Genomic DNA, 55,271 nt, shown 5'->3' on the forward strand with positions numbered 1-55,271 from the left:
TACCCTAGCCCGGATAGTCCCACTTTGTTTCCAACTTGATTGCCTATCAGGCAAGTCCTTTTGTCAATAGGGTTTGAGACGCGCTAACCCTGCTAATTGGCTGAAGTAAATCACCCAAATAATTCCAGTTACTCCAATGGCAATTAAAAGATTAGTGAAAAATCTACCAAACTCAATTTCTTGTCCTAATCCTTTATCATCTTGACCGGCAGTAAAAAACAATGACCAGGCTTGATTTGCATTGATAGTCTCAAAGTTGTTGAAATTAGGTCTAAAAACAACGGACCCAATTAAATCCTTTTGGGGATAATCAAAATCAGTTTTCATAAATAAGTTTGCCTCTAAATTGTTTTATTCGTCAAGTGAAGAAAATTCATAAATCTCAAAGTGTCTTCTCTAAAGGCTGGTTAGCCATCCAATCAAACCGTGTCCGGTGATAAATTCTAAAGCTATGAGTGAAACAAAACCAATCATTGCCAAACGACCATTGAGTTTTTTGGCATATTTGGTAAATCCTATCCGTGGGGTTTCATCAATATAAACTTTGGGTTCAATCGCAAATCTGTTAAGTTGACCGCGTTCGTTAATGGTAAAGCCTTTATTTGTCATTTTTTACTCCCTATTTTTGCTGTCTGCAAAAAAATATTAATTATTGTAAATATTTTTTGCAACTACTTGACTTAGAAATATAAGTAGTAAGAACCGTACTAGGTAAGTAGGGTATTTCGGATTTGTGCGAGAACTAGGCGATGTCTACGACGGGCTACGCCTACGCTCTTGGAAGTGAATACACACAAAAGCACCAATTGCATTTAATTTGACTTCAGAAAAACTTATTGTGATTATAAATAGAACTTATCTATATATAACTGAGAAAGTATTGCTTATTTGTAACTAACTTGTTATGTTTCTTTACATAAAGATACAAATTAACGTAAATGCGTTAAACCACTGTTGATTAAGGCTTTCTAAATAACTATGCAGTTGAGCCTGCAATGTGCTTTGCCAAGTATCCAAACTCAACGGCAATAGCATCGCTATGCCTTTAGTAGAGCTATGTCTACGATGGGCTGTTCAGTGATGCAAAAACTGCTGAGTGCCTTTATTAACAGCTAAACGCATTTCTCTTGCGTCTTTGCACATTTGATTTTTCACATTCGATAGAACTGTAATTTTCTTTTTGGAATTTTTGCTATGTCTTTTACCATCCAGTCGGCTCAAAGTATTTTTCCCGGCACCCTAATTGCTGATGTTGTTCCAACCGTTGTCGAATCATTCTCTCAGCTCAATGCTGAAGATCAACTAGCATTACTCTGGTTTGCCTATACCGAAATGGGTAGAAGTATTACGGTTGCTGCTCCTGGGGCAGCCAACATGATCCTCGCACAAGGTTTAATGGAACAAATTAAGCAGATGCCTTTTGAGGCTCAAACGCAAGTCATGTACGATTTAGCTAACCGTGCTGATACTCCCCTCTGCCGTTCCTATGCATCCTTCACTGTGAACATCAAGTTGGGCTTCTGGTATCAGTTAGGAGAATGGATGGCCCAGGGAATCGTTGCTCCGATCCCAGAAGGCTACAAGCTTTCTCCTAAAGCTGCCGACGTGTTGCAAGCCATCCGCAATGCTGATTCAGGTCAACAAATCACCATCCTACGCAATACCGTACTCAACATGGGATTTGACCCGAACGCTCCCGGTAGTTACAAAAAAGTCTCAGAGCCGGTGTCTCCTCCCACTGCACTGGCGTTTCGGACTAAAGTCACCATTGAAGGCATCAACAATCCTACAGTGCTGGGCTATATCAACAACATGAATGCCAATGACTTTGAAGCTGCGGTTTCTCTGTTTACCTCCGAAGGTGCATTGCAACCTCCCTTTGAAAGACCAATTGTTGGTCAAGATGCAATCCGCGCTTATATGCGTGAAGAATGCCAGGGATTGAAGATGATACCAGAGCGCGGTATATCTGAGCCAGTAGAAGATGGCTATACACAAGTTAAAGTTACAGGCAAAGTCCAAACCCCTTGGTTCGGTGCCAGCCTGGGGATGAATATTGCATGGCGGTTTTTAATAGATCCTCAAGGCAAAATTTTCTTTGTAGCGATTGACTTGCTTGCTTCTCCTAAAGAACTGCTCAATTTAGTACGTAAATAGAGTACTAGGTTAGTCCCTGCTTAAGCGTGGATGAGTGATGTCTGTAGGCGTAGCCCGTTGTAGACATCACTACCTCGCCATGCTTAAGCAAAAGAAACTGATAACGGCTTCTTTGGTATCTTTATCCTGCGATCGCTGTCGAAAGCAACCGATTTCATCGGCGAGCTTGTAAAAGATTATTAAATAGTTCTAAGGTGGGTGCTGAGTTTTTAAAAGTCTTGGAATATACGAAATTGCAACAAGTAGGATTGACTTCTAGAACCTTTCTCGCTCAAAAGCATCTCAACTATTCTTTACTTGTTTATATTTAAATAACAATATATCTTTGGATAGAGTAATAATTTATTCATCTACCAAGGGTAATAGATTATCAATGACTTTTTTCAATTCCTCAGAGCCGCTCCTGCGTGAAAAACAGCAAGAGCTAGATTTTCAAGATATTCAAGGTCTAGTCTGTCTAAACTACCAAATTGGAAATTTCATCCTCTTTTCAAAGTTTTATACTCGCGTCGATCAAGCATTTATTCTCTGGGGACTAATTTCATCTGGGATTTTCGTAACCGCCCAGTTTCTACCCATTAGCTGGAGTAGCCAAGCGATTTTGTGGTCAGTGCTTACCTTATTTGGTGCAGTCGGTATGGTAAGTTTAACTTGGTTTTGGGCAAGTGTAGAACAGCTATGCTGGGTTGTTTATAGCTGGGCGATTTTAATCATAACGGGTTTAATCTTGACCGATCTGAGTATTTTTTTGGGATGGGGAGAGGTCTTGATGCATCTGTGTCCACTGTGGTTAGGATTAAGTGCCATCGGCTACTTTTGCACTGGGGTAGGAATGCGTTCACGCACATTTATTCTGATCGGGTTTATTCATTTGCTGGGAATTTTAGTTTTGCCGTACTGCGGTGTCATGCAGTTTCTCTCAACGGGGCTAATTATGACCGTTAGTTTACTGTTACTAGCAGAATTACAATGGGATATGCAATCTTCAAGTGATTACAACCAATTAACACCACAACAAAAGCAGTTTAACCAAATACAGTCCCAACGACGTAAAATGAGTAGCTAAAGTTATAAAGAATTAAAATCTTACTTTAGACAAGTTTGTATAAACAATATAACTATATCTCTTGGCTAGCTAGTGTTTATACTTTGGAGAGAGAGTTTTTCACCCAACTGTTAGCTATTCTAGTTTATGAAAACAAAGAGCACTGTATGGGTGTTATACCGCTGTGACCCAGTATTGAACATCGAAGGAGAGCGACCGCAGATGTTTGAACAGTGTAAATTAAATGCGTTGACGGTGTGGAGTTTTTGTCGCTTCCTCCACTTCATTATCACCAAGGGAAGATTAAACTCTTCATCAGAGCGGTCTGAGGTGGTAAACGTCTTGTGCTTTTTACATTACAAAATCATGACACTCCAACATCCTTAGTACAAAATGAACTAAGGATATTGGAATATCCATACTAGTGCAACTATCTGTTAGCTGGCGTTTGTGTGTCAAAATATTCACGCCAACGACTAATTTGACCATGACTGAAATCTACGACAATTACGTCATCAGCTTTATTACGACGACCTGTCGCATTTTCTGTATCTTCGTAGTGCCACTCTACTGCTGCCTGATTTGCTCCAACGATAATCCGTTGGATGTCTATTTTGACATCTGAATACTGTTGTTTAAAATGGGTAACTTCTTGTCGAATTCTTTCTTGCCCCCGCCAGTGCTGACCAGGCACGATTAGTTCTCCATCAACCGTAAACAATTGTGCAAGAGCATCGACATCTTGAGCAACCCATGCATCTTTAGCTTTTTCTATTAATATCTGGATATCTTGTTGGTTCATAGACTGACTGGCAAATAAAGGTGTGCTAAAAGTTAAGCTAACAAATATAGTTCCTAACACTAGCCATTGATATAACCAAAGCATCTAGATTTTTCTACCTTCTAAAGTATCAAGCTATAGAGGATTAGTAACATTTAACCAGAAGTTGTTTGCATTGCGATCGCTCCTGCAAAAAGTCAGGTTTTTATTGGATGTAGAATGTCTGTAGCGTTGATGTTAATTCTACAGCCAAAACTGGCGATCGCCTTCCACTGTCCCTGGAGCAATTCCTTGTAACCGCCGATAAGCTATTTTGTCAGAACCGTATAATGGGACGGGCAAGCGAGGTTCTTTCAACGCCCCGTGATGTAGTAATGTCAGTTTAAGTGTAGCTTCTATTAAACTTTCAATTGATACTTGCTGTTCGTGTTCAGGATCGGGAATAACCTTTAAACGCAGAGGATAAGGTAAACCCATTTTCTCAGACTTAACTTCAGTAGTGACTAAAAGTACTTCATACGGTGATAAGCGAAGAGCTAACCCTTTAGTTGGTGCTGTCACTACAGATTGCTGAAATTTATATAGTCGTGGAATCTGAGATTTTACACACTCCACCAAAATAAACTTTGAACCAATAACTTTTGCTCTTTCTCTTAAATTCTTTATTTCATCACCACAAAAACGTCCATCACGATAAATTAGTACAATTTTTTGTCTTAATTCAGCAGATGGTAGAAACCTCTCTAATGTTCGTTTATCAATTGTTTCACCCTCGGTTAAAGCATCTTCTTGTCGGTAACGAATAAACTCCCCTCGCTTGTCATAGAGACGTACACTCGCACAAACATTTCTACTTCCAAATCCTTTCTTTTTAGAAATCCGGGAAACATCAAAGCCAATAAAATAATCAGCAATTTCTAAAGGATCAGCTAAAATAAAGGGTAAATTTCCTAACTTTGCAAGAATTCCTGGAATTACCTGATGAAGGATATTCCCATAATTACTGGTGTTTTTTAATGTCTCTTCATAAATTACTTGACTAGCCATTTCTCGCCGAAGTAAACGTGAAGAAATAAAAGAATAAAAGCTACCATCATCACTATTATCAGCATGGCGATCGCTCTGAGGTAGAAATGTCAAAACAATATCAGTAGGAATTGCCATTAATTCATTAATAGCGTGTTCAACTTTTTCTCTATCATCAGAGACACTTGAACTACTTACTGATACACCAACTCGATGAACAATTAGGCTTTCAAACCCATAGCGTTTTAGACGTTGCTGAACTTCCCTAATAAAAGGATCTACCTTAAAATCACAAAGCTTCAAAGCTGTAATGCGAATTGGTGTTGCTTTATCTTCATATTGAGATTGACGACGATAAACGCCTCCTTGTGATAGTCCTTTAAGGACATCTCCTCTCCTACTTATAAAGTTTTGATCGGACTTCTGCTTTCCAAATAGAAGTTGAGTATCTTCAAGCTTAAATTTTAGTGGTAAAAATAATTCAGAGCAATTTCCGCTTTTTCCACTATTAATACAGGTTTCTGATAACACAAATCCATAAATACTTAGAGCTAGTGCAGCTTCTTTTTTATATGAAGCCAAACTATTTTGCCGCTCTTGATAAGGAATCTTAGCTTCTTTGAGTAAATCCCCATAGTTTACATCAAATCGTTTGGCAGTATCTTCTGTAATACAGGGAGCAAGAGCAGCCATTGCATAAGGATACCGTATTTTATTCTTACCAAACTGCACAACTACAACAGGTTGATCTCTAGGTGCTTCACGAATAGCGATTTCACTGGTTGATGCGGGCTTATAGTTGAGTAATTCTTCTTCACGCTCACCAACTGTTCCTTCAATATCTACAATAGTAGCTGAACTATTCTTTTCAATATCTCGAACATTTAAACCAATTAATAAATCTTTTGAATTTTGTCTATAAGGATGATTTTCGTAGAATTCAGACAATTTTCCTTTAAAAACAAAAGAACTACGAACGGTTATAGCAATAGCTGGGTGTGAAATATTGTTAATTTCAATTGTTTCTTCCCAAACTTTTGCTTCTCGCCTGACTTCAACATTGTTAAATAGAATAGGAAAATATGAAAATGGTCGTCTAATTTTTAATATTCTTATAGCTAGTTCAGAAAGGATATTAGCAGATATCTGTGCTTGGCTTACCCATTGGATTGAATAATAACGATCGCCAATATCTTTTTTCAAGTCCTCTTGAATTTCTGTTAAACCTTTTCGCCATTCATCTAAACTTGGTATTGGTTGATCGGGTTTACCTAAAACCCAGAAATTGCTATCTGCAAAAATGACTATAATATCAGGAAATTTCTGACTAAACCGCCAACTTAAGCGATTTCCTATTTCAGTATCGACTCTGGGAGTCAGTCGAAAGCAGATTAAGTTAGGTTGAGGAATATTTAGTAAAAATATTTCTGCCAAAAATATTGGGGATATATTAGTTTTTGAGGGGGATTGAAGTACACCAGCAGTCATGTAGAAACCTCTGATATAGTAAATTCACAAATTGAGTTAAACGAACAATAGCGACAACTTACACCCGGATTTGGGGGAAATATTTGACTGAAATCAGCAAAATTTTTACGGTAGCGTCTCAAATCTTCTTGATGTCGTTGAGCTATTAGAGCAAGTTCTATTTGAAAAGCCTTAAGAGTATTAGATGTTGCGCTGATAGGTTCCGACCCCTTACCATTTTCTAAGTTATAAAAAGATGCTACTGCTTTTTGGTGGGGATACAAATAACTAGCTGCTAGTAAGTAAACATATCCTTGTCGCCGATCAAAATCAGAGTGCCCAGTTTTGAAATCTAAAATGTGCAAAGTATCATCTTCTTCGGCAAAAATGCAGTCAATCGCAGCATAGAAGTTAAAAGACTGATTACCCTGCTTAATCAGAATTGGTTTTGGAAAACCTTCATCACCTCGGCTAAGTTGAATAATTTTCTTCTCAGCAAGAATTGGATTTTGCTGGTAGTTTGTCAGTATTTGTAGTACTCGCTGCTGAACTAAATCTGACTCTTTCCGCAATTCCAGAATCTCTATCATTTGTTCTACAGCGTCTTCTTGATGTAACATCGGGGAGTTTTGATGAAATTCATAAACCCCCCTTTGTGCTAATAGTCCAATTCGCACAGGAGTGCTATCACTTGCCAAAATTGCTGCAACCGCAGGTTCTTGCGATCGCGCTTTTGTAAAACCTCGTTTCATGTCACAGTGTAAGTGTTCTTTCCCTATGGGTGGAGAATACTGCAACCATAGGTTGTAGCTGGCAAATGGTAGCCAATTTTGGCTCATTGATGTCAAGTCCCAGAATTTAGCAGAGAAAAAAGTTTTACTTGGTCAGGATTTCGTAGATTGCTGTATATACACCAATCTCGGTTGCCATTTCCAAGGTACGCAAGCCTTCTAGCATCTGTTCCGCAGCCTTTCTGAGTTGTGGATTGTGGCTTGATTTTTGAATTTCTTCAAGCAGAACTGGTAGAGGTCTACCAACAGAAAAGGACAATTGTTCAGAAGTTGCAACTTGTTGTTTCATAAAATTGAGTACTCCTATTTTAGGTAGGTATAATTTAAAGCTCAAAAAAACTGAGAATTTGCGATCGCATAACCCATGCGATGAGTTATACTGAGATTGTTGCACACAATGACCATGTTGACCAATTTAATCAAGTTTGTCAAGATAGCTCAGGAAATTTTGGGAACACTGAAGTGAGTAGAACTTTTGGCCATATTATTCGTACAGCACGCAAAGAAAAGGAACTCAGTCAGCGTGAAATGGCTAAATTGATAGGTGTGGATTACACCTACCTATCGAAACTAGAGAACGATCATGCTGGGTATCCTCCTAGTGAGGATGTAATTCATAAATTAGCCCTTCACCTAAATTTGAATGAAGAAGAGCTAAGGCATCTTGCTGGTCGAATTACACCTGATGACACAAAAGTTTTTGAGGATTTGGTCAAGAAGTATAAGCAAATGCCTGCTTTATTACGCCGAATGAGAGATGAGCCTGACTTCGCTCACAAATTACTGAGGGAAACAACAAAATCAGAAGATGAGGAGAAGTAGAGTTAACGGTGAACAAACAGTATTCTTTCATTTCCAAAGATGAATCAGAGTTAAAAGTTATTAAGCCGTATCGCTTCATTCCCAAAGATGACATTGAGCGTCGAGCAACAGACGTTCTCATGTCTGTGCAAGCAAAGCGTCAGCGTCCTCTCAAATGGCCAATTGATGCTGGTTATATGGCGGAAGCTCTAGGATTGGATATGGATTGTGGGGAAATACCTGCTGATGAGCAAGGAGCGATTGCAGCTATGATTTTACCCACCGAACGTAAGATTATAATGAATGAAAATCATCGTGACCTACCTCAAGGATTTGAAGAGTCATCAATAGCTCACGAGATTGGACACTGGATACTTCATGTTGATCAAAATAAGGTTTCAAGGTTTTTAGAACTCCAAGAAATGGGTATTGAAAAAACTGTAGAACCATTTTTATGCCGTAGTGTTAATACTCAGCAAGGAATTGAATGGCAAGCCCAGTATTTTGCAAGTTGCTTTCTCATGCCACTCTTTAAATTAGAAGAAGTGCAAAGAGGACGTGATTTAACTAATTGGAATCACCTTTATGCAATGAGAGAACACCTTGGTGTCACAATATCTAATTTAACTAACCGCTTACAAAGCCTTGGCTGGATTTACATTCCCAAGGGTTCTAAGCAAATCTATCCTGGTAAAGCTGCACCGAATAGGCAGACAAATTTATTTAATAGGTAAAGTGCGATCGCCATCCTCTCATCATGCGATCGCACTTCGCACAGCACTACACTAGAAAGTAAGATGCTCAGAATAGCCTATGAACGCCACTACAACCACTTTCCCTTCTACACTCAAATTGAAAATTGACTTGAGCGATGAGCAATTTTTCCAAATGTGTCAGAAAAATAGTAATTATAGATTTGAGCGCACAGCATCAGGGGAAATATTAATTATGCCACCTACAGGTAGTGACACTGGCAGACGTAATGTTAAAATTACCACTCAATTAGATATTTGGAACTCTAAGAATAGTTTAGGCGAAGTTTTTGACTCTTCAACTGGCTTCACCCTACCTAATGGTGCAGAACGTTCTCCTGATGCTTCTTGGGTAAAAATTGAGCGGTGGAATGCTTTAACCCCAGAACAACAAGAAAAATTTGCCCCGATTTGTCCTGATTTTGTAGTTGAGTTGCGTTCTCGTACTGATTCCTTGAAAGAATTGCAAGAGAAAATGCAGGAGTATATCGAAAATGGTACTCAATTAGGCTGGTTAATTGACCGCAAAAACAAACGAATGGAAATTTATCGTCCAGGTAAAGATGTAGAGGTATTAGACAATCCTGCTAGTTTACCAGGAGAAAGTGTACTACCTGGGTTTGTATTGGATTTACAGCAGATTATGTAGTTTTATTGATTAGGATAAATATAGCGCATTTCAAAGCGACTCTGTTCCCAAAGTGGTAGTAAAGCCTGTTTAGCAGCATTTAACTGAGCTTGTGAAAAAGAGATTTTCCCATTTTCTATAATCCAAATAAATATCCGAGTGATTAAATCTGCCTTGAAACTATTTTCGTATTCACTATTATTTATCCTTACTATCTGTCGATCTAATAAATCTATAGCATATTTAAAAGTCAAGTTTTTCCAGTCTGTGGAATTGTTATAATTTTCTTCTTGCGTATTTTTCCACTCTACTTTCCGTAAATTTCCGAAAATATAGTCTATGCCTGTTATGGAAGAATCTGTATTACGCACTAAATTTGTATAGGCTTGGTAATATGGTTTCAATAACGAAGCAACAATATTTTCCACATATATATGTAACCAAGATTGTATGTCGTGAAGATAAGGAACTAAATCTGTGACATTATCAATTTCTTTAATCAGCGCACGTTCGCTTCTGCAACTTGTTATTTTTGCTAACAATTCAGCTTCAGATAGTTGAGAGTTTTTTGAGTAGTAATTAATAACTTTGGGAATATATTTATCTAATAACCACTGTTTGGTATATCTAGCTGTCCAAGTTCCTCGTACTCCAATATCTTGCTGCCATAAGCTAAATTTAGCTGTTTTAATAGATTGTAAATTAATATTATTTATTTTGTAGATTATGTTAACTTTATTGCTAGGTAATAAAGAGAAATTACTGTCGAATTTGGGGAAGATAAATGTATGATCGCGAATTCCTCGACTTATTCGGATTGATATATTTTCTCTATGAAATAGATGCCATTCTGACTTGCCTTTCGTATAATCAAATTCATTAGCAAACTGCTGCATTGACTTCCATAATTCTTGTCTTACAGATAAAAGGATAAAACCGCGAACTTCTGAGAACTTTACAAATTCAAAATCCCATGTTTCTAGAGTATTCTCAAATTCAATTATTAAGTTTTGATATTCTTGACAAATTTCATCAATACATAAACACAAGTCTGTTGCTTCTAGTTTTGATAAAATGACTGTTGTTTGACCAAAATTTACTGTAAAGTTATCTTTATTTATCTGTTTTAAAAAACGGCGACAACCCCAATCCGGCTGGGTGTGCAATCCTGTCATTAATTGACCTAAAATATCTTGATGATTTAAGTTAATTTTTAGTCCTCTAAGAAGAATACTACTAAACTCTATTTGACAATTACCTTCTCCAAAAAGTTTGGGTAAATTACAGGCGATCGCTACTTTTGGTTTCACAACAACTAAGTGGCAGTCTTCTCGCGTTATAGAAGGCTCAAAATCACATTGCTGTAAATCTGGATTGCGTACGATTAAGTTTTCTATTAAGTTACATTTAGTATATTTCAAAATACTGGCTGTATTTTTATCGAGATTTTTAACTAAATCAAAATTGAGTTTATTATAAAATTTTGAGGCGACATCGTTATTTTTTAAGGTATCTATATTTAGATCAAATACTAATTCTTCTTGATTGTAATGCAGACACTGAAAAACCTTGATTTCATATCCATTAGTGACAATAAAAAATAGTGTTTTAAAATGATTACTATAAAATTTAGCTTGTTCAATAGCCTCATTTAACTTAGTTTTTTGCGGTTCTATCGCTTCCACAAAAATCAGTGATGTATTTGTATTCTGTTTCTTAACATCATCTGTTGCAAAATAAATCTGAGCAATTTTTGGATTCTTGGCGTAGGTTTCTGATTGATATGTTTTCAAAGAGTATTCACGATGACATATCTCTGGATAGCAGAGATAGTGAAACATTGGCAAAATCAACTTTTCTTTTACATCATCTTCATTTCGTAAAACATGATGGTCAAAACCTTGTATCCATGTAATGAATTTTTTAATTGACTCTGGAATAGTCATCAGATAATCTACCTGCTTGTATAAATTTGCTATGCCTTATTTTGTTCGTGTAATTAGCAATTTATCAAGTCAGTTTGGATTATGTCGTGATTGTAGATACTAGAATGGAAGCATTCGGCTGAAACTTAACCTTGGCAAAACCTACACTAATAAAAGTTACTCCCGTTAGAATTAAACATCTGGTGAAAATCAGGTAGGCAAAATTAATTAATTGTGTATAACAAGAATTTTGGGCAACGCATAATGAATTTCTGGAGATGTCTATTAGACAAGAAGGAGATAGGAGTCAGAATATAGAATTTTCCTGACTCTTTGAACTTTTGACGCCCAATATATCTTTTTATTCTCTTTGGGTAGCGACTTATCTTTGGGTAGCGATCGCTAGCCTTGCACCCTTCACCTGACGTACTTGATCCATTATCCCCACTATCTCACCGTGCAAAACTTTTTGATCGGCATTAATAATCACCAATGTATCTGGGTTAGAACCAACTAAAGTCCGCACTCGCGCTGCTAAATCATTAACTGCTATTGGATCGCGATTTAGGCTTACCTGACCTTTTTCATCTACTGTGATGGTAACTTTAGTGGGAATTTGCTGTTCCTTCGCCGTGGCTGCCTTCGGTAGATTTACTGGCAACCCTTCCGATCGTGTTAAAAACAGCGTTGACATAATAAAAAATGTCAAAAGGGCAAACATTACATCAATCAGAGGTACTACATTTATAAATGGTTGTAAATCTGGTTCATTCTCATCTAGATCCATAAGACTTCTCCTGTTGTTCGTAGCGATCGAGTTGTTCATAGCGATCGAGGAACAGTATTTCTAGCTGTCCGCCGTACTCTTGAATCATTGTTATCTGTCGCTGGTACAGTCCCCGGAAGATGCTGGCTCCTAAAAGCACGAAGATAGCCACAATCAATCCTGAAGCAGTAGCAACTAAAGCTTCACTAATACCAGCAGTGACTGCACCAGTTTTAGTAGCTCCGACATCACCAACATTCAGTCCAGCAAATGAGCGAATTAATCCTAAAATTGTGCCGAGAAGTCCCAACAGAGGCGCTAAACCGATAATCGTGTCAAATACAGGTTGAAATCGCTTGAGCATAGGGATTTCTGCTTGCGCCTCGCTTTTCAAAGCCAAACGAAATTTTTCTGGAGTCGGTCTTTCTAGCTGTAGTCCAGCCAGAAAAATGCGTGCTATAGGTAAATCTACGTTTTTTTGCAGCTTATCCACAGCACTAACGACATTATCAAGTCGATAAAGATTTAAAACCTCTCGCACCACCCGGTTTTGACGCTTACCAATCTGTATCCAAAACTTCGCCCGCTCAATCATTAGTGCTCCTGCCAACACCGAAAACGCCAGCAGGGGCAACATGACCACACCGCCTGCTTCAAACAAATTCTGAATTCCCATGTAGTGCCTCTAAACGTCATCAACAATACAAAATCAGACTACCAGAATCAAGCGTAAAAATGAAACTTTTTCTCAAGAAAGTTTAAAATATAATGGTAATTTTTTCAAACCTAATTCTGATTATTTTTATTTAATCTTTTTTTGTTTTACATAAATTAATTTAATTTACGCATCACATAAAAATTAATTTTATCTAGAAATCGTCATAATCAACAGTATATTTCAAACAAAGATGTTTTTTTTATTAAGTATGCTGTTTATAACACTGCCCAAAATAATTTTAATTTTTTACTTGATATTTGCAACCATGCATTCTAAGATAACTAAGTTAGTGAGAATAGGTAGCAATAGCTATGAGCTTTTCCGGCACTACTGTCGAGCAACGTTCCAAAGAAGTTGAGGCTCTCAAGTCTTTTCTGACTTACAGTCTAATAGGTTCACTGGCGCTGCATATCGGCGTACTGTCTTCAGGCATAGGTAATTATTTGGCGAGAGTGCCCACGGGAGAAGAAGAACCAATAGAGGTGGCGATCGTTGATGCTCCGACTGCGGAACCAGAAAAACCACTTGAAAAAATTCCAGAAGAACCCAAAAAAGAACCAGAAGTTGTTCAAAAACAGTCTAGAGAAACTCCACCAGTACAAAAACCAGTACCAGAATTGATTGAAAGACCAAAAATTCAGCCAGTTCAACAACAACCAAAACAAACTACTCAAAACCCACAACCAGCAAATAGGGAAATTGCTCCCAAGCCACAAGTCCCAGTGACAACTGTTGCTCCTCAAAGTGGTGGCGGCGGTGGCGGCGGTGGCGGCGGTGGTAGTCCAGTCCTTACAGGTAATGGTAGTTCTGGCTCTGGCGTTGCTTTAAGTACAGGTTCAGGTACAGGTTCAGGTTCAGGAATTGGCTCTGGCTCCGGCAGTGGTACAGGTTCTGGTATTGGTTCTGGCTCTGGCAGTGGTATAGGCTCAGGAATTGGGTCTGGCTCCGGCAGTGGTATAGGTTCAGGAATTGGCTCTGGCTCTGGCAGTGGTATAGGCAATGGAGTAGGAAACCGTCCGACAGTAGCAACAGCACCAATAGCACCAACACCTCCAAAAATTAACAGCTCAGGTAATGCTAATGGTCGTGCAGCCTGCCACGAATGCAACGTCAAGTATCCAGAGGGAGCAAGACGGCGAGGCATCGAAGGCAGACCAGAAGTAAAAGTTGATACTGATAAAGAAGGTAATGTTACCAACGTGCGGCTGACTAGCTCCAGTGGAAACCGCGAATTAGATGAAGATTACGCCAGACAAGCACGTAGTTGGAAATTAAAACCCTCAGAAGGTGGTAGACAAGGAGTAACTATCGCCACTGATTTTGCCATAAAAGGTTCACGGCGATCGCGCCAAGTTCAAGAACGGCAAGCACAAAGACAAGCAGAAGAGAGAACCCAGCAGACAGCAGCTGCTAACTCCACACAGGAAAATCCAAGACGTAGACGACGAGAGTTGACACCACCCTCATCTAATGAAGCTAGAGCCACAAGACCAGCAATATCTGGATTTAGTCGGCGACTGGAACCTCAAAGAACGGAAAGTCCTGCTAGCTCATCATCTGGAGCTAGGACAACTCGCACTCAAGGAACTGCAACAGAGTCCTTACGCCGCATCCGACGTGAGCGAGCGGCTACCGATTCATCACAAAAGCCACAAGCAACTACAAATCGGCGGCGAAGAGATAACACTAGCCAGAATAAATTGCGGGACTCTTTACGCCGTTTACGCCAACAACCTCAATCACAACCTGCTGCTCCCAGTCAGCAGTAGTCTGTCAAGTTGAAATTGATGGGTTAGTAATCAGCGCTTGAGCGCTTAACAAAGGATTCAAGTCCTAATTACGAACTTATTGACCCAGTGAAGTTGACTTGACATACTACTAGTAGAGGGATAAAACTTATTAAAATCATACTTTGATTAACAACGATCGCCGCCTCCTGTTTTTAGGAGGCGGTTGTTTTTTAGGTAGAAATGGCTTGGTTAACCATTACCCATCTAGCATGAAGAAGAGGGGTTAGGAGTGCGGTAATTTTATGATGGGCGATTAGATCGGCTGGCGATCGCTTGATTTGCCAGTCAATAGTAGTGGAAGTGAATAATCCTGCACTTATCCCCTACCAACTTTTCTGATGAGGGCCATGTAAATCGCTGCGTCTAAAGAATGATAGTAGTGTTTGCGGATCGCCAATTATATGCTGAAAGATATAGTCAATGGCTAACTTTCAATTTGCTCATCTGCACTTTACGCTAGGCGTCAGATTCACTGATTTCAATAAAACTTCTACATAAACACACACTGATGCGGTTTGATTTGCTTGAATAGCTATATTGATAAGACATTGATCCGACGGCAATTCACAATTCCTGATTATGGCAAGTAAATTCATTGATGTTAGGGAATATACTGTCAGGGCGCACAAAAGACAGATTCATACTCGTGTTTTCCAGTTTGTCTGTAAAGAGTGTAACGATCTGACAAAACGTGAGACTTTCGGCCCTCGACCTTTATATTGTGAGAGATGTCGCCCTCCCCAACCGCCTAAGAAATCCCAGCCAGGATCTCACAAAGCAAAACCCAGAGCTATGTCTTATAAAAGTGACATCGATTTAAATTGATTAAAGCCCTATGACTCAAAATGGACAATTAGAACCGCCTCCAGAAACCTTTTTCTCACCATTGTTGGAATTACGAGACTATTATGCTCGCCTCACAGAAGAGTATGAACGCCTCTTTGTGCAGGCGCGATCGCAGCTCGATCATGTAGAAGCGTTGCTGTCTAACTGGTCTTTTTCTGATGCCAACAAGCAGATATCAAGATTAACGACGACTGATGAAACCTCAAATCTTTCTCCAGAAGGTTCTTTGCGGTTTTTATCACCCCTTGATGACATCGAGGAAATCAACTTGGTGGAGTCTTTAGAGTCAGTACAAAAAGACTCAGATCGAGTTGAGATAAATAATTCCTTTTCTGCTGTTGATACAACAGAGAGTCAATCTCTAACGACATCAACAGATCCAAAGACCGTCCCAGAGAACAACGATAGTTTAACGAAGGTAGTGGAAATCCCGATGCTACCTCAGTATCAGCACGCTATCTCGCGAATGGAAGCCATAAAACAGCTATTGCAAGAACAGATAGGTACTGTTTGTCATATCGATTTTATCGTGCGATCGCTTTATGGAGAGTTAGATTCCCATCTATTCAAAGTAGTTAAAGGTAGGGTGCAATCTTCCCTCACCCAAGGCAGAGAAAGGAATTACTGGGTAACTATTCCCGATGAGCCAGGTTGTTATACTCTGGATTTAAGTTTAGTAGCTCCAAGTAATCGCAATGGTGCTTCTAGGAGTATCAAGAACAAAAATAAGAAGCCTTTCGTTCCCCCGACAAAAACAGTACCGATGCTCAAAGCTTTTGAGGGCCAATTCTTAATTGATGCCCTCACCTCTCTGTTAAAACAAAATCCAGGTAAAGTTTTCAGTGTTGCTGAAGTCATCGCCGGAATTTATGGAGAACTAGATTCTCAGCAAATTAGAGAGATCAAAAATAAGGTATTAAATGAACTATCTAGAGGCTATCGGACAGGTAGATTCGCTAGGGTTCCTAATCAAATCGGCTTCTATACTTGGGACTCAAATCTGATATTGAAGGGGAGTTCTCGTTAAATTGGGCATAGGGCATTGGAAGAGGCAGAGGGGCAGGGAGCAGACGGGCAGGGGGAGAATTAAAATTACATTACCTCTTTCGCCTCTGCTCCCTGCTCCCCTGCCCCCTGCCTCTTCCCCACCTATCCCAAAAACAGCTTGTATGCCGGATTCTTATTCTCATCCCAATAGCGATAGCCCAAGCGATCGAGAAAAGCTTGCCACTCTTCCATCTCGTGGGGGGGAACCTGGATACCGACAACGATTCGTCCGTAGTCTGCACCGTTATTGCGGTAGTGAAAAAGACTAATATTCCAGTCGGGACTCATGGAAGTAACAAACTTCATCAATGCGCCGGGACGTTCGGGAAACTCAAAACGGTAGAGCAATTCATTGTTAGCTAGGGGAGAGTGTCCACCCACCATGTGCCGCAGATGTAGTTTAGTTAGCTCGTCATCCGTTAAATCAAGGGTTTCAAATCCATGAGCTTCAAAGGTTTCTACCATCTTGACAGCATCAGCACGGTTTTGAATTTGCACACCGACAAAAATATGGGCTGTTTTTTCGTCGGCAATGCGATAATTAAACTCTGTAAGATTACGGTTGCCAATACATTCACAAAACTGGCGAATACTTCCCCGTTGCTCTGGAATTGTGACTGCAAAGATTGCTTCGCGACGTTCGCCCAACTCTGCGCGTTCTGCTACAAAGCGGAGGCGATCGAAATTCATGTTTGCACCACAGGCGACAGCAATTAAGGTTTGTCCCTCGATTTGTTCTCTTTCGGCGTAGGCTTTGGCAGCTGCGATCGCTAATGCACCAGCTGGTTCTAAAATCGATCGTGTATCCTCAAACACGTCTTTAATCGCAGCACAAGTATCGTCTGTACCCACCAAAATAATTTCATCTACATACTGCTGACATAAACGGAAGGTTTCTTCACCTACTTCCCGCACCGCCACGCCATCAGCAAATAACCCCACTTGGGACAAGCGTACCCGATGTCCGGCTTTGAGTGATTGAGACATTGCATCAGCATCTACTGGTTCAACACCAATAATCTTGATTTCGGGACGCAACCGTTTTACATAAGCCCCAATCCCAGAAATTAATCCGCCTCCTCCAATTGCCACAAAAATTGCATGGATGGGTTGTTGATATTGCCGTAAAATTTCCATCCCGATTGTTCCCTGTCCAGCAATTACATGGGGATCGTCAAAGGGATGAATAAAAGTCAATCCTTTTTCTACTTCTAATTCACGCGCATAGCTATAAGCATCATCATAAGTGTTTCCATGTAACACCACTGCTCCGCCCCTCATTCTCACCGCATCTACCTTCACTTGGGGTGTGGTTATTGGCATGACGATAATCGCTTTGGTTCCCAAACGATTGGCTGCAAGGGCGACTCCTTGAGCATGGTTCCCCGCAGACGCGGCAATTACACCTTGTACCAATATATCTGGCGGTAGTTGCACCATTTTGTTATAAGCACCCCGCAGTTTAAAGGAAAATACTGACTGCATATCCTCACGTTTCAACAGGAGTTGATTATTCAGCCGCGCAGACAGATTTGGAGCAGACTCCAGTGGTGTTTCCTGGGCAACATCATATACACGGGCAGTCAGGATTTGGATGAGGTAGTCGCAAAACATGGGCGTCAAGCTGTTAGCAAATGCTGGATGGAAATTAATTTTACGTTACAAGCGATCGCACTGCTTTTATTGAATTGCTCTCTGTGAAAATTTTGATTGAACAAAATTTAAAAATTACTAATTAATACTTTTTGAAGAGAAATAAGTTCAGTTATGGAAATTTTTTGATAACTGCAAATTTCATGCGATCGCTGGTAGGTTGATTTGAAACTAGTTTTGCCAACTATCTGAGTACTTAGATCGACAGATTAAGTATAGTCTTATTTAAGAACATAACTTCTCCATTTATGTTAAAGTATACGTGGAAGATGAAATTCGGCTGTACAGTTTGTTTTTATATATACTTGTATTACAGACCTCTCCGGATCTAAATCTCTACATCCTCTGATTCTGGAGACATTCTATGTCAATTTACGTCGGTAATCTATCTTATGAGGTTAAAGAAGATGACCTCCGGCAAGTCTTTGCAGAATATGGAACTGTAAAAAATGTTCAATTGCCTATCGACCGAGAAACAGGTCGGATGAGAGGTTTCGGCTTTGTGGAATTGGAATCAGACGCCCAAGAACAAGCGGCAATTGATGCCCTTGATAATGCTGAATGGATGGGTCGAAGCTTAAAAGTTAATAAAGCCAAGCCCAAGACAGACGGCGGTTCCTCTGGTGGTAGACGAGGAAACTATGGCGGTGGTGGTGGTGGCCGTTATTAAGGTCTAAAACCAAAAATTTAACTCTAAGGTCTTGAGGGCAGACAAAGGGTCTGCCTTTTTTGTGCTTCGGTTAAACGAAGAAAGGCAGTCCCGATGAAACAAGTTTCAAAAGCCTTGGATGAAAGAATGACTGGGGACTGGTATTTTGACTCAGCACTCAGTACGGGCTAAACGCCCCGCTTCCGCTAACAGCACTCAGCACTTTCAAGTCAGAGGGCAGGATGCAGGAGGTTTTAGGAAATAATTCTTATGAAGCCATGCGTTAGGGTAGCTTACCGCAGGTATCGTTTTATGTAATAGGTGTAGCAACCATGAACCCAGAAGCTAAACATATTGTTAACGAACTAAGGCATAAGTTCTACTCTAACTTTGCTACTGCTATGAATATGCCGGTGATCGTAACTGGTACATCTTATAGTAGTAATTCACCGATCGCATCTTGGATGGATCGTAGGCAGAGACTAAACTATATAAATGTATACGCTTATACAGCACCCGATGAATTTGTCCCATTCCGCCCATTCATTCTGCGAGTGGCTATTAACAAAAGTGCTGGTAGAGTGACAGTGACCAGAAAAGGACAAGTCTGCCGAGGTCTGAATTTGTTGTGGGATTTCGAGTTAACTGTACTACCAAAAGAAATTTTAGACTTTCTTCCCTGGATAGTTAACTTAGTTGAGGCCCATGATAAAGGTTCGCCCTTGTTGCTAGAATCACCACCCCATTCATTTGAATTAAAAGTGCCAGAGGTCGGGTTATTTAATAACGCTTGGACTGAAAAAGCTTGGCTCTTGGCAAATCCGACCATATTCCCTAATAGTAGTCTGTCAAGTTGAAATTAATGAATCAAGACTACAGGGTGGTTATAACTATCTGAAATTTTCACGAATGATTTCGGACTGCTATATATGCCTGATAATTAATAAGGCAATCTACAAATAGCAAAGATGCAGACTCTCCAAAAACTCTCACTCCCAAGCATGGGCTGCGGCACTTGGGCCTGGGGCAACCAACTGCTTTGGGGATATGACGAAAGTATGGATGAGCAGTTGCAAGCGGTCTTTAACCTTTGTGTAAGCAACGGTGTAACTTTATTTGATACAGGTGATTCTTACGGAACTGGAAGATTGAATGGTCGCAGTGAGTCACTTCTGGGACAATTCAACCGAGAATATCTAGGTTCAGGCAAAGAAAATATTTGTATTGCGACTAAGCTTGCTGCTTACCCGTGGAGATGGACACGTCAATCAATGGTAAAGGCTTACCAGTCATCTGCCCAACGTCTAGGAAAAAATGTCGATTTGGTACAGATGCACTGGTCAACAGCAAACTATGCTCCTTGGCAAGAGGAAGGACTTTTAGATGGTCTTGCCGATTTGTATGAGCAAAGGCTGGTCAAGGGAGTGGGATTATCTAATTATGGGCCGAAACGGCTTCAGCGAGTGCAGAAAAAATTCGCTCAACGAGGTGTTCCGATTACAACTCTGCAAGTTCAATATTCTCTATTGTCTACATATCCTGTCACTCAACTCAAGCTCAAAGACCTTTGCGACCAGTTGGACATTAAATTGATTGCCTACAGCCCTCTAGCTTTGGGACTACTGACAGGAAAGTACTCTGAGCAAGGCCCTTTGCCTAAAGGCATTCGAGGTCTGTTATTTAAGCAAATGTTATCAGGAATGCGTAGAGGCGTTCGCGCAGCGTCTCCTAGAGAAGCGGCTTCTGCTAGCAAATCGCTTTTAGAATGTTTGCGAGAGGTGGCACAGTTCAGAAACAAAACTATGTCACAGGTAGCAATTAATTGGTGCATCTGTAAAGGAACTATTCCCATCCCTGGAGCAAAGAGCGTGGAACAAGCAAAGGAGAATCTTGGGGCCTTGGGTTGGCAATTAGACGCTGGTGAGATTGCAGAGTTAGATCAGGCGGCGGCGAATACAGACAAAAAAATGGTACAAAATATCTTTCAAACTAAGTGATTCAAGGTCGCTGAATTAGAATATGAATCATCGCAAACAGGTGTTTTGACCACGACTGATATGGGAATGGTGCAGTTCAATTATTTGAAAAGCGCTGTCAAATCAAGACTTTTGTTAGGAGTCTATTGATGAGCTTATGCAGTTTGGGTATTATTATTAGAGACTTCATCTGTACTAGCTTTTAAGCGATTGACTAAGCTTCTGCGGACGCGATCGCTTTTGCGAACACCACCCGCCATCTCATATTCATAGCTGTCTTTGCCGTACTTAAAAGCAACTCCCAGGAGCATTTTTTCAGTCAAGTCGCTCAAAGTTTTTTCCAACTCTTCCATCTCACTTTTGTAAGAGTCAATTACAGCCAAAGTGGTATTATAAGCATCTATTTTGCTACGGTACTGCTGAATTATTTGTGTGAGATTTTGCACATTGCGAGCATCGCCAAAATCCATGCTCGGATCAATTGCTTTAAGTCCAGAGATTCTCAATTCAGCTTTTTCTAGAACGCGATATGTACGCTTTTGCCGAGACATAATTATGTTCTTTTTATTGTGTTCTAGAGCTAGCTTGCCCTACTAAAGCCTAATTTTGGTTGGGTAAAATCCACATATATTGGTATCGAGTGTAACGATAGACTCCGCAATATCAACGAAAAATATGATGTTTGTAATGAAAATCGTCGTGGTAGTAACTAAATTTGTAACATTGTAATGAAATTAATCATGTTTGTAACAAAAATCGTCGTGGTGGTAACTAAACTGGTTATTTTAGTAACTAAATTTGTAACATTGTAACAAAATTAATCATGTTTGTAACAAAAATTGTCGTGGTGGTAACTAAACTAGTTATTTTAGTAATTTAAAGCGCGATGTTAGTGGCAATGTTAGTAACGGCAAATGGTTTCAATTCCAAACACCTAGATATCACAAGCAATGAATTGAGCAAGTAATGCTGAATTGTGCAAAATCTGTAACACTGGGTTAAATCTAGGTTTTTTTAACTTAGCTGCGGAATTTAGAACAAAAGTGATGTGTTAATAAGTAAATAAAATACACATAGTCAAGGCAGGATTATGATACTTGAAACTGCGGCGATCGCTGCTCAATCAATACTGTGCTAGCTCAAGATATTGAGATAATTGAAGCAGGTTTTTAGAGATTGTGACCGTTGTTTGTAACGCTACGCCTTTGATAAATTTTGCAGCTATTAATCGCCTTGATATCTTGCAGGCTGCATTTAGGCAAATTGTTATTCCCCAAGCTGTCTATAATGAAACGACTGTTGCAGGTTTTCCAGCATCGGAATTTGTATTACAAGCGATCGCTGACAGATGGCTGCAAGTTGTCTCAGTTTCAACAATAACACTCAATATACCGTCAGAATTAGATAAAGGTGAACGCGAAGCAATTGCTTTAGCACTAGAAACTGGAGAACGATAAATTTTGCTAGATGAACGTGAAGCACGCCAAGTAGCTCAAAATTTGGGATTACAAGCAATTGGTACTTTAGGTATTCTCTTATTAGCAAAAAATAGAAAGATAATTACACAAGTACAACCCCTACTAGATGCCATGATTAATACTGCTCAATATTGGGTGAGCCGCAGTCTTTATGAACAAGTCTTACGACAAGCAGGAGAATTAATAGACTAATGAGCAAAAAATAGCCAAAATTAGGTGTTTGTTTGCGATCGCTTTTCTTTTATCAATATGTAGTGAGGACTAAAGTCCTCAAATGAGGACTTTAGTCCTCAAATGAGGGCTGAAGCCCTCACTAAGAACTAATATCAGGATTTTAGAACAGGATTGATATTGATTAGCGATCGCTTGTATGATTGCGTTGGTGGAGCGATCGCTTAAACAAATTCCACAAATCATACATCTTTTTGAGTGTCTATCTCAGATACATTCAAACCTGTTAACCTCGCTACCTGTTCTACTGTCATCCCAGATTCAAGTAAGTTGCGTGCAGTTTGCAATAACTGTAATTCTGCCTTGTCTGCCCTTTGGCGTTCTTGTTCTGTCCTTTGGCGTTCTTGTTCTGTCCTTTGGCTTTCATGTTCTGCCCTTTGACGTTCCTTTTCTTCAGGAGTTAGCAGTAATTCTCCTGCCAAATTTGCCCAGCGTAACCAAGTAGCATCAATACCTTTATAATTTTCCTGCCATAACTGCAATGCTAACCCTAAAGATTGACTCACCAACTGATTTTGAGGGTTTACTGCAATCGGTTGATAAGCTCCTTTTTCAATACAGAAACCAGCCAAATCATTAGGGTTAAAAGGGTCATACCAGAAATATTCTGGCACACGCATTTGATTTTGATAAATCAGCTTTTTCTCATTTTTGTCTGCTTGGGCTGTGCTGTCAGAAAGCAACTCAATAACTACATCTGGTGTTTTCCCCTCTTCCCAAACCACCCAACTGCGACGTTCTCCTTTGGGGACTCCCAACACAGCAAAAAAGTCTGGCCCTTTAAAGTCTTTGTTTCGCACCTGGGCCAGACTGTAGTAAACAAACATATTACCGCCGATAAATCCATCCTCTCGTTCTTCCAACCAAGGTATCAGAGCATCGATCAGCAAATCCATCTGGGCTTTGTGTCGTGGACTTTCCATCGGAATACCGTCATCATCTGGTAATTCTGCTTGGGTGGGTGGAAGTTGAATATCTGGTGCAGCTAGGTTAGTTTCTGACATAGCTTTTCACCTTTTGGGTAAGCGTGGCGGATATTTTTATGTTAAGCGATCGCAGAAACTTCAGTTAATTTGCTTTCGACAGTTTTTCAATTTGCCCAGTAAAGTATGCTTCTTCATGTTTGAGTTGTTGCGCCAGTTTTAACCCTTGTTGAAAAGCTGTTAATGCTTGAGGAAATTCTTTGCGTTCTAGATACAATTGCCCAATTTGGTCATAAGCTTGCATCATGCCGTAAAAGTTGGCAGCTTGCGCCTGTATCTGCACCAAAATTTCGCTAGCCTGCAAAGCCTCCTGTATTTGTCCTTGCGAACGATACAACGCAATTAACTTCTGCAAAGCATCACCAGCACGAACGTACTCCTTTAATTGCCAAGCAGTGGTATAAGCCTCTTGATAATTGTTAAAAGCTTCTAGCAGTAAATTAGGATCTTTCTTGGCTAGAGATTCGTAATCTGAAGCGATCGCTAGCTTTAATTCTAGTATTTCTGTAAGCTTATTTTCATTGCCATAAATTTCTGCTAGTTTGTTAAGTACATTCAATGACTGCTGCGGTTGGTTTGTCTGCTCGTAAATATAAGCCAGCTGTTGCAGATATGTTACCTCGTTTACGCGATCGCCAAGGGAAGTCGCTAAACTCAACAATTCCTCATAGATTGGCGCAGCTTTGCGATAATCAAACCAACTCAAATGCAGTTCTCCAATCGTCTTGAGGGTTTCTAATACCGCTATTTGATCTTTTTGTTGTCGTACTACTAGCAAAACTTGGTTATAAGCTTCTATAGCCAGTTTAGACGATCGCACATTTTTGTAAGCTTCACCTAGCGATCGCCACAATTCTAGATCGATTGGGGTAGCTTTTTTTTGAGATTGGGCTTGTTTTTGAATTTCTTGCAATCGTTGTGTAATGTATTGTACTTCTTGTGCGTCGTTTTGCTTCCAAGCGATCGCCCCAACTCGTGATAATGCTTGCACCTCTGCTAATGAACCTAAAAAGCGCCGCAAACGCAGTTCTCGGTTCCAAATTTCAAACGCCGCAATCGGTTCACCTGCTTGCAGTTTCGCCGCCGCTTCTTGATTTAACGCATCTAATGCTGGTTCTAACTTTTGCCGTTCTTGGAGAGTTAACGGCTGTTTATCTTTGGGCGATCGTGGTGACAGTGGATCGGGTGTGGTAATCTCTAGAGGGCTGGGAGGAAATTTATCAGGTGGTTTCGGCGGTTTACTCTCTGCCAGTGCGAAGGAATTGCTAAAGAGTATAGTGGCAGTAGCGATCGCAATTAAGTGCCTGAGCATGGGTACTTTACTTTACCTTGAGTAATTTGCATGAGATAATTAGCGATTATCCCCATCCCCTATTATTGACTAACTATTCTCCAGCTTTACAAGAAAAGCCTACCTGAGAGCTATGTGGCTTCAGCACACAGATAAAAGGCAGTGTGCGAATTTTGCCAAAATAAATGCTTAACGAGTTCTAGTTGTTAGGCGCAAAATATAAGCAGTTTAACTTGTACTGAAGCAGACTAATTTTCTCCAGTTAGAGGATTTATCGTAGATATAATTTAAAAATTGCGATCGCAGCCAGGATTTTTGAGTCAGGGGAGTGTCAAAATAATCCTAGATAATATTTAAGTAACTAGTCGATCGTTTTGTAATGACTCATTCTACTGATATCGCCACTTTAGCCCGCTGGATGGCAGCTGACTTTAGCAATCAAGAACAAGCTTTTGAAAATCCGCCTTTTTATGCTCATATCCGCGTCTGTATCCGTCCCCTTCCCTTAGAGTTGTTCTCAGGGGTAAGTTTGTTTCTCGAACAAGCTTATGATTTTATGCTCAATCAACCCTACCGAATGCGGGTAATGAAGTTGATTCCGGCAGAAAACCACATTGCTATTGAACACTACACCGTTAAAGAAGAACAAAAATTTTACGGTGCATCTCGTGAACCCGAACGCCTCAAAGAGTTGTCTTTTGACCAATTGGAAAAAATGCCAGGTTGCAACATGATTGTAGAGTGGACAGGAAAAAGCTTCAAAGGCAGAGTTGAACCTGGTAAAGGCTGCATAGTGGTTCGTGACGGCAAAAATACTTATCTGGATAACGAATTTGAGATTGACGCTAAAGAATTTTTCAGCCTCGACCGGGGAAGGGATTTAGACACCGATGAACGTCTGTGGGGTTCTATCGCCGGCCCATTTCACTTTCTCCGTTGGGGTAGTTTTGCCGATGAAGTAAAGGTGTAACAAGTGAGGAGTGAGGAGTTACAACTCAAAACTCTCTTTAATCTGCTAAGAGTAGTTTGTGCTTTGGTCAACTTGTAATCGCCACCTTTTAGCGATCGCCTAAAAACTACCAAAAACATCCAGTTAACCTACTATCTCTACCTCAGAATCCTATGCTATCATGATTTAACTAGCGCCCTATGGCTACTGAATGGCTACTAAAATACCTTAGCAACATTAAAGTAGTTCAGGGAATTTTGCTGTGGCGGCATAGCCAAGTGGTAAGGCAGAGGTCTGCAAAACCTCCACCCCCGGTTCAAATCCGGGTGCCGCCTTTAAGGCTTTCAGCCTTTTAGGATAATCAAAAATCACATAAAAGGCTTTTTTGATAGCCAAACTGATATTCAAAGTCCAAGCCTACTGCCTTCTAACCTGTAAGATGTCTTAGATTGCACTACCCAACTTGACTATATTATAGATATCACTGGTATCTAAAACAATGACCAAAGCTAAGACCACCCAAGAAACCTAGCCCTTTCAAGGTGACTAATGAAGATACGTTGTTTCCGTGCTACCATCTGGAATCATCCGCTCAGATTTTGGGATTTTTGAAGGTTGAAATAACCAATTTTTGTTCCGAATTTCACCACCTTGAAAGGGCTAATATTAAGACTTACGAGCTTTACAAAGCTCCCATAATATGCATTATTAATCAATATATACATTTCAGGTGCTGACTGCAACTCTTATTTAGTCGTATATTTACTCTTTTGGGTGTTAGACACAGTTAAAAGCCCAAAGTTAGTATAGTACATATGTATGATGCGTAAATCCTAATTATTTTTTTAAATACTAGATTTATGGATTCTTCTCAAATTGAAACAGGTGCGCCTCTTTCTATAGAAATTGCTCAGATTGCCTCACCATCAACAACACTTTCTCCTACCTCAACACCTAGCGATCGCATTTCTAAAGATGCTATTCGCACCAGTTTGAGGGCTTCCACTGTTGATGGTGTTTTCGCGGCAATTTTCTCTATTGGCACTGGCGGAGTTTTGCTAGGTAATTTCTTGGTGGAGTTGGGTGCCAGCCCGATAGTGTTTGGGATGCTGGCTTCTATCCCGATGTTGGCGAATCTTTTTCAGCCAATAGGTGCTTACTTGTCTGAACGCAGCACTAGCCGCTTTCAGTATTCCCTTGGCATTTATGGGATTGCTCGGCTACTGTGGCTGATTTTAGTAATTGGCATTGTTAGTTTTAGTTGGGGAGGGCTTAATTCCAACCAATTAGTGGTATTGTCCCTCCTGATTCTCGTATGCAGCCATCTTTTGGGAGGACTAGGAACTGCATCGTGGTTCAGTTGGATAGCAATGTTAGTCCCACGGCGATTGCGAGGTAGATATTTCGGGCTACGCAATAGTATTGCCAACTTAACCGAGTTAATCAGCTTGCCAATAGCCGGTCTAGCTATATCACATTGGTCCGGGGGGTCTATCCAAGGTTATGGGGTGATTTTGCTCTTAGGCATTATCTTTGGAATTGTGAGTTTGGGGTGTCAATATTTACAGGTAGATATAAATCCCCAATTACAAAATACTTATTATGCTAACTCATCTCAAACAAGTGAAATTCAGTCAGACTCGGTACCAAATGAACCTGGTGAGATATCTGAAGCAATCTCTCTGCCGCAAATACCAACTCCCCAAAACCAGATAGATAGCAGCATTTGGAAAAACTCTAATTTTTTGGTGTTTCTGCTTTATTTCGGCTCATGGGCATTTGCTGTTAGCTTGAGTGCGCCGTTTTTTAACCTCTACTTGCTAGATACGCTAAACCTGGATGTGAGTTGGGTAACTTTTTACAACAGCCTGCGAGCAGGGGCACACATGCTAATGCTCATCGTGTGGGGTAGATTAACAGATAAAATAGGCAATCGTCCGATTCTAATTTCTACTGGAATTCTAATTGCAGTCATACCCTGGCTATGGCTGACGATTGGTTCTAGTCCTCTCGATCTCTGGCTGTGGTTGCCGCTGTTACACATTTTCATTGGGGCTAATTGGGGAGGAGTTGACTTGTGTAACAACAATCTCCAGATAGAGATTGCACCAGTAAAAAATCAGTCTATCTATTTTGCAACAGCAGCAGCTGTTGCTGGAGCAAGTGGTGCTTTAGGAGCAACTATCGGTGGCTTCATTGCTCAATTTGCTGGGTCTTTTGGCATAGCAGAAGTATTCATTGTATCTGGTGTATTACGATTAGCATCGCTTGTGCCACTCATTGTTAAAAAAGATTTGGGTAGTTAGGATAAAATTTCTCTGTTACGGATGTGAACAAAGAATGTTGTACTCAAACTAGAGATTTATCCACCTACAGGAAGAACTGCTAAGTTACATTTTTACTCTATAGTAAAAAATATTTGTAACATAGTGACAAAGTTAATGTCAACAAAGCAGATTCTAGAAATCTGTTGTTACATAAATTCGACTTTATTCATTTTTTAGTAACGCTCAAGCTAGCGCTAAAATCTTTATAAAACGGTAGTTTTACTTTTTCAATTTCACCATTAATAAGTGACGCAAAAAAGTTTTTGCCAAAAATATAGGTTTTTTGCCCTATCAAGAGAACCAAGTTATTAATTTTGGATAAAGTCGAGAAAAGCTGATATACATTTAGTTTGCAGTCTGGTAGTAATTTCTGTTTGAATATGCAATTTGAATGCGAATTAGCTCATACAATCCAAACTATTTGAATTTCAAAATTTGAAAAAGTTACGATGCTCAAGATAGACACATCAAAAATCACCACCCAAGAAGTTGAAGCTTTCGAGCGAGACGGTGTTATCTGCGTCAAAAATGTTTTGGATGACATCTGGGTAGAACGGATGCGAACAGCCGTTGAAAAGAATGTATTAATCCCTGGCCCTTTAGAAGTTAAGGGCGTCCCCAAATCAGAAGGTCATGTGGAACATACCAGTAACTTATGGCTCACTGATGCTGATTTCCGTGCTTTGGCTTTTGAATCTCCCCTAGCGACGCTTGCGGCTCAAGTCTTGAAATCGAAAAAACTTAACTTTTTGGGTGACGGTTTCTTTGTTAAAAAGCCGAAAGCAGACAGCCGTGTAGGCTGGCATAACGACAAATCTTACTGGCCTATACAAGGCGAGCAGTGTTGTAAAATTTGGCTGGCTTTAGATAGTGTTAACCAAGAAAATGGTAGATTAGAGTACATCAGAGCCTCTCATCTATGGGGCAAGGAGTTACGTGAAGGATCTGACCCCTCGTGGTTTGTAGAGCCAGAGCCTCACGAAATTCTATCTTGGGATATGGAGCCTGGAGATTGCTTGGTTCATCATTTTTTGACAATTCATCATTCAGTAAGAAACACATCTTCTACACGACGACGCGCAGTGGTGATTAATTGGACTGGCGATGATGTTACTTACGATCGCCGCCCCAATGCTTGGCCTTTCAGACCTTTTGAAGAAATTGATATCCCAGAATTTGAGTCTCTCAAAGTCAAAAAATCTGGGGAGCCATTAGACTGCGATATTTTTCCGAGAGTTGAACTGCATCGTTAGTCCGTAATTTAAAGATGGTTGCTGCTATTGTTAAGGATGCGATCGCTATACAAAATCTTATAGTGATTGTCCTCAACTATGTAGCAACCATAGCTGGGATTTATTTAGCTGAGTTTATCAAAATGTTAGGTGACTACTAGGATGTAATCTTGTCAAGTTCATCAAGAATATTGCTATCTATATCGATGTCAAATTTCCGAGCAAAATGAGCAGATGATGCAACCAAATTAGGCAAATCTTCCATTAGCAATATTTTTGGATGAGGGCCTCCAGTTGACCAATCAACATATCGCCGACAGTCATTTTTTAGTTTCAGGTGAGGTGCATTACCAAGTATAGTTTGAATATACGCCTCCTCTGGATACTTGAGCTTACTGTAATGTAAGCTTACGGCATTTTTCTGTCCGTGGAAATCGATAATGTACTCAGCAGCTTTGCGATTGGCACAAAACCATTGACTTCCACTGAAACAAGCAAGTTCTTTTGAAAAAGGAAGAAAAGCTTTCGTTAATAAAGGATGTTCTAAGCGTATTTCTATATTCAGTTGACCAAAGTATTTTTTTAAGTAATTAAAAGAAAATGACTTCGTACAGTATCGTTCATAAGAATTTTTTAGCCACAACATATTTTGTATTATACTATGCTTATAAATCTCATATGTGATCTCCTCATGCTCAACATAAGCATCGTATGGACTTGAGGCTAGCTCATCCAATATTTGCTTTGCGGTTTTAATAGGATAGTCTGCTGCACTAAGGTATACAAACCAATCCGGTGCATTTGGTATCTCGTACATTAGTTTAATTGCCTGTATTGTAGCCTCTTCAACAGAAAAATCTGCCCACTTTGTCTGTATGTAGGGGCGTACTAGTAAAACATTTTTTGAGAGAGTATCTATAGATAAATCACTTTTTGAAAAATCATGATGACACACAATTACAGGATGATTGAACATCTTATTTAATTGATTGATTAACCTGTAAATTTGTAGAGGTTTTGCGTGTGTTAATAAAACAAAGCCTATTGTTGGGCTGGTGTTCTCGTGCATTTGTTCAAGTTGTAGAGGTATTGATATTAAGTTGCATTCCACGAGATTACTTTTGAGATAACTATGGAATGTGGTGATAAAATTACTTTAATACACTACACTATGACGCTACAATCTGGCAATAGCAAACTTTCTGTTAATGAATAAACAGTTAAACTAACAATGATTAAGCCTCTATTGGTTAACACTTATGATCCCAAGGGAGGAGCAGGAGCTGCTCGTGCAGCTTATCGGCTACATCAAGAACTACTGAGATTAGAAATTGATTCTCAGATGCTAATTCAAGATAAAAGAATAGCTGACTCTACTGTGGTCAGTTATCCTAATAAGGTAGCCAAAGCAATGTGGAAAGTTCGTCCAATGTTGGATGCTTTACCATTAGAACTTTATAGAAATATGCCACGTAATCCTGTATTTTTCCGGCTCCAATGGCTCCCTAATACAGTTACGTCGCAAATTGCTAAACTTGACCCAGACATCATTAACCTGCATTGGATTTGTGACGGATTTATACCAATTGAAGCACTGGCAAAATTCAATAAGCCTATTGTTTGGACATTTCATGATACGTGGGCATTCACAGGTGGATGCTGCTATTCTCTAGGGTGCGATCGCTATACAAAATCTTGTGGAAATTGCCCTCAACTGGGTAGCAAGCATAGCTGGGATTTCTCTCGCTGGGTTTGGCATCGTAAAACTAAAGCATGGCAAAATCTTAAGCTTACTGTTGTCAGTCCTAGTAATTGGCTTGCTGAATGTGCTAAATCCAGTTCCCTATTTTCAAATAGTGACATCAGAGTTATTCCTCACGGGTTAAATCTCAGCATCTATAAACCAACTGAGCGTCAAATAGCTAGAAACTTACTAAGTCTCCCACAAAATAAGCAACTAATTTTATTCGGAGCAATCAACGCAACTAGCAATCCCAGAAAAGGATTTCATCTATTGCAATCAGCGTTGCAAAAATTGAGCCAGTCTGAGTGGAAAGATAAAATTGAACTGATTGTTTTTGGTTCATCTCAACCTGAAGATTCAGTTGATTTAGGTTTTAAGGTACACTACTTAGGCAAAATTGATGATGAGAATAAACTAGCGCTTCTTTACTCATCTGCGGATGTGATGATTGTGCCATCAATTGAAGAAGTTTATGGATTGACTGCTTGTGAATCTCTGTCGTGCGGAACACCTGTGGTTTCTTTTGATTCAACGGGACTCAAAGATTTAGTTGAACATCAAAAAAATGGATATCGGGCGCAATGTTTTAGTTGTGATGACTTAGCAAATGGGATTATCTGGGTAATAGAGAATAAAGAGCGGCATCAAAAACTTTGCGATCGCGCTCGTGAGAAAGCCGAACAAGAATTTGCGATCGAGCTACAAGCACATCGTTACTTATCCCTCTTTGAGGAAATGAGTAAGCCCTCGTAAACAAGCGATCGCTCACCTACCCACTACAAGCAGAAAAACCTATACCAAGAAATTCACTATCAATTTTGCAACGCTTTTTTATTACTGCCTAACGTTTCATTAATAGCCATGATTAACAACTCATTTAGAGGGATTCCCACTGCTTTGGCCATAGAAGAAATCACACTTTTAGGGGCAAAAGAACAATATAAGCCGGCTTCTAAGAACCAAGGTTCTCCCTCTGGGTCGATGCGGAAGTCAAATAAACTGTAGTGACGACAACCCAAAGCCTGATGACACTTCTTAGCCACTTGCTGAACTTTCTGGGTGATTGGGTCGTTAAGGTCTACAATCCAAGACTTCTTATTATCTTTAGCAGCAAAACCCAAGTTGCCATCGTCCGTTTGTTGGAGTTTATCAGCATGGTTGCGGATCGGTTTGGAGTGGGGGTCTAACAGATACTCTTCAAGGGGTAAACCCACTAGCTCACCGTCTTTGACAATGATGCCGCATCTGACTTCTCGACCGAGTTCAATGAATTCTTCTACAATGACCTCATCTGAATATTCAAATGCTTTCTTCAGAGCAGCGTCATAGTCAGTAGCATCTTTAACTAAGGACATCCCTAAAGAGTTGTCGGAACTTACAGGTTTGACGATTGCTGGAGGTGTAATTGTCGGAATGTATCCTTTACGGAGCAGTTCTCCACGAGGCACTTTTACCCCTGCTGCTTCAACAATTGCTTTGGTTCTGGCTTTATGGGCCGTTATTGCCATGAGGTCTGGAGTATTGCCTATGTAAGGGATCTCAAGCAGGTCGAATAAAGCGCGGTATTCAGTCATTCCAGGGATACAAAACATTTGTGGTAACATGATGTCAATGTTTTGTGCTGTTAGAAACTGTATGGCATCAGATAGAGTCATCGGTTTGGTGTCAGCAATATCTTCAGAGCTGAGGGAGTGAGGAAATCGCCAGTGGCGATCGGGTGTGATGTATGCAATCTGAAAGTCATAGTGCGATCGATCTGCTGTTGCTGCCAAACAGTCTTGGGCGTAAAGGCGTGACAAATCACAGTAAAAATCATTGTGTGCAGACCCAACTAAATGAAGGATACGAAGTACTGGCATGATTCATCTTCCTTATATATTGTTATAATTTCTATAGCGGTTCTCGGCCTTTGTGAGGTAGAAGAACCCCAACCCTCCCTCTCTAAGAGCAAGCGAGAAAAGAACTATGATCTACCTCTGTGATTAGTAAAGGCTACATATAGCGGTTCTGTATCTAAAAGTGGTTAATTACGAATTATTTTAATCACCATCTAATTCCACTAGTTTGCCAATGTTGAAGTCTATTTTTACCCATCCTTTAAGTTGTTGGAAATTTTTCAGCAAAAGTAAGGGAATCTGCCAATGATGCAAAGTCAAAAATGGTATGGGGTCATCAAGACTATAAATGGCATCAGTTCCCCGCATTAGAGTATTAACTGATGTTTGCAATTGTTTCCAGGAACGGATACCAGTTAGTCGCCAGATTTCGTGATATATGAAGTAAGTGGGCTTGCTACTTGCTAGGGGTTCCAGAGGTGCAGGTAGGGGAGTTTTACCAAGATAGGCGTCTGCAACACCAGGATGATTGTAGAACATTGTGATTGCCGAATGGGTACGGGGATTGCATTCAATGGCGTAAACTGTACCGTCCTCAGCTTGGATAAAGTCGAAAGAAACTTGCCCAGTTAGTGCCAAACTCTTGACGAAGTGTTGCACCCATTCACGAATTTGGGGATTTTCGACGTTTTCATAGTTGATTTGAAATGCAGAAGAGTTTGAACAGCAATGCAATCTTAATTCCCCATCCCTCACTGTACTATGTGTGCATAATTCCTTACCAGGAATAAACTCTTGCATAATCCAAGGTCTTTCTGGACTGATGGGTAAACTATTGACAAAGGCTGCTGTCTCTTCTGGGGTGTCGCAGGGAAGTTTGGTTAAATTTAAGCGGCGAACCGAGTCGTAATCAATACTTTTAAGAATATATTTGCGGGTTTCTTGACTAAAATCGAAATTGATAACTTGTTGAGGATCTGTAATTTTAAAAGATTTGGGGACAGATAAACCAAGCGATCGCGCCCGATCGGTAAGGGCAAATTTATCATCCAACATCTTGGTTATATCTGGATCGAAGTGGAAAACTTCGCAGTATTCTGATAATGCAGCCTTTGCTAAAGATTCATAGTAGCTAGATACAGGACTGGATACAGGTACAAAAACGTCAACCTTTTCCTTTTTAACGATTTCTACTAGCGCCTGGATATAACCTTCTAGGTCTGATTGCGGAGCCGAGACTGTATAAAAACGACTTACAGCCTTTGAGAATTTATGCCCAGACAACCAGTATTTGTGACCTTCAATCAAAATAACTCTGTGTCCTCCGGCATGGAAGGAGCGGGCAAGTTGCAATGCTTTAGTCATCTTGGCTCCACTCACCAAGATCGTCTGAGGATGAGCAGCTACGACAGCTTTTTTCGTAAACGGCGAACGCACAATGCCCCACAACAAAGATATCAATACTATCAAAGCATTGAACGGCAAGGCTATTAGTAATAATGTCAGAGTACCGAGAGTCTTGAATAGAGCTATTACCTTTACCCTAACACCCGTTGATGACGTTGGGGATTGAAGCGGAGATAAAGAAATAGATTGTGCCATAAGTCTTTCCTTTGTGTTTATTGTAGAGACGTTGCAATGCCAACGTCTCTACAAACTTCATTACACTACGCGTCTAATTAAGGTTATACCATCTCGGATGGGTAACAGAACTTGCTCGACACGAGGATCGGCGGCAACAACGCGGTTGAACTGAGCGATCGCTTCACCGTTGGCGGTGCGTTGTTCAGGTGGTAGGTAAACTTGTCCCTGTAACAAAGTGTTATCCACACAGATTAAACCGTCGGCAGTCAGTAAGTTACTATCCAAAATTGTTTGGAAGTACTCTACATATTCTTTTTTATCCGCATCAATGAAGATCAGATCGAATACTTCTTTTCTGGCAGCCAGCTTGTGGAGTGTCTCTAAGGCAGGTGCTACTTCTACAACGATTTTGTCGCCGTGGGGAGACTCATTAAAGCAAGCTTGAGCAAATTCAGCAACATAAGGATCTACTTCGCAACCGATAAGTTGCCCATCACTTGGTAATGCTTCTGCCATTGCTAAGGCTGAATACCCTGTGAACATTCCTACTTCTAGAATGCGCTTTGCTTTGGTGATATGAACAAACATTTTCAATGTCTGTCCTTCCAGATGTCCTGAGAGCATCTCCTGCTCTAGTTGACGCACTGTTTCACCATCGCTAAAGCGTTTGCTCCAGTCTTCTTTGCTAGTTTTTTGCGCTAATGCTGTCAATGCGCTCGATTCGGGGGTGGTGTAATCATCTAAGTAGGGATCTAAACCCGCCGCTAATTGAACACCCTGCCGTAAAGAATCTAATATCTCTACGGGAATATTCTTCTCTTGTGCCAATTTGAGGGTTTGCTGTAGCTGGGCTACTAAGATGCTATGTGGCGTTATTGGTCTAGCTGTTTCTCGTCCTACAACACTGGTCATATTTTCAGACCCCTACTAGCTTGGCTTGTTGACTTTCAATGTATGCGTCAACCCCTTCTCCACCACGAGGGTATTTAGCACAAAGACGTTTGTGTTCAGCTAGGGCTGCATCAAGTTCTTCACGAGTCAGATCGTTGACAAAGAAGCACTCACCAATAGGACGAGGCATGGCTGCACGTTGTTTACCATCTCGTGTCAAGCTTATAGACTGAGTAGCATACCAGAGCAAATCCCCATCCAATAGAGGATGATCGAGTGATAAACCGATACGACTCATCAAGTCTAAAATGCGATCGCGCTCCCCTGTGGAAATATAACCCCGTTGTGCTGCAATGGTTGCAGACAAAGCCATATCTATATTGACCGCATGACCGTGATATAGAGGTATCTGAGGTGCTAATTCTAGGGTAGGACTCCAAGTATGACCGTAGGCAATGACGCGATCGAGGTCTATTTCATGCAAGTTAGGAGTTTCTAACTCCAACATGGTTTTGATTGCCTCGTAGTTGACTTTATGGGCAATCTCTTTAATTTCTGGTGTTGCATTCACATATCCAAAGTGAGTGGAAAGCAGTTCTTCGCCATATTCATATAGCAGCTCAAAGACTTCAGAGTTAGACACTACAGCAATTTTCACCAACTCTGCCATCCCATTACGAACTTGAGCGGTTGGCAAGGTTTTCAAGAATGAGAAATCTAAGATTACTTTCAAAGGTGCATGATATGCTCCCAAGCGATTTTTTTCCTTACGATGATTAACTGCAACCTTAATTGCTACACCTGCATCAATTAAACCAATCAACGTGGTAGGAATGCGAATGTAATTACTCTTGCGACGGTAAGAAGCGCAAGCAAACCCAGCCACATCAGTAATTAGACCACCGCCGACGACTAAGACTGGTTCCTTACGAACTAAGCCAAAATCCGAAAAAGCGTCAATGATTTTTTCAAAAGTTGCCAGGGTTTTAGCTGGCTCTGTAATAATGATTGGAAATACCGTCAGTTCAATGTCATAGTGTCTAAAATATGACTTGATCTGATCGCCATAAAGTTCATGGACATTGGCATCAATTACAGTCAGACAGCGACCAAATTTTGCATAGCTATCTGCGATTTCTCTGTTTTGAATATCAAATGCACCGTTCACATAGACAAGACTAAAATCGATTTTTTCGTAACCTTGCACGTGAAACGCAGCTTCTGTAGCTTCAAATGATGCTTGAACTTTATTCATGTGTATTGACCTGATTCCAATTACAAAATTGTGAGATTTCGGTAATAATTGCGATTTACCCTAATGAATGCCAGCAAGCAACTATGTTTTTTACCCTTTCAGATAAAAGACAGGACAAAATTAGCTTTCAATAAAAAGCTAACGTTTATTACTGACTGGCAATGTTTTTAAACAACACCATTCATTTGAGTAAATTCTGTAGATGGGTTAACCTTTAATTCGGCATAACCTCAAACAAGTCAACTAGCCCCACTAGCAATATATTGGTATAATACTTGCCTGCTTTTTCTGTGGATTGTTGACTTTAAATTTGGAAAATTCATCTGAATTCAGATTTACTCCACTATATTTAAATATAGTGGCTTTCCAACTGTACGATTCCGCAAAAATTCTAGCCGAGACAACTGATTGTATCGTTGAACTCCAAGCTTCAATTTGAGATTGGAACCCTGATTAATTGTTAGTTCGCTGTTTCTTACCATTAGTCTCAAACCTTATATTACTAAACTCGCTACATTAGATTTGTTTCAGAATAACAGTGGACTTTTAGGAAGTTTACCTGAATTTTTATTAACTCCACTATATTTGTCTCTAGCAACTTGCCGATCGTTAGACTTTGCAAAACTCATATCTTAGTAAACTACTCATATTGTTTATCATTGTCTATCTTTAGGCTGACATTTGATATTACAGAAATGATTAATCCTCATCTCGCTGTTTTTTTTGCATTAGTCTCAAACCATAAAATGGCTAAAAACAAAGATGACTCACTGCATCCTATTCAAAATATCAGTAAAATACCTCTTTTACTAAGTTAATTTACTGCTCAGTAATCAACATACTTACCTCAGCAACTCCTGAAAATTCAGAATTTAAATGTATCTGAGTTTTTTGTAACAAAAATTTAACTTTTTTAAGGAATGCTTGTGTGTATTAAAGGTTTCTAAGTTTGCTTTAATTGCCTTCTTAGCCCTAAATTAAACCTTTTCAGCTTAAATCAACAAATAATTTACTAGTTGGTAACTGAAAAGTACAACACAAATCATAACATTAGATTAATACAAATCATAACATCTGTAAATATATTTAAGTCAATCCACCATGCGAAGTGTACTGGATAACAAAATATCTAAAAAAGAATATGTCTTAATATAGATGTTTTATACAAAAATATATTGTACGGAAACTATATCTAATATCGTGTCTGACTAAAGACTTATCATTTAGATCGCAGGGAGTAAGGGGAAAGAGGCTTTTGGGATTTTTGCACAGATGCGGTAATCATAAGTAATTAACCCGACTTGATATAACAGACATCTGGTGAATTTAGAGCTATTTACCTGAAAATAGCTGTAATTATGCGTTACGTTACCCGAAAACCGTCGCTTTTGTTGGTTCTAGATGCATTTACATACAATGTTTCACTTTTGCAGGCAGATTCGCGGGTAAAAGATCGCGATTTACCGGATGAACTCAACAGTACACTAATTCACATAGATAGCAAAATATTGCCACGATATGCGATCGCAAATGGCGTAGTTTAAGACATCATGGAACACAGGCTGTTTTTAGATCATATCTGCGTTGACAACTGACAATATTACTGTTGTGCTAGATAGCTGATAGCTGCCACAGGGAGGAATCTGTGAGTGCGATCGCTTAGTTACTTTACAATATAAAAAGTTTGGTGATGGTAGGATTATCGTCGGATCAGAGATAATTCATTGATGAATATTCTGGGTTAGTCTATCAGCCAATATGAAGCTAATCAAATAAGGATTTTCATATAGCAGTTTTCAAGTAGATGAGGTACAAAATAACTGAAGTGTCTGCTTTAACATCCGATATTGCTTAACAAGTTAATTTCGATAGAAAAAATTGAGTATTTCTAAGCAGAGAAAATCTATTTCAATTACTTTTTATAAAATCTTAAAATTTCTTAACTTAGTTTAAAAAATCTTGGTATTGACTTCAGAATATAAGAGCGATCGCTTTGTAAAGGTTAGTTGATATTAGTTGTCAAATTGCTGGTGAAGTTAGAAACTAAAGAAATACAACACACGCAATTATTTTATGACTGCTATTTCTAACCTTGAATTCAAACGACCAATTTGGCAAACTGCGATCGTATTGACCTTGGGCTTTTGGCTCAGTGCTAGTCTAGTTTTAGACTGGGTAATTATGCCTAGCCTTTATCTTTCGGGGATGATGAGCCAAGCTGGTTTTACGACAGCAGGCTATACGATTTTTTGGAACTTCAATCGGATGGAATTATTATCAGCTGCTGTAGTCCTGACTGGGGCACTAGCTTTGAGCAAAACTCGATATCACTGGAGTATTGGCAGTATTGTTTTATCTGTGCTGCTGCTAACTATCGCTGTGCTTGATACCTATTTCTTAACTCCGCAGATGTGCGCTATAGGAGTTCAACTCAACCTATTTGAAGCTGCTGCTGCTATTCCATCGACAATGAATTTACTACACGGTAGTTATTGGCTACTGGAAGTAGTGAAGCTGGTAGCTGGTGGTACACTTTTAAGCTGGTGCTGGCGGGAGCAATTTTAAGTAGATGGAGAAGTATAACGGTGAGAATGTCCATTTATAAATCTCACCCCAAAGACGCAAAGAAATTCTTTGCGTCTTTTCGCTATATATATCTTATGGGTTAATGAATGTGATGTTTGCGACAGGCTACGCCTATGCGTACAATTTTGTATTTATATTTGTGATTTTTCAAACTTGGGATTTTTCAGGTAAATTGCTAGCATAAAATGATTCAGTTTTTTACAAGTGTAATTCAAGAAGCAGACATAATTATCTTTTACTATGCATTTTCAGCTTTCCCGGATATCTAAACAAATAAATATTTATAACAATTTTCTGGAAGATGATATTAATTAGTTTTCATGTTTACTTTACTGATTTATCATGAAGTTTATATATTTCTGGTAACTTTTTTTGAAAATTATAGTAATCTAAGTTTTAGTGAGTATGTTACTTGTTATCTACCATCTAGCTGAAAACAGCTATTTTGCAGGTATATACTACTAATCAAGGATTTTCCTGTAAGTTCTTGAATTTGTCCCTCCAATTTGTGCAGGATGACTATTTAGCCCCACACAACATTAGAACCCGTTTCCAGTACTTATGAAGAGATTCCCTTCTGCTGATTTGGTCGCCTGTGCATCTCACCACACACCATCATGGCGGCAATTATCAGCAAACTCATTCTTGTCCGGAGGTTTTCCATTATTGTTGTGCAAGTGATAATTTTGCCAAATCCCAAGATTAAGAGTTGCTCTACAATCACAAACTTAAGTAAGATATTGAACTTTGGGAATGCTTAGTTTTTAATAATACTTTTTCTCTTGTGAAGTTATACTCAAGAATAAACTTCTTGAAAAAGTAGCCAACGACTTTCGTCAGGGCTATAAAAACATACTTTGTCAGCACGGACTTAATGCCTATAAGCTTTGATGGAGAAACATTTACGTTTACATTACAGTAGATTTTGTCCGCTCCAGACTTTAGGATTAAGGACAAAAAACTTTTGCAAGAGAACTAAAGTATCTATAATTTTAAGCTGCAAAATACGGATAACAATGATACTTTTGTGACTGATGGGCGAGAGCCAATGGTCTTTGTGTGCCACTTGAGTTACTGTTAGATTGGCTAGATTAGCTAAAGATACAGAAAACCAATCTAATTTTTGAAATACTATATCCTGGCAACTAGTCAGGCAATTTTGCTATTGGTCAGTAGCATGAATTGGTTTAGTTGTAACTCGTGGATTATAGCTTAACAGAGATTGGTGAATTAAGAGTTGGGGGGTGTGGAATCTCTGTACCAACTCAAATATGACCGTTATATTTATCTGACAGTGCTTCCAACAAAGTCAGGGTGAATTCCGAAAAGGTAATTCACTAATTTTACCTGCAAATGTTAATTTTATTCCAGAGCTATCCCAATGAAGACACTTCCGATTAGTAGATACAGATTTTTCCAAAAGCTCCAGCCCCTAACTTTGTTGAAAAAAATCACTGGTAAGTCGGTTACTGGTTGTTTACAGGTGTTTAGTACATCAGGTTCTTGGTCAATATATGTAGATGAGGGGAAACTAATTTATGCCTGTTACTCAGAGAAAATGTTTGAGCCGCTTTACAGAAATTTGCAACGCTTGAGTCAGCAAATTTCTACTCTCCCTGACGGAATCAAAGACCAGTTGCGGGCGATATTTGAAACTGGTATTGAAAATCAGGCAATACCGAACCCAGATTATCTGGCTATTTGTTGGTTAGTCAATCAGAAATATATCAGTTCCTCTCAAGCTGCAATGCTAATAGAGCAATTGGCGCTAGAAGTTCTAGAGTCATTTCTGAACTTAGAAGAGGGGAGTTATGAATTTATTCCTGAGAGCTTTTTGGATGATATGCCAAAGTTTTGTCATCTAAATCTCCGTTTATTAGTTGAACAATGTTTAACGCCCCAAAATGTTGGCGTTCGCGTTAGCGTTTTTGAAAGAGAAGCCTCTCATAGAGAAGGGGTTTATCGTCAAACATTGCCAATTTATCAATCGCATACCTCACAATTTTTCCAAATAAATGAGCTACAACCTAAAGTCAAAACTACGCCAAAGTTGCCTAAAATAAACGGCTATAAAGCAGCAGCCTACTCTATTAATACTAATGAAAACAGGGATCAGCAAATCATCCAACCGTCTGTTGACAGAAAAATATACACAATCTTGTGTATTGATGAAAGTCCTACAGTATTGAATGCTATTAAAAGTTATTTAGATGAGCAAACCTTTTCTGTTATCGGAGTCACTGATTCTTTAAAAGCTTTAATGCAGATTATCCGTATAAAACCTGACATAATTTTGTTGGATATATTAATGCCTAATCTAGATGGATATGAACTCTGCTCTTTGCTGCGTAAACACTCATATTTTAAAAATACACCTGTGATTATGGTGTCAGAAAAAGTAGGATTTCTAGATAGAGCTAAAGCAAAGATGGTCAGAGCATCAGGCTATTTAACTAAGCCTTTTAAACAAGGAGATTTACTAAAAGTTATTTTTCAACATATTGTTTAATTTTCTAATATATAAAGTCAGTTTATTTAAACAGCCTATTATTTTAAATATTTAAGATTGAATATTATCAAGTTCACTATCATTGTAGTTATAAAATATTGTTTGATTGAGTTAAAATTAATTAGTCATATTCTAAATCAAAATTGACACAAGTAATCACAAGAATCTAATGCCTTAAAAAGAAAATAAAAATTTTGACTAGTTTATTTTTCCTGAAATGTCCAGACTCCTTCATCCCAATCCGATTCTGTTGGGGGTGATTGTAACCAATGCTGACAACGTAAAAGATGCAACATAGCAGCTTTATCCTGGTTGTCAGCTGCTAAAACTAGGGCAAATTCAGCTCTAGCACGGTTAAAATCGCGTTTGAGGTAATATTCGCGTCCTTTGTGATAATGCTCAATCACTTGCAATTTTTCGCTTTCAATTGGATTGGAACGTAAACCCAGTAATTCATATATGGCTACTGGTTCGTTTCTACCCTTGACACGAATGTAATCTAGTTCTCTAGCCCAAATCTGATCTTGGCATGGCTTAAAAGTGTTATCGCTAATAATAATGTCGCAACCATATTGTTTACTGACACTTTCTAATCGAGAGCCAAGATTAACGCCATCGCCAATAGCCGTAAATTCCATTCGCTTACTAGAGCCAATATTCCCACTAATCACGGTATCTGAGTTGATGCCAATGCCGATTTTAATTCTGGGCTTATCATCTACATAGCGACGTTGATTAAATTCGTGCAGACGTTGGCGCATTTCTAAAGATGTTTGCACTGCCATCCAAGCGTGTTCTTCTAATGGTAGAGGAGAACCAAATACAGCCATGATGGCATCGCCGATATATTTGTCAAGGGTGCCTTTATGTTTAAAGACTGCCTCCACCATTGATTCAAAATATTCATTGAGCATACTCACCACTTCTTCTGCTTCTAAGTTTTCCGTCAAAGTGGTGTAGCCGCGAATATCGGAAAATAATATCGAAACTTCTTTGCGATCGCCTCCGAGTTTAGCGTCATCTAATTTCAACAATTCTTCGGCTAATTCCTGGGTCATGTAGCGGTACATCGTACTTTTGAGCCGCTTTTCATCACTAATATCTTCCATCACCACCAGCGCCCCACGGACTTGCTCTTGGTCGCTAGCATCGGCAATTGTGTTAATCGATAAATTAATACTATGCTGTTCTGTACCAGTGCTAAGAAGTGTGCGATCGGGGTAATATTGCTGGCGGCCTTTTAAGTCAACTGCATGTAAAGCATCCTGATACCACTTACTAAAGTCTCCTTCTTTAATGCCGATCGCATCAGTAACTAATTTACCTTCTAAACGGTCTTCTGGCTCCAGTCCTAGCAAACGCTTGGCACTTTCATTGGCGGCGATAATTAACCCAGTTTTATCAGTGGAAACCACTCCATTGGAAAGACTACGCAGAATATCCCGTTGCATTTGTTCTTGTTGCTTGACTGTGGCAAACAACTGGGCATTTTGCAGCGCTACTCCCGCTTGAATATTAAAAGCTTCCATGAACTCTTCATCGTTGCGGTCAAAGCTAGCTTGGAAGCAGTCGGGAGCTTTGGGCCAATCAGCTGGATTATAAGGGAGAAAATCCCCCGATTTCTTTTTATTTACGAGTTGGGTAACGCCAATCAGTTGTTGATCGGCATTAAATACTGGCATACAAAGCAAGCTACAGGTGCGATAGCCATTTTGCTGGTCTAGTTTTTGGGCTGTCTCTGAGTCAGGATCGTAGTACAAATCAAAGCCAATATTCAGTTTCTTGCCAGAAGCCGCTACTATGCCAGCAAAGCCTTTACCTACGGGGACTCGCAACTCTTTGGTCGAACCATCATCCTGAGTGATTTTCGTCCATAATTCATGGCGATCGCGGTCTATTAACCATAGTGTACTGCGATCGGCATTCATCAGTTCTTTAGCTTCATCCATCACCCGTTTGAGGGTGTCTTCTAAGTCGAGACTGCTTTGAGAGAGAGACTTAATCGCCTTCATCAGCGCCGCCACTGCTCTTTGTTTTTGGGTGGCTACATAAAAAGAGCGCGAGGACTCTAAAATCAAGCGAATCGAAGGGGCAAATTCTTGAAATAATTGTTCGTCAGCACAAGTAAAACCTTTGGTATCAATACGCTCTGCAAGTGAAGCATCGTGATTATTATTAGATTTTAATTTATTCAGTAATTGTACTACTGCAACTAATTGCCCATGTTCATTTAAGAGTGGCAAAGCTAACATCGTGTAGGTGCGATAGCCAGTTCTCTTTTCTTGTTCTTGGGCAAAATGCGATCGCGGATCGTTATAAAAATCAAAGGGAATATTAATAACTTCTTTAAAAGTGGCGACTTCACCAGCAATGCCTTTATTTGCAGGAATGCGAATTTCTAAAGAACGACCGCCCTCCCCCTCAGCTAAAATTGACCAAAGTTCTTGTTTTTCTTCATCCAATAAAAATATCGTCGTTCTGTCTGCTCCCAGCAATTCCCCGGTTTTCAAGGTAATCGAATGCAACATTTCTTGCAGAATGGTTTCAAACCCATGAGAATCAAGCATTGATAGGGTTTGATGAACAATCTGTAATTTTTGCTCGACATCCTGAACGACCTGTTTAAAAGTATCCTGAGTCAGGGGAGCAAGAAACGTAGAAAAAGTTCCTTGTCTTGTGGCAAGAGCACCCACAGGAGCAGAATTTGCTGTTAATTCGAGGTTTTCTTGGTTGTGAACACCAATAATCAAATCGGTGGTCTCCCCACAACTTCCTTGATACGCTGACATAACTGGTATTTTATATAACAGGATGAGGTTTTAGATTTGACAATGAGATTAAATTTATGTAAGTGGTGTTAAAAGCAACAATTGCTTGACATTATCCATAGTTTAATCGCTTGTTTAGCCAGCGTCATCCTGTCAATAAACGCTCAAGCTGATTACCAACAAGCATGGCTTGACCAAAACCCCTTCCCAGTGGTGCATAGAGATGATAAATAGAGGGTCAGACCCCTCATAGAAACGAGAAAACAATGTTTTTCGCAGGCGATTGATTGTTAGGTTGCCTCATAAGATTTTCCAGAGACAGACTAATGAGCATTGTTGTATCCGTAGAGTATAGTCGATTTATCTGACAGTAGCGGTAAAAATAAGTAATTATACGTAAATAACTTGAGATCGACTGCGATCGCTTCTTGTCGCAGATATGTCAGCCTGAAAAAGAAAGTGCTGAGTAAAAACTAATAGCCCCTACTGACTACTAGCTTTATTAATCTGTTGTGATGCCTGTGGCAGACTACTACTTTGCTAAGTTAGTTTTGAGGGTTTGTAGTCAGGACTTTAGTGCTGAAAAAATAAGGACTAAAGTCCTGACTAGGAACTTGCTTATCCATCAATTTACTCTTGAGAGAGTACTACTACCTCATAGATATTCATTTTTATACAGATAGAGTTAATTAAAAATATTAAGCACAATATTATCTCGGCCAAACATAAATATAAAATTATATTCAATCTTTGAGTTGAACCCATATTTATATGGGATGGAACATTCACCCTATTGTTGGAAATCCACAAGATTATTTTAATGAAAAAATTAAAGACTCAAGTATTTTTAGGCTTGACAGGTGCATTTTTGGCAGTTGGATATTCCAGTTTGCTACCTACAGAAATTCCCATACAGAGTACATCAAACCTCAGAAAATATTTATTAGCGCAATCAGAAAACAACGCAAATGTCAATGAGTATCTGGATAAAAATAAACCCGAAAGTTATAAAGCTCTGAAAAGGCAGTTAGATACAGCGATTGAGGATGCAAAAAGACCGAGTGAAGATAAAGTAGTAAAAAATCTTTGGTCATTGTCAAAAACTAATCCTCAAGTAAAGTGGAGAGAAAATAACGGCAAAATTGAATATTTGATGGCAAGTTGGAAATATGTTAAAAACCCAAATGAAGATTGGAAAATAGGTACAAAAAAAACTATAGAAGCACGCACTTGGTTAACAGCCGTTCCTCAAGTTAAAGAATTTTGTAAAAATTGTAAGGGTATCGGCATAAATATTCCCGGTAATATCATGCTTTCTCTAAGGTTACAGCAGTATTTAGGCTTAATTTTAAATAAAAATTCAAATAAGACACATTTTGTAGAAATGTGGGTGAAAGCTGAAGATTTAAGTAGACCATGTGTCGATCCAGAAATTAATGATTCTAGTTGTAATGTTTTAGATATACCGATTTCTGCTAGTTATCCGATTTTGCAAGAGATATACACAATTTCTTATGCAGTTGGTAGTCAAGAACATTATCCTTGGACAGGTTTAGGTTACACCTATGATTGGGGAAATCCGAAAAAACCTCGTGAAGGAGCTAGTGAGTTTCTGATCGACGGAACTAAAGAAAAACCGATCGAAGTAGAAGTTGTTTCTGTCACAGCGACGAAAGAATATTGTAATAATCAATATTTAACGGTAAAAGATTAGAAATGAGCGCTCATGAAACACCTTGAAGGTAAAGTGGCTTTAGTAACAGGTGCTACGCGGGGAATTGGTAGGGGAATTGCCATTGGCCTTGGTGAGGCAGGTGCAACTGTATACATCACGGGTCGCAGCCTCAACAACTCTTCCAGTGATGGGGTTTCAGGAAGTCTTAGTGAAACGAAATCAGCCATTGAGGAAGTCGGTGGTGTATGCATTCCCGTCCAAGTAGACCACAGCGACGATAAGCAGGTGCGTTTGCTTTTCGATCGCATTCAAGATGAGCAGAATGGACAACTCGATTTACTGGTAAATAATGCTTACTCAGGAGTTCAGGCATTAAAAGACGCTCATGGACAGCCCTTTTGGGATTCTGAACCAAGTCTTTGGGATGCTAGTAACAACGTTGGTCTTCGCAGCCACTATGTTGCGAGTGTTTTTGCTGCTCGGATGATGACTAAGCGTAACTCTGGACTAATTTGCACCATTTCCTCGTGGGGTGGAATGTCTTATATCTTTGATACAGCTTATGGTGTTGGTAAAGCAGCTTGCGATCGCCTAGCTGCTAATATGGCTGTTGAGTTAAAACCCCATAACGTTGCTTCTGTTTCAATTTGGCCGGGTATTGTTGGTACTGAGCTTTTTTCTCGTTTTGCTTCTGAAATGAATCAAACCAATGCTACTGACCCGAAAAACTCATTCTTGAGCGATCGCTACAACTGGGAAACTCCCTTATTTACTGGACGGGCGATCGCTGCACTTGCTAGTGAGCCAAATCTTATGCATTGTACAGGACGTGTGCAGATTGTTGCCGAACTGGCTAAGAAATATAATCTTGTAGATGAAAATGGCGATCGGCCTGCATCGTTACGCTCTCTGCGTTTTGTATTGCCTGCTGCATTGCCTGTACTGAGAAAGTACTCATGGCTCATACCCGATATTAAAGTGCCGTGGTCGCTACTATTATTGAATGCCCTCGGTTCGCCTAAAATTTAATGGGCATTGGGCATTGGGCATGGCGCATTGGAGCAAGTAGAGTTTTTATAGTTGTTCGCGAATATCAAAGACTCATTAACGAGTATTAAAGACTCGTCCGCGAATATCAAAGACTCTCCTGCGAATATCAAAGACTCTCCCGCGAATATCAAAGACTCTCCCGCGAATATCAAAGACTCTCCCGCGAATATCAAAGACTCTCCCGCGAATATCAAAGACTCATCCGCAATGCCCCATGCCCAATACTTCTCTACGAGAGGCTGCGCCCTAAGCGTAGCTATGCCGCAGGCTTTACGGCTACGCTCAGTACAAGTGCCCAATGCCCCATGCCCAATATCTAAACAAACTATCCTGGGATATATAAAACTTTGTATCCTGAATTAATAGGTCTTAATAGTTCTTTTAAAACTGGTGGAAGAAGATTTTCGGTTAATTATTGATTTAGTTTTAGTTTTAGGCGTTGCAGCCTGTGGCGGACTATTCGCGGCACTTTTGCAACAACCCGTGCTGCTGGGGTATCTCATTGGCGGGATAGTCATTGGGCCAACGGGACTGGGATTGATTAAAGAACTTATTCAAGTAGAGACTCTGGCACAGTTCGGGGTCGCCTTTTTGTTATTCGCCTTGGGTGTGGAATTTTCCTTTGCGGAACTCAAGAAGGTAAAAGCGATCGCTCTTGGTGGAGGTGGACTCCAGATTGCTTTGACGATTTTGGTGACAGTTTTAGTATGCGGGTTAAGCGGAGCCTGGGGAGCCTTACCTGCGAAGGGGATGTTTTTGGGGTGTATTCTGTCCCTGTCTTCCACAGCGGTTGTCCTTAAGTGCTTGATGGAGCGCAACGAAACAGAAACGCCCCACGGGCAGGTGATGCTAGGGATTTTGGTAGTTCAGGACTTGGCACTGGGACTGATGTTAGCAGTCTTACCAGCCCTCAACCAACCAGCAGAAACTATTGGCATCGCCGTTTTAACAGCGCTAGCTTCGATTGGTTTATTTGCCGCAGGGGCGGTAGCTGCGGGGATTTGGTTGATACCGCCTTTGTTGCAACTGCTAGCCCGTACTGAAAGTAAAGAACTATTTTTATTAGGGGTTGTAGCGCTGTGTTTAGGCATTGCCCTATTGACAGAGCATTTGGGACTGTCTATTGAGATGGGGGCATTTGTCGCGGGTTTGATGATTTCTGAGGTGGAGTACGCCGACCAAACCCTGACTTATGTCGAACCACTGCGAGATATCTTTGCCAGTTTGTTTTTTGCCGCTATTGGGATGTTAATTGACCCAGTGTTTTTGTGGAACAACCTGGAATTAATTTTGGGGTTGGTGGCAATAGTTTTTGTCGGTAAATTTTTGATTATCACGCCCTTAGTAAAACTATTCCGTTATCCTTTGAAAACAGCTATAATTGCCGGTTTGGGACTGGCGCAAATTGGGGAATTTTCCTTTGTTCTCGCTAGTGAAGGACAATCTTTGGGGCTGGTGTCTCGACAAATATACTTGTTAATTTTGGGAACCACCGCAGTCACTCTCATGCTTACTCCCTTTGTACTGCGGTTAGTGCCATTTTTATTTAACTTTGCCGAATCAATGCCTTGGTTGAAACCATACTTAGAAGAAGATGAGGCGCGGGATGTGTCGGAAGATTTGCCCTTCAAAGACCATGTAGTAGTTTGTGGCTATGGGCGAGTGGGCAAGAATTTGGTGAAGTTGTTGCTGCAACACGACCTACCTGTGGTGGTAATCGACCAATCGGAGAGTAGAATTCAGCAGTTGCGCGAGGCTGGGGTGTCTTATGTTTATGGTAATTGCGTGAGTTTACACGTTTTGGAAACTGCTGGGGTGAATTACGCTAAAGGAATGGCGATCGCACTCCACGATCCTATAAGTACTCGTCTTTCCTTGAAACGCGCTTTGGAATTGCGCCCAGAGTTAGATTTGGTTGTCCGTGCTACCCAGGATAAAAATATTGAGGTGCTGTATCAATTGGGAGCTAGGGAAGTTGTGCAACCAGAGTTTGAAGCCAGCTTAGAAATGGCAACCTATTTATTAACTGGCTTAGGCTTGTTATCGTCAGCTGTGGTACAACGAGAAATGCAGCAAATCCGCAACGATCATTATTTAGATTTGCGGCCAGAGCGTTCTGCAACTGAAGTGGCTCGTGATTTGCGCCAAGCCACCCGCGATTTAAATCAGCGCTGGTATCCTTTACCATCTAATTCGCCCTTAATTGGCATGACTATAGAAGAGGCGGATATGCGCTATTTAACAGGAGTGAGTTTGATGGCAATTCGCCGCGCTGACGGAGATGAAATCGATTATCCCAATAATCAAACCAAATTGGCAGAAGGCGATCGCTTGCTGGTGGTGGGAGCAAATGAAGAACTGGCGGCTTTAGCAGAATTAGCTAAAGGACAAGCTGTTGTTCCTGGAGAAAATAGTGCTTGCCAGTGGGTTACAGTTAACGCAGATGCGCCAACACTAGGTAAAACCCTTAAAGATTTAGAGATCGGTAAGCAGTATGGAGTACAGGTACAGGCGATCCGGCGCGATGGTAAATTTATTCGCTATCCTGATGGTGGCATGGACTTGCGAATCGGCGACCAAGTATTATTATGTGGTGGCTTGACAGGTTTGAGTCAACTAGAACAGTTATTTGCGATCGCAAGTTCAGCACCCCTTTCTATGTAACTATTCACTCCCCCTCCATCCGTGAGAGGTTAAGGTAATTGCACATCAATACTTCTCGGATAAGGGTTGAGTCGTCCTAAATTCAGATCCCCCCGCCTACGGCGACCCCCTTAAAAAGGGGGTAAAAGAGGGTTAGAAGCCCCCCTTTTTAAGGGGGGTTGGGGGGATCTGCAACGACTAATTGCCTTAACCGAGAAGTATTGAATTGCACATTTGTCTGCGAGGGTGCAGGAAAAGGAGACTCTCTCCAGCTTGGAGACTGGCTTTCGCAGGGATTTGAACACTCCTAAATCTTGATTTTCCTGAGCAGCAAAATACTTAACAGGGTCAAGGGCTTTGCCTTTTCTTGCGCGACGTTGCTGTCTGCACAGAATTCAATCGTGCAAAATAAAGATAGTGTAATTACTTGCTCTCTCATGCAAAATCAAGAACAAGCTGTCGTCTTCGACGAAGAACGCGCCTCTACCTACGACGAACGAGCGGCTAAACTCGCTCCATTGCGCGACGCACTTCATTTACTGACCCGCTTGATACTTTCTGAGCTTCCTGCAGATGCGCGGATTCTTTGTGTCGGTGTCGGAACTGGCTTGGAACTGATTTATCTCGCTCGTGAATTTCCGCAGTGGCAATTCACGGCGGTTGAGCCTGCGCCTGCGATGCTTGACACTTGTCGTCATAAAGCCGAAGCGTGTGGAGTTGCGTCGCGTTGCACATGGCACGAAGGTTATCTCGATTCGTTGCCCGTCTCGGAGCCGTTCCATGCGGCGACTTGCCTACTGGTTTCTCACTTCTTTATGCAGCAAGCAAAGAGGCGTAAATTTTTCAGTCAAATCGCTTCACGCCTTCGCCCTCAGGGATATTTGGTTAGTGCGGATTTGGCTTCTGATATGTCCAGTTCATCCTATCAAAGCCTTCGTGAGGTTTGGACTCGGATGTTGAAGTACGCCGAATATCCGGATCAGGACATCGAAAACTTTCTTGCTTCTCATGGTCGGGATGCTGCGGTGTTACCACCAAATGAAGTCGCATCAATCATCGCATCAAGCGGCTTTGATACTCCTGTACTCTTCTTGCAAACTCTTTTTATTCATGCTTGGTATGCAAGGCGACCATGACAGGATTTTTTGTAGTGGTAATAAAAAGAATTTTTACCACTACAAGGTTTTCCCAATCTGGTAAATTTTAGCCAGCACCGTGGCAAGGGGCGTTCCAAATACCGATTTTTGACTAACTCTTGGGTTTAATATAAGCGATCGCTTGTTTCCAAATAGTAGTTTGCTGACTGTTTTCATCAGCAATACAGATACACTGTGGGTCTTGCCATAAAACCCTTCCTGTGAGTACATCGCCAGTCAGCAGCTTTAACTCTACTGGTGTTGTTTGTTTAATTAGGTTTTGGACTTGTCTAATACTGGGTAAAGTGGTGTCAAATTCGGTAAGCATTTTTAGTAAGATGAACCTACAAGGCAAAATAAAGAGTAACTAATCCTTGATAATTCATCCTTGAAGAAATGGCAATCGAATTTACTAAGTATCATGGTCTAGGCAACGACTTTATTCTGATTGACAATCGCTTGTCATCTGAGCCTGTAGTGACTCCAGAGCAAGCCATCAAGTTGTGCGATCGCCATTTTGGTATCGGTGCTGATGGTGTCATTTTTGCCCTACCTGGAGAAAACGGCACTGACTATACTATGCGGATTTTTAATTCCGATGGTTCAGAACCAGAAATGTGTGGGAATGGCATTCGCTGTTTAGCTGGCTTTTTAGCAGATTTAGAAGGGGAATCCCGCAATCAAGACTCATATCGCATTCATACTTTGGGTGGTGTAATGACTCCCCAACTCTTATCTGATGGTCAAGTTAAAGTAGACATGGGTTTACCCAGGTTACTCGCTGGCGAAATTCCTACTAATCTTGTACCCACTCAAGAAAAAGTAATTTCTCAGCCATTAGAGGTGGCGGGGAAAACTTGGGATGTCACCTGTGTAAATATGGGAAATCCTCACTGCATTACTTTTGTGGAAGATGTCGCAGCAATTGAGCTAGAAACCATCGGCCCGAAATTTGAGCATCACCCAGTTTTTCCCCAACGCATAAATACCGAATTTATTCAAGTGGTACGTCGTGACTATTTGAAAATGCGGGTATGGGAACGGGGTGCTGGGATTACATTAGCTTGTGGTACTGGTGCTTGTGCTTCTTTAGTAGCTGGTGTATTAACTGGGAAATGCGATCGCACTGCCACTGTAGAATTACCTGGTGGCCCCTTGCAAATTGAATGGTCAGAAATCGACCAACGAGTTTACATGACAGGCCCGGCTGAAAAGGTATTCGCTGGTAAACTGTAACCCAATACGGTTCAGTTAAGGCTTAATTCTTTATCAAAGTAATTTTTTTAACGAACCGCAAAGGCGCAAAGAACGCAAAGGAAGAGAAGAAAGAGTAAGTAGGTGGGCGTAAATAATTATCGTTAGGATAAGGCAGGGGGCAGGGGGCAGGGAGCAGGGAGCAGGGGGAAAAAGGGTTTGAGCCTTATTTACTTTTCTTCACACAGTTCGGTTTTATTCTGCCCACTTACTTAATTATTTGGGATTACTTAGGTAATAGTGCCATAAAAGTCTTGCCGCAACTGCTCGCCACGGTCGCCAGTGCTGTGTCATTTCTTCTAGTTGCACTGGTGTTGGACGCGTTGCCAAGTTTTTGAGTTTTTGTAAAGCGATCGCGATCGCTAAATCGCCTTTAGGAAAGACATCAGGACGTTGCAGCGCCATTAGCAAATAAATATCAACTGTCCAGTCTCCGATTCCTTTGAGACGCTTTAACTCAGTTCTGATAGTAGTTTCGTCCATTGTTTGGAGTTTGCTCAGGTCAAGCTGATCGGTTGCGATCGCCTGAGCCAATCCACGACAGTATAGAATCTTTTGCCGACTGAATCCAATCGCTCTTAATTGAACATCATCCAATATCAGAAAATTTTCTGGTGTCAGAGTTACAACTCCACAGAGTCGTGTAAATACAGCCCTTGCAGCCGCTACGGAAACTTGCTGTTCGAGAATTATGCACAATAGTGTTGCAAAACCCGGTTCTCTTTGCCACATCGGTGGAGAACCCAATGTTTCTAAAATCCGAGCTAAATCGCGATCGAGGTTGGCAAGCACCATTAAACCACGGGTCAAACTTTCTTCAGTCAACGATTCTAGTTCAGGTGTTTGAGTCATCTTTGGAGGAGTGGGGAGTAAGGAAGAATTCTAATCCCGCGCGGTGCGTTCTGATTCTTGTGTAAGCAGTTTTTGTTTACGCTCAATTCCCCAGTGATAACCACCAAGACTGCCATCACTGTGGAGCACCCGGTGACATGGTACAATCAACGCGATCGGATTAGCTCCACAAGCATTACCTACAGCTCGGGCTGCCTGGGGTTTGGCAATATTACGGGCAATATCAGTGTAAGTGCAGGTTTCGCCATAAGGAATTTTTTGTAATGCTTGCCAAACCTGTTTCTGAAATGCTGTACCACGGATATCAAGTGGTAAATCAAGATGTGTCTCGCCTCCTGCAATCAAGTCGAGGATTGCTTGTATCCAGTCTTTGTGTGTGCGATCGTCACGCACGATCTGCGCTTGGTGAAATTCCTGCTTCAAAATGTGTTCAAGCTTGTCTGCTTCATCACCTAATTTTACGGCGCAGATACCCTTCTCTGTTGTTGCCACAAGTAAATATCCTAATGAACATGGAGCGATCGCATAGACAATGCTGATTGTCTTTCCAGCTTGTTGGTAAGTCTTTGGTGTCATTCCCAGTTGTTTAGGTGCTTTCTCATAGAGTTGACTACTTGAACCATACCCCGTATCGTAAACTGCATCAGCAATTTCTTCCCCCGATTGAAGACGCTGTTTCAATCGCTGGCTACGCAGCGCATCTGCATATTGATAAGGCGATACACCAATTATTTGCTTGAATATTCTTTGTAGATAACTGGGACTCATTTCAACCTGAGAGCATAATTCCGAGAGGGTTGGGATGCGGTCAACTTGTGCTTCAATATATCGACATACTGCTAATATTTTGGCTGTATTTGGAACTATTTCAGATTGTGGCTGACAACGCTTACAAGGTCGAAAACTTGCAATTTCAGCCTCTTGTGCCGATTCAAAGAAACAAACTTGATTCCGATTCGGTCTGCGACTTGGGCAAATAGGTCGGCAATAAATGCCTGTAGAGCGAACACCATAGAAAAACTTGCCTTCAAAAGTGTAATCTCGATTGAAAACTGCTTCCCAGAGTGTTTCTTCTAAAAGTTGTGTCTGTTGTAATTGCATTCATGTCTCCTATAATTTATTGCAAAGCATCCCACTTTCGAGTGCCCATTATTAGTTTTTGCCTTTAGGTAAAACTAGATTAGATGTATCGATAAACTATTTTCTATCTGATTGTTGCGATCGAAGTTGATTATCTCAACTGGTCGCAGCGTTTCTTCCCCACCATACATAAAAGTTGGTGGGGGAGGAACGCCGCAAGGCGTACTGGGTACTCGCAATCCTATCTGATTTGTAATAATTGTAACCAGCAGATTCTCGGCTTTGTAAAATTTGTCGGGTTTCTTGTTTATTACGAATGATTCAGGGTAGGGAATTACTTACTAAATTTCCGCCAAATCTAAAACAAATCCTGGCAAAACATCTTCTCCCAATAGAGTTTTAGGACTTTGTAAAATCTCAACTTCCCGATTAAAACGATAAATTTCTACCTGTTGCTCTCCTCTATTAATTAACCAGCCTAATCTGGCGACATTTTCCATGTATTCCCTCATTTTGGATCGCGTTTTTTCTAAGGAATCACTTGGAGACATTAACTCAACCACAAAATCGGGACACAAAGGAGCAAATCTTTCTTTTTCTGCTTCACTTAAAGCATTCCACCGTTCCATTTTCACCCAGCAAGTATCTGGAGAACGCTCTGCACCGTTAGGAAGTTTGAAACCACCAGAAGAGTCAAAGGATTTACCTAGCTTATTTTGACGACTCCAAGCTCTTAATTGATAAGTTAAATCGGCATTACGGTCACTAGTACTACTCCCTGTAGGTGGCATAATAATTAATTCCCCTGAAGCTGTCCGCTCAAACTTTAAGTCTCGATTATTTTGACAAAGTTGAAAAAATTGCTCGTCAGTCAAGTCGATATTTAATTCGAGGGTAGGAGGTAAACTGACGGTGGTAGTATTCATGTTATCAGTTTGGGTGGAAGCAATATATCTATTTTAGTAGTCTGTCAAAGTAATTCGTAGTTGCAATCAGTGCTTGCTCTGTACCCTCCACTGCATCGTTAACGAGTCTGCGTACTCCGCAAAGAAGCAATCTACGCGCAGCTTCTCGTAGAGAGCATCTGGCGTGCGTGTGGG

49 protein-coding genes and 1 tRNA gene are annotated in these 55,271 nt (G+C 40.4%); 27 read left to right on the forward strand and 23 right to left on the reverse strand.

What is annotated here, in order from left to right; genetic code table 11:
* Positions 1–63 precede the first annotated feature (63 nt).
* Entirely contained in the window at positions 64–327 is a 264-nt protein-coding gene (locus V7K41_RS01435; RefSeq protein WP_334845384.1) for a hypothetical protein, read from the reverse strand.
* Positions 328–396: 69 nt separating this feature from the next.
* Positions 397–609 carry a high light inducible protein gene (locus V7K41_RS01440; RefSeq protein WP_334845385.1) on the reverse strand — a complete coding sequence of 71 codons (213 nt, stop codon included), beginning with the start codon at positions 607–609 and terminating at the stop codon, positions 397–399.
* A gap of 585 nt (positions 610–1,194) precedes the next feature.
* Here V7K41_RS01440 and V7K41_RS01445 point away from each other — a divergent pair.
* Entirely contained in the window at positions 1,195–2,157 is a 963-nt protein-coding gene (locus V7K41_RS01445) for an orange carotenoid protein N-terminal domain-containing protein (protein ID WP_334845386.1), read from the forward strand.
* 373 nt (positions 2,158–2,530) lie between these two features.
* Positions 2,531–3,223, forward strand: a complete 693-nt coding sequence (locus V7K41_RS01450) for a hypothetical protein (RefSeq protein WP_334845387.1) — start codon at positions 2,531–2,533, stop codon at positions 3,221–3,223.
* Between the two features lie 409 nt (positions 3,224–3,632).
* Here V7K41_RS01450 and V7K41_RS01455 read toward each other — a convergent pair whose 3' ends face one another.
* The 4 genes from V7K41_RS01455 to V7K41_RS01470 form a co-directional block, all read right to left on the reverse strand.
* Positions 3,633–4,088, reverse strand: coding sequence for a nuclear transport factor 2 family protein (locus V7K41_RS01455; RefSeq protein WP_334845388.1), 456 nt, complete (start codon positions 4,086–4,088; stop codon positions 3,633–3,635).
* 138 nt (positions 4,089–4,226) lie between these two features.
* Positions 4,227–6,497: a Piwi domain-containing protein gene (locus tag V7K41_RS01460; protein ID WP_334845389.1), complete on the reverse strand. Its 2,271-nt coding sequence runs from the start codon at positions 6,495–6,497 to the stop codon at positions 4,227–4,229.
* Positions 6,494–7,315, reverse strand: coding sequence for a PD-(D/E)XK nuclease family protein (locus V7K41_RS01465; protein ID WP_334845390.1), 822 nt, complete (start codon positions 7,313–7,315; stop codon positions 6,494–6,496). The genes V7K41_RS01460 and V7K41_RS01465 overlap by 4 nt, the downstream gene beginning before the upstream one ends.
* Positions 7,316–7,352: 37 nt before the next feature.
* A complete protein-coding gene (locus tag V7K41_RS01470; RefSeq protein ID WP_334845391.1) occupies positions 7,353–7,556 on the reverse strand; it encodes a hypothetical protein in 204 nt (67 codons plus the stop codon).
* A gap of 80 nt (positions 7,557–7,636) precedes the next feature.
* Here V7K41_RS01470 and V7K41_RS01475 point away from each other — a divergent pair, with 80 nt between their 5' ends.
* The 3 genes from V7K41_RS01475 (at position 7,637) to V7K41_RS01485 (ending at position 9,469) form a co-directional block, all read left to right on the forward strand.
* A complete protein-coding gene (locus V7K41_RS01475; protein WP_334845392.1) occupies positions 7,637–8,089 on the forward strand; it encodes a helix-turn-helix domain-containing protein in 453 nt (150 codons plus the stop codon).
* Between the two features lie 8 nt (positions 8,090–8,097).
* Positions 8,098–8,802 carry an ImmA/IrrE family metallo-endopeptidase gene (locus tag V7K41_RS01480; protein ID WP_334845393.1) on the forward strand — a complete coding sequence of 235 codons (705 nt, stop codon included), beginning with the start codon at positions 8,098–8,100 and terminating at the stop codon, positions 8,800–8,802.
* Between the two features lie 79 nt (positions 8,803–8,881).
* Positions 8,882–9,469 (forward strand): Uma2 family endonuclease, encoded by a 588-nt coding sequence (locus V7K41_RS01485; protein ID WP_334845394.1) that lies wholly within the window; start codon positions 8,882–8,884, stop codon positions 9,467–9,469.
* A gap of 2 nt (positions 9,470–9,471) precedes the next feature.
* Here V7K41_RS01485 and V7K41_RS01490 read toward each other — a convergent pair whose 3' ends face one another.
* The 3 genes from V7K41_RS01490 to V7K41_RS01500 form a co-directional block, all read right to left on the reverse strand.
* Positions 9,472–11,394 carry a hypothetical protein gene (locus V7K41_RS01490; protein ID WP_334845395.1) on the reverse strand — a complete coding sequence of 641 codons (1,923 nt, stop codon included), beginning with the start codon at positions 11,392–11,394 and terminating at the stop codon, positions 9,472–9,474.
* Between the two features lie 361 nt (positions 11,395–11,755).
* Positions 11,756–12,160, reverse strand: a complete 405-nt coding sequence (locus V7K41_RS01495; protein ID WP_334845396.1) for an ExbD/TolR family protein — start codon at positions 12,158–12,160, stop codon at positions 11,756–11,758.
* A complete protein-coding gene (locus V7K41_RS01500; protein WP_334845397.1) occupies positions 12,147–12,815 on the reverse strand; it encodes a MotA/TolQ/ExbB proton channel family protein in 669 nt (222 codons plus the stop codon). Before V7K41_RS01500 ends, V7K41_RS01495 begins: the two co-directional genes overlap by 14 nt.
* A 353-nt stretch (positions 12,816–13,168) precedes the next feature.
* On the opposite strand from V7K41_RS01500, the gene V7K41_RS01505 reads away from it, so the two are divergent.
* The 3 genes from V7K41_RS01505 (at position 13,169) to V7K41_RS01515 (ending at position 16,520) form a co-directional block, all read left to right on the forward strand.
* The gene (locus V7K41_RS01505) at positions 13,169–14,626 is read left to right on the forward strand and encodes a TonB family protein (RefSeq protein WP_334845398.1); all 1,458 of its coding nucleotides are present in this window, start codon (positions 13,169–13,171) and stop codon (positions 14,624–14,626) included.
* 600 nt (positions 14,627–15,226) lie between these two features.
* Positions 15,227–15,472, forward strand: coding sequence for a hypothetical protein (locus V7K41_RS01510; protein WP_334845399.1), 246 nt, complete (start codon positions 15,227–15,229; stop codon positions 15,470–15,472).
* 10 nt (positions 15,473–15,482) lie between these two features.
* A complete protein-coding gene (locus V7K41_RS01515; protein ID WP_334845400.1) occupies positions 15,483–16,520 on the forward strand; it encodes a hypothetical protein in 1,038 nt (345 codons plus the stop codon).
* A gap of 122 nt (positions 16,521–16,642) precedes the next feature.
* Here V7K41_RS01515 and ilvA read toward each other — a convergent pair whose 3' ends face one another.
* Positions 16,643–18,154, reverse strand: coding sequence for a threonine ammonia-lyase, biosynthetic (gene ilvA, locus V7K41_RS01520; protein WP_334845401.1), 1,512 nt, complete (start codon positions 18,152–18,154; stop codon positions 16,643–16,645).
* Between the two features lie 403 nt (positions 18,155–18,557).
* Between ilvA and V7K41_RS01525 the strand changes: the two genes are divergently transcribed.
* The 3 genes from V7K41_RS01525 (at position 18,558) to V7K41_RS01535 (ending at position 20,839) form a co-directional block, all read left to right on the forward strand.
* Positions 18,558–18,863: an RNA recognition motif domain-containing protein gene (locus V7K41_RS01525; protein ID WP_104905435.1), complete on the forward strand. Its 306-nt coding sequence runs from the start codon at positions 18,558–18,560 to the stop codon at positions 18,861–18,863.
* Between the two features lie 311 nt (positions 18,864–19,174).
* A complete protein-coding gene (locus tag V7K41_RS01530; RefSeq protein ID WP_334845402.1) occupies positions 19,175–19,699 on the forward strand; it encodes a hypothetical protein in 525 nt (174 codons plus the stop codon).
* 111 nt (positions 19,700–19,810) lie between these two features.
* Positions 19,811–20,839 carry an aldo/keto reductase gene (locus V7K41_RS01535; RefSeq protein WP_334845403.1) on the forward strand — a complete coding sequence of 343 codons (1,029 nt, stop codon included), beginning with the start codon at positions 19,811–19,813 and terminating at the stop codon, positions 20,837–20,839.
* Positions 20,840–20,973: 134 nt separating this feature from the next.
* Here the strand turns inward: V7K41_RS01535 and V7K41_RS01540 are convergent, their stop codons facing one another.
* Positions 20,974–21,369: a hypothetical protein gene (locus V7K41_RS01540; protein ID WP_334845404.1), complete on the reverse strand. Its 396-nt coding sequence runs from the start codon at positions 21,367–21,369 to the stop codon at positions 20,974–20,976.
* A gap of 627 nt (positions 21,370–21,996) precedes the next feature.
* Here V7K41_RS01540 and V7K41_RS01545 point away from each other — a divergent pair.
* Together V7K41_RS01545 and V7K41_RS01550 are read left to right on the forward strand one after the other, a co-directional pair.
* Complete coding sequence (locus V7K41_RS01545) at positions 21,997–22,275, forward strand: hypothetical protein (protein WP_334845405.1); 279 nt, start codon at positions 21,997–21,999, stop codon at positions 22,273–22,275.
* 3 nt (positions 22,276–22,278) lie between these two features.
* Complete coding sequence (locus V7K41_RS01550) at positions 22,279–22,488, forward strand: DUF3368 domain-containing protein (RefSeq protein ID WP_334845406.1); 210 nt, start codon at positions 22,279–22,281, stop codon at positions 22,486–22,488.
* Between the two features lie 221 nt (positions 22,489–22,709).
* On the opposite strand, the gene V7K41_RS01555 is transcribed toward V7K41_RS01550, so the two are convergent.
* Together V7K41_RS01555 and V7K41_RS01560 are read right to left on the reverse strand one after the other, a co-directional pair.
* Positions 22,710–23,531, reverse strand: coding sequence for a Uma2 family endonuclease (locus V7K41_RS01555; RefSeq protein ID WP_334845407.1), 822 nt, complete (start codon positions 23,529–23,531; stop codon positions 22,710–22,712).
* A 64-nt stretch (positions 23,532–23,595) separates the two neighbouring features.
* Positions 23,596–24,822, reverse strand: coding sequence for a tetratricopeptide repeat protein (locus tag V7K41_RS01560; protein ID WP_334845408.1), 1,227 nt, complete (start codon positions 24,820–24,822; stop codon positions 23,596–23,598).
* 358 nt (positions 24,823–25,180) lie between these two features.
* On the opposite strand from V7K41_RS01560, the gene V7K41_RS01565 reads away from it, so the two are divergent.
* From V7K41_RS01565 to V7K41_RS01585, 5 genes are all read left to right on the forward strand, one after another.
* Positions 25,181–25,771 carry a chromophore lyase CpcT/CpeT gene (locus V7K41_RS01565; protein ID WP_334845409.1) on the forward strand — a complete coding sequence of 197 codons (591 nt, stop codon included), beginning with the start codon at positions 25,181–25,183 and terminating at the stop codon, positions 25,769–25,771.
* A gap of 243 nt (positions 25,772–26,014) precedes the next feature.
* A tRNA-Cys gene (locus tag V7K41_RS01570) sits at positions 26,015–26,085 on the forward strand.
* Between the two features lie 525 nt (positions 26,086–26,610).
* A complete protein-coding gene (locus tag V7K41_RS01575; RefSeq protein ID WP_334845410.1) occupies positions 26,611–28,056 on the forward strand; it encodes an MFS transporter in 1,446 nt (481 codons plus the stop codon).
* 470 nt (positions 28,057–28,526) lie between these two features.
* Positions 28,527–29,330: a phytanoyl-CoA dioxygenase family protein gene (locus V7K41_RS01580; RefSeq protein ID WP_334845411.1), complete on the forward strand. Its 804-nt coding sequence runs from the start codon at positions 28,527–28,529 to the stop codon at positions 29,328–29,330.
* A gap of 14 nt (positions 29,331–29,344) precedes the next feature.
* A complete protein-coding gene (locus V7K41_RS01585) occupies positions 29,345–29,470 on the forward strand; it encodes a hypothetical protein (protein ID WP_334845412.1) in 126 nt (41 codons plus the stop codon).
* Here the strand turns inward: V7K41_RS01585 and V7K41_RS01590 are convergent.
* Complete coding sequence (locus V7K41_RS01590) at positions 29,467–30,420, reverse strand: beta-1,6-N-acetylglucosaminyltransferase (RefSeq protein WP_334845413.1); 954 nt, start codon at positions 30,418–30,420, stop codon at positions 29,467–29,469. The genes V7K41_RS01585 and V7K41_RS01590 overlap by 4 nt on opposite strands.
* Before the next feature lie 120 nt (positions 30,421–30,540).
* On the opposite strand from V7K41_RS01590, the gene V7K41_RS01595 reads away from it, so the two are divergent.
* Positions 30,541–31,806, forward strand: a complete 1,266-nt coding sequence (locus V7K41_RS01595) for a glycosyltransferase family 4 protein (RefSeq protein ID WP_334845414.1) — start codon at positions 30,541–30,543, stop codon at positions 31,804–31,806.
* Between the two features lie 59 nt (positions 31,807–31,865).
* On the opposite strand, the gene V7K41_RS01600 is transcribed toward V7K41_RS01595, so the two are convergent.
* The 4 genes from V7K41_RS01600 to V7K41_RS01615 form a co-directional block, all read right to left on the reverse strand.
* Positions 31,866–32,912 (reverse strand): D-alanine--D-alanine ligase family protein, encoded by a 1,047-nt coding sequence (locus V7K41_RS01600; RefSeq protein ID WP_334845415.1) that lies wholly within the window; start codon positions 32,910–32,912, stop codon positions 31,866–31,868.
* A 180-nt stretch (positions 32,913–33,092) separates the two neighbouring features.
* A complete protein-coding gene (locus tag V7K41_RS01605) occupies positions 33,093–34,490 on the reverse strand; it encodes an ATP-grasp domain-containing protein (protein WP_334845416.1) in 1,398 nt (465 codons plus the stop codon).
* 60 nt (positions 34,491–34,550) lie between these two features.
* A complete protein-coding gene (locus V7K41_RS01610) occupies positions 34,551–35,384 on the reverse strand; it encodes an O-methyltransferase (RefSeq protein ID WP_334845417.1) in 834 nt (277 codons plus the stop codon).
* Positions 35,385–35,388: 4 nt separating this feature from the next.
* Entirely contained in the window at positions 35,389–36,618 is a 1,230-nt protein-coding gene (locus tag V7K41_RS01615) for a sedoheptulose 7-phosphate cyclase (protein WP_334845418.1), read from the reverse strand.
* 1,358 nt (positions 36,619–37,976) lie between these two features.
* On the opposite strand from V7K41_RS01615, the gene V7K41_RS01620 reads away from it, so the two are divergent.
* The 3 genes from V7K41_RS01620 to V7K41_RS01630 all read left to right on the forward strand — a co-directional run bounded on the left by V7K41_RS01620 (position 37,977) and on the right by V7K41_RS01630 (position 41,713).
* The gene (locus V7K41_RS01620; protein ID WP_334845419.1) at positions 37,977–38,162 is read left to right on the forward strand and encodes a hypothetical protein; all 186 of its coding nucleotides are present in this window, start codon (positions 37,977–37,979) and stop codon (positions 38,160–38,162) included.
* Between the two features lie 529 nt (positions 38,163–38,691).
* Positions 38,692–39,183: a hypothetical protein gene (locus V7K41_RS01625; RefSeq protein WP_094352211.1), complete on the forward strand. Its 492-nt coding sequence runs from the start codon at positions 38,692–38,694 to the stop codon at positions 39,181–39,183.
* Between the two features lie 1,402 nt (positions 39,184–40,585).
* On the forward strand, positions 40,586–41,713 hold the full coding sequence (locus V7K41_RS01630; protein WP_334845420.1) for a response regulator: 1,128 nt from the start codon (positions 40,586–40,588) through the stop codon (positions 41,711–41,713).
* A 203-nt stretch (positions 41,714–41,916) separates the two neighbouring features.
* Here V7K41_RS01630 and V7K41_RS01635 read toward each other — a convergent pair whose 3' ends face one another.
* Positions 41,917–44,502, reverse strand: a complete 2,586-nt coding sequence (locus tag V7K41_RS01635; RefSeq protein WP_334845421.1) for a GAF domain-containing protein — start codon at positions 44,500–44,502, stop codon at positions 41,917–41,919.
* A gap of 799 nt (positions 44,503–45,301) precedes the next feature.
* Here V7K41_RS01635 and V7K41_RS01640 point away from each other — a divergent pair.
* The 4 genes from V7K41_RS01640 (at position 45,302) to V7K41_RS01655 (ending at position 50,985) form a co-directional block, all read left to right on the forward strand.
* Positions 45,302–46,195: a hypothetical protein gene (locus tag V7K41_RS01640; RefSeq protein ID WP_334845422.1), complete on the forward strand. Its 894-nt coding sequence runs from the start codon at positions 45,302–45,304 to the stop codon at positions 46,193–46,195.
* A 12-nt stretch (positions 46,196–46,207) separates the two neighbouring features.
* Positions 46,208–47,185, forward strand: coding sequence for an SDR family NAD(P)-dependent oxidoreductase (locus V7K41_RS01645; RefSeq protein ID WP_334845423.1), 978 nt, complete (start codon positions 46,208–46,210; stop codon positions 47,183–47,185).
* Positions 47,186–47,596: 411 nt separating this feature from the next.
* Entirely contained in the window at positions 47,597–49,870 is a 2,274-nt protein-coding gene (locus V7K41_RS01650; protein WP_334845424.1) for a cation:proton antiporter domain-containing protein, read from the forward strand.
* Positions 49,871–50,286: 416 nt separating this feature from the next.
* Positions 50,287–50,985, forward strand: coding sequence for a class I SAM-dependent methyltransferase (locus tag V7K41_RS01655; RefSeq protein ID WP_334845430.1), 699 nt, complete (start codon positions 50,287–50,289; stop codon positions 50,983–50,985).
* Positions 50,986–51,097: 112 nt separating this feature from the next.
* Here the strand turns inward: V7K41_RS01655 and V7K41_RS01660 are convergent, their stop codons facing one another.
* A complete protein-coding gene (locus V7K41_RS01660; protein ID WP_334845425.1) occupies positions 51,098–51,313 on the reverse strand; it encodes an Hfq-related RNA-binding protein in 216 nt (71 codons plus the stop codon).
* Positions 51,314–51,381: 68 nt separating this feature from the next.
* Between V7K41_RS01660 and dapF the strand changes: the two genes are divergently transcribed.
* Positions 51,382–52,221 (forward strand): diaminopimelate epimerase, encoded by an 840-nt coding sequence (dapF, locus tag V7K41_RS01665; RefSeq protein ID WP_334845426.1) that lies wholly within the window; start codon positions 51,382–51,384, stop codon positions 52,219–52,221.
* Positions 52,222–52,455: 234 nt separating this feature from the next.
* Here dapF and V7K41_RS01670 read toward each other — a convergent pair whose 3' ends face one another.
* From V7K41_RS01670 to V7K41_RS01680, 3 genes are all read right to left on the reverse strand, one after another.
* Positions 52,456–53,091, reverse strand: coding sequence for a DNA-3-methyladenine glycosylase family protein (locus V7K41_RS01670; protein WP_334845427.1), 636 nt, complete (start codon positions 53,089–53,091; stop codon positions 52,456–52,458).
* A gap of 30 nt (positions 53,092–53,121) precedes the next feature.
* Entirely contained in the window at positions 53,122–54,192 is a 1,071-nt protein-coding gene (ada, locus tag V7K41_RS01675; RefSeq protein ID WP_334845428.1) for a bifunctional DNA-binding transcriptional regulator/O6-methylguanine-DNA methyltransferase Ada, read from the reverse strand.
* 320 nt (positions 54,193–54,512) lie between these two features.
* Positions 54,513–55,097, reverse strand: coding sequence for a Uma2 family endonuclease (locus V7K41_RS01680; RefSeq protein ID WP_334845429.1), 585 nt, complete (start codon positions 55,095–55,097; stop codon positions 54,513–54,515).
* Positions 55,098–55,271 lie beyond the last annotated feature (174 nt).

The organism is Nostoc sp. (assembly GCF_036917415.1).
Taxonomy (GTDB): domain Bacteria; phylum Cyanobacteriota; class Cyanobacteriia; order Cyanobacteriales; family Nostocaceae; genus Nostoc.

What these genes read in the sequence shown, in the direction of transcription:
- V7K41_RS01435 (WP_334845384.1), bottom strand. Translation starts at nt 327, where the DNA reads ATGAAAACTGATTTTGATTATCCCCAAAAGGATTTAATTGGGTCCGTT.
- V7K41_RS01440 (WP_334845385.1), bottom strand. Translation starts at nt 609, where the DNA reads ATGACAAATAAAGGCTTTACCATTAACGAACGCGGTCAACTTAACAGA.
- V7K41_RS01445 (WP_334845386.1), top strand. Translation starts at nt 1,195, where the DNA reads ATGTCTTTTACCATCCAGTCGGCTCAAAGTATTTTTCCCGGCACCCTA.
- V7K41_RS01450 (WP_334845387.1), top strand. Translation starts at nt 2,531, where the DNA reads ATGACTTTTTTCAATTCCTCAGAGCCGCTCCTGCGTGAAAAACAGCAA.
- V7K41_RS01455 (WP_334845388.1), bottom strand. Translation starts at nt 4,088, where the DNA reads ATGCTTTGGTTATATCAATGGCTAGTGTTAGGAACTATATTTGTTAGC.
- V7K41_RS01460 (WP_334845389.1), bottom strand. Translation starts at nt 6,497, where the DNA reads ATGACTGCTGGTGTACTTCAATCCCCCTCAAAAACTAATATATCCCCA.
- V7K41_RS01465 (WP_334845390.1), bottom strand. Translation starts at nt 7,315, where the DNA reads ATGAGCCAAAATTGGCTACCATTTGCCAGCTACAACCTATGGTTGCAG.
- V7K41_RS01470 (WP_334845391.1), bottom strand. Translation starts at nt 7,556, where the DNA reads ATGAAACAACAAGTTGCAACTTCTGAACAATTGTCCTTTTCTGTTGGT.
- V7K41_RS01475 (WP_334845392.1), top strand. Translation starts at nt 7,637, where the DNA reads ATGAGTTATACTGAGATTGTTGCACACAATGACCATGTTGACCAATTT.
- V7K41_RS01485 (WP_334845394.1), top strand. Translation starts at nt 8,882, where the DNA reads ATGAACGCCACTACAACCACTTTCCCTTCTACACTCAAATTGAAAATT.
- V7K41_RS01490 (WP_334845395.1), bottom strand. Translation starts at nt 11,394, where the DNA reads ATGACTATTCCAGAGTCAATTAAAAAATTCATTACATGGATACAAGGT.
- V7K41_RS01495 (WP_334845396.1), bottom strand. Translation starts at nt 12,160, where the DNA reads ATGGATCTAGATGAGAATGAACCAGATTTACAACCATTTATAAATGTA.
- V7K41_RS01500 (WP_334845397.1), bottom strand. Translation starts at nt 12,815, where the DNA reads ATGGGAATTCAGAATTTGTTTGAAGCAGGCGGTGTGGTCATGTTGCCC.
- V7K41_RS01505 (WP_334845398.1), top strand. Translation starts at nt 13,169, where the DNA reads ATGAGCTTTTCCGGCACTACTGTCGAGCAACGTTCCAAAGAAGTTGAG.
- V7K41_RS01510 (WP_334845399.1), top strand. Translation starts at nt 15,227, where the DNA reads ATGGCAAGTAAATTCATTGATGTTAGGGAATATACTGTCAGGGCGCAC.
- V7K41_RS01515 (WP_334845400.1), top strand. Translation starts at nt 15,483, where the DNA reads ATGACTCAAAATGGACAATTAGAACCGCCTCCAGAAACCTTTTTCTCA.
- ilvA (WP_334845401.1), bottom strand. Translation starts at nt 18,154, where the DNA reads ATGTTTTGCGACTACCTCATCCAAATCCTGACTGCCCGTGTATATGAT.
- V7K41_RS01525 (WP_104905435.1), top strand. Translation starts at nt 18,558, where the DNA reads ATGTCAATTTACGTCGGTAATCTATCTTATGAGGTTAAAGAAGATGAC.
- V7K41_RS01530 (WP_334845402.1), top strand. Translation starts at nt 19,175, where the DNA reads ATGAACCCAGAAGCTAAACATATTGTTAACGAACTAAGGCATAAGTTC.
- V7K41_RS01535 (WP_334845403.1), top strand. Translation starts at nt 19,811, where the DNA reads ATGCAGACTCTCCAAAAACTCTCACTCCCAAGCATGGGCTGCGGCACT.
- V7K41_RS01540 (WP_334845404.1), bottom strand. Translation starts at nt 21,369, where the DNA reads ATGTCTCGGCAAAAGCGTACATATCGCGTTCTAGAAAAAGCTGAATTG.
- V7K41_RS01555 (WP_334845407.1), bottom strand. Translation starts at nt 23,531, where the DNA reads ATGTCAGAAACTAACCTAGCTGCACCAGATATTCAACTTCCACCCACC.
- V7K41_RS01560 (WP_334845408.1), bottom strand. Translation starts at nt 24,822, where the DNA reads ATGCTCAGGCACTTAATTGCGATCGCTACTGCCACTATACTCTTTAGC.
- V7K41_RS01565 (WP_334845409.1), top strand. Translation starts at nt 25,181, where the DNA reads ATGACTCATTCTACTGATATCGCCACTTTAGCCCGCTGGATGGCAGCT.
- V7K41_RS01575 (WP_334845410.1), top strand. Translation starts at nt 26,611, where the DNA reads ATGGATTCTTCTCAAATTGAAACAGGTGCGCCTCTTTCTATAGAAATT.
- V7K41_RS01580 (WP_334845411.1), top strand. Translation starts at nt 28,527, where the DNA reads ATGCTCAAGATAGACACATCAAAAATCACCACCCAAGAAGTTGAAGCT.
- V7K41_RS01585 (WP_334845412.1), top strand. Translation starts at nt 29,345, where the DNA reads ATGGTTGCTGCTATTGTTAAGGATGCGATCGCTATACAAAATCTTATA.
- V7K41_RS01595 (WP_334845414.1), top strand. Translation starts at nt 30,541, where the DNA reads ATGATTAAGCCTCTATTGGTTAACACTTATGATCCCAAGGGAGGAGCA.
- V7K41_RS01600 (WP_334845415.1), bottom strand. Translation starts at nt 32,912, where the DNA reads ATGCCAGTACTTCGTATCCTTCATTTAGTTGGGTCTGCACACAATGAT.
- V7K41_RS01605 (WP_334845416.1), bottom strand. Translation starts at nt 34,490, where the DNA reads ATGGCACAATCTATTTCTTTATCTCCGCTTCAATCCCCAACGTCATCA.
- V7K41_RS01610 (WP_334845417.1), bottom strand. Translation starts at nt 35,384, where the DNA reads ATGACCAGTGTTGTAGGACGAGAAACAGCTAGACCAATAACGCCACAT.
- V7K41_RS01615 (WP_334845418.1), bottom strand. Translation starts at nt 36,618, where the DNA reads ATGAATAAAGTTCAAGCATCATTTGAAGCTACAGAAGCTGCGTTTCAC.
- V7K41_RS01620 (WP_334845419.1), top strand. Translation starts at nt 37,977, where the DNA reads ATGCGTTACGTTACCCGAAAACCGTCGCTTTTGTTGGTTCTAGATGCA.
- V7K41_RS01625 (WP_094352211.1), top strand. Translation starts at nt 38,692, where the DNA reads ATGACTGCTATTTCTAACCTTGAATTCAAACGACCAATTTGGCAAACT.
- V7K41_RS01630 (WP_334845420.1), top strand. Translation starts at nt 40,586, where the DNA reads ATGAAGACACTTCCGATTAGTAGATACAGATTTTTCCAAAAGCTCCAG.
- V7K41_RS01635 (WP_334845421.1), bottom strand. Translation starts at nt 44,502, where the DNA reads ATGTCAGCGTATCAAGGAAGTTGTGGGGAGACCACCGATTTGATTATT.
- V7K41_RS01640 (WP_334845422.1), top strand. Translation starts at nt 45,302, where the DNA reads ATGAAAAAATTAAAGACTCAAGTATTTTTAGGCTTGACAGGTGCATTT.
- V7K41_RS01645 (WP_334845423.1), top strand. Translation starts at nt 46,208, where the DNA reads ATGAAACACCTTGAAGGTAAAGTGGCTTTAGTAACAGGTGCTACGCGG.
- V7K41_RS01655 (WP_334845430.1), top strand. Translation starts at nt 50,287, where the DNA reads ATGCAAAATCAAGAACAAGCTGTCGTCTTCGACGAAGAACGCGCCTCT.
- V7K41_RS01660 (WP_334845425.1), bottom strand. Translation starts at nt 51,313, where the DNA reads ATGCTTACCGAATTTGACACCACTTTACCCAGTATTAGACAAGTCCAA.
- dapF (WP_334845426.1), top strand. Translation starts at nt 51,382, where the DNA reads ATGGCAATCGAATTTACTAAGTATCATGGTCTAGGCAACGACTTTATT.
- V7K41_RS01670 (WP_334845427.1), bottom strand. Translation starts at nt 53,091, where the DNA reads ATGACTCAAACACCTGAACTAGAATCGTTGACTGAAGAAAGTTTGACC.
- ada (WP_334845428.1), bottom strand. Translation starts at nt 54,192, where the DNA reads ATGCAATTACAACAGACACAACTTTTAGAAGAAACACTCTGGGAAGCA.
- V7K41_RS01680 (WP_334845429.1), bottom strand. Translation starts at nt 55,097, where the DNA reads ATGAATACTACCACCGTCAGTTTACCTCCTACCCTCGAATTAAATATC.